Annotated in this window: 53 protein-coding genes (2 of these 53 running past the window's edge); 25 read left to right on the top strand and 28 right to left on the bottom strand. The window is 42.6% G+C overall.

What is annotated here, in order from left to right; all coding sequences use genetic code 11:
- From tyrS to V7S75_RS11410, 3 genes are all read right to left on the bottom strand, one after another.
- Window positions 1-969, bottom strand: the 5' portion of a protein-coding gene (gene tyrS, locus V7S75_RS11400) for a tyrosine--tRNA ligase (RefSeq protein WP_459514005.1). Its footprint begins 321 nt before the window's first position; 969 of the gene's 1,290 nt are visible here — the first part of the coding sequence; it begins with the start codon at window positions 967-969; its stop codon lies beyond the left edge, outside the window.
- Window positions 970-1,134: 165 nt separating this feature from the next.
- Window positions 1,135-2,361 carry an S-adenosylmethionine:tRNA ribosyltransferase-isomerase gene (locus V7S75_RS11405; RefSeq protein WP_459514007.1) on the bottom strand — a complete coding sequence of 409 codons (1,227 nt, stop codon included), beginning with the start codon at window positions 2,359-2,361 and terminating at the stop codon, window positions 1,135-1,137.
- On the bottom strand, window positions 2,358-2,870 hold the full coding sequence (locus V7S75_RS11410) for a hypothetical protein (protein ID WP_459514009.1): 513 nt from the start codon (window positions 2,868-2,870) through the stop codon (window positions 2,358-2,360). Before V7S75_RS11410 ends, V7S75_RS11405 begins: the two co-directional genes overlap by 4 nt.
- A 131-nt stretch (window positions 2,871-3,001) precedes the next feature.
- Between V7S75_RS11410 and V7S75_RS11415 the strand changes: the two genes are divergently transcribed.
- A complete protein-coding gene (locus V7S75_RS11415; protein ID WP_459514010.1) occupies window positions 3,002-3,553 on the top strand; it encodes a cob(I)yrinic acid a,c-diamide adenosyltransferase in 552 nt (183 codons plus the stop codon).
- 14 nt (window positions 3,554-3,567) lie between these two features.
- The gene (locus V7S75_RS11420; protein WP_459514012.1) at window positions 3,568-4,620 is read left to right on the top strand and encodes a branched-chain amino acid aminotransferase; all 1,053 of its coding nucleotides are present in this window, start codon (window positions 3,568-3,570) and stop codon (window positions 4,618-4,620) included.
- Here the strand turns inward: V7S75_RS11420 and V7S75_RS11425 are convergent.
- From V7S75_RS11425 to V7S75_RS11440, 4 genes are all read right to left on the bottom strand, one after another.
- Window positions 4,617-5,180 (bottom strand): hypothetical protein, encoded by a 564-nt coding sequence (locus V7S75_RS11425; RefSeq protein ID WP_459514013.1) that lies wholly within the window; start codon window positions 5,178-5,180, stop codon window positions 4,617-4,619. The two genes, V7S75_RS11420 and V7S75_RS11425, sit on opposite strands and share 4 nt — an antisense overlap.
- Window positions 5,181-5,364: 184 nt before the next feature.
- Entirely contained in the window at window positions 5,365-6,741 is a 1,377-nt protein-coding gene (locus V7S75_RS11430; RefSeq protein WP_459514015.1) for a BamA/TamA family outer membrane protein, read from the bottom strand.
- A 29-nt stretch (window positions 6,742-6,770) separates the two neighbouring features.
- Window positions 6,771-8,438 (bottom strand): AMP-binding protein, encoded by a 1,668-nt coding sequence (locus tag V7S75_RS11435; RefSeq protein ID WP_459514017.1) that lies wholly within the window; start codon window positions 8,436-8,438, stop codon window positions 6,771-6,773.
- A gap of 13 nt (window positions 8,439-8,451) precedes the next feature.
- On the bottom strand, window positions 8,452-9,189 hold the full coding sequence (locus V7S75_RS11440; RefSeq protein WP_459514019.1) for a biotin--[acetyl-CoA-carboxylase] ligase: 738 nt from the start codon (window positions 9,187-9,189) through the stop codon (window positions 8,452-8,454).
- A gap of 149 nt (window positions 9,190-9,338) precedes the next feature.
- Here V7S75_RS11440 and rsfS point away from each other — a divergent pair, with 149 nt between their 5' ends.
- The 8 genes from rsfS (at window position 9,339) to V7S75_RS11480 (ending at window position 17,090) form a co-directional block, all read left to right on the top strand.
- Window positions 9,339-9,722, top strand: coding sequence for a ribosome silencing factor (rsfS, locus tag V7S75_RS11445; RefSeq protein ID WP_315577443.1), 384 nt, complete (start codon window positions 9,339-9,341; stop codon window positions 9,720-9,722).
- 59 nt (window positions 9,723-9,781) lie between these two features.
- Window positions 9,782-11,905 (top strand): ATP-dependent zinc metalloprotease FtsH, encoded by a 2,124-nt coding sequence (gene ftsH / locus V7S75_RS11450; protein ID WP_459514020.1) that lies wholly within the window; start codon window positions 9,782-9,784, stop codon window positions 11,903-11,905.
- Window positions 11,906-11,945: 40 nt separating this feature from the next.
- Window positions 11,946-12,758: a UDP-2,3-diacylglucosamine diphosphatase gene (locus V7S75_RS11455; RefSeq protein WP_459514022.1), complete on the top strand. Its 813-nt coding sequence runs from the start codon at window positions 11,946-11,948 to the stop codon at window positions 12,756-12,758.
- A 45-nt stretch (window positions 12,759-12,803) separates the two neighbouring features.
- Window positions 12,804-13,781 carry an acyl-ACP desaturase gene (locus V7S75_RS11460; RefSeq protein WP_377976585.1) on the top strand — a complete coding sequence of 326 codons (978 nt, stop codon included), beginning with the start codon at window positions 12,804-12,806 and terminating at the stop codon, window positions 13,779-13,781.
- Window positions 13,782-13,784: 3 nt separating this feature from the next.
- Entirely contained in the window at window positions 13,785-14,318 is a 534-nt protein-coding gene (locus tag V7S75_RS11465; protein WP_459514025.1) for a TrmH family RNA methyltransferase, read from the top strand.
- Window positions 14,319-14,421: 103 nt separating this feature from the next.
- Entirely contained in the window at window positions 14,422-14,790 is a 369-nt protein-coding gene (locus tag V7S75_RS11470) for a hypothetical protein (protein ID WP_459514026.1), read from the top strand.
- Between the two features lie 94 nt (window positions 14,791-14,884).
- Window positions 14,885-15,772, top strand: coding sequence for an ABC transporter ATP-binding protein (locus V7S75_RS11475; protein WP_459514028.1), 888 nt, complete (start codon window positions 14,885-14,887; stop codon window positions 15,770-15,772).
- 1 nt (window position 15,773) lies between these two features.
- Window positions 15,774-17,090, top strand: a complete 1,317-nt coding sequence (locus V7S75_RS11480; protein ID WP_459514030.1) for an ABC transporter permease — start codon at window positions 15,774-15,776, stop codon at window positions 17,088-17,090.
- Here V7S75_RS11480 and V7S75_RS11485 read toward each other — a convergent pair whose 3' ends face one another.
- Window positions 17,091-17,441: an arsenate reductase family protein gene (locus tag V7S75_RS11485; protein ID WP_459514032.1), complete on the bottom strand. Its 351-nt coding sequence runs from the start codon at window positions 17,439-17,441 to the stop codon at window positions 17,091-17,093.
- Window positions 17,442-17,528: 87 nt separating this feature from the next.
- Here V7S75_RS11485 and fumC point away from each other — a divergent pair, with 87 nt between their 5' ends.
- A complete protein-coding gene (gene fumC / locus V7S75_RS11490; RefSeq protein WP_459514034.1) occupies window positions 17,529-18,932 on the top strand; it encodes a class II fumarate hydratase in 1,404 nt (467 codons plus the stop codon).
- A 69-nt stretch (window positions 18,933-19,001) separates the two neighbouring features.
- On the opposite strand, the gene V7S75_RS11495 is transcribed toward fumC, so the two are convergent.
- From V7S75_RS11495 to V7S75_RS11510, 4 genes are all read right to left on the bottom strand, one after another.
- A complete protein-coding gene (locus V7S75_RS11495; protein WP_459514036.1) occupies window positions 19,002-19,337 on the bottom strand; it encodes a hypothetical protein in 336 nt (111 codons plus the stop codon).
- A 19-nt stretch (window positions 19,338-19,356) separates the two neighbouring features.
- Entirely contained in the window at window positions 19,357-19,716 is a 360-nt protein-coding gene (locus V7S75_RS11500; protein WP_459514038.1) for an ArsR/SmtB family transcription factor, read from the bottom strand.
- A gap of 356 nt (window positions 19,717-20,072) precedes the next feature.
- The gene (locus tag V7S75_RS11505) at window positions 20,073-22,529 is read right to left on the bottom strand and encodes a bifunctional UDP-N-acetylmuramoyl-tripeptide:D-alanyl-D-alanine ligase/alanine racemase (RefSeq protein ID WP_459514039.1); all 2,457 of its coding nucleotides are present in this window, start codon (window positions 22,527-22,529) and stop codon (window positions 20,073-20,075) included.
- 81 nt (window positions 22,530-22,610) lie between these two features.
- Entirely contained in the window at window positions 22,611-23,801 is a 1,191-nt protein-coding gene (locus V7S75_RS11510; protein ID WP_459514041.1) for a phosphoglycerate kinase, read from the bottom strand.
- 162 nt (window positions 23,802-23,963) lie between these two features.
- Here V7S75_RS11510 and V7S75_RS11515 point away from each other — a divergent pair, with 162 nt between their 5' ends.
- Together V7S75_RS11515 and V7S75_RS11520 are read left to right on the top strand one after the other, a co-directional pair.
- Window positions 23,964-25,601 carry a VRR-NUC domain-containing protein gene (locus V7S75_RS11515; RefSeq protein WP_459514043.1) on the top strand — a complete coding sequence of 546 codons (1,638 nt, stop codon included), beginning with the start codon at window positions 23,964-23,966 and terminating at the stop codon, window positions 25,599-25,601.
- Between the two features lie 127 nt (window positions 25,602-25,728).
- Window positions 25,729-26,061, top strand: a complete 333-nt coding sequence (locus tag V7S75_RS11520) for an HPF/RaiA family ribosome-associated protein (RefSeq protein ID WP_459514044.1) — start codon at window positions 25,729-25,731, stop codon at window positions 26,059-26,061.
- Between the two features lie 35 nt (window positions 26,062-26,096).
- Here V7S75_RS11520 and V7S75_RS11525 read toward each other — a convergent pair whose 3' ends face one another.
- The 7 genes from V7S75_RS11525 to ytxJ form a co-directional block, all read right to left on the bottom strand.
- Window positions 26,097-27,536 carry an AAA family ATPase gene (locus V7S75_RS11525; protein WP_459514046.1) on the bottom strand — a complete coding sequence of 480 codons (1,440 nt, stop codon included), beginning with the start codon at window positions 27,534-27,536 and terminating at the stop codon, window positions 26,097-26,099.
- A gap of 1 nt (window position 27,537) precedes the next feature.
- Entirely contained in the window at window positions 27,538-28,656 is a 1,119-nt protein-coding gene (locus V7S75_RS11530; RefSeq protein WP_459514048.1) for a vWA domain-containing protein, read from the bottom strand.
- Window positions 28,657-28,762: 106 nt separating this feature from the next.
- Window positions 28,763-30,019 (bottom strand): methionine adenosyltransferase, encoded by a 1,257-nt coding sequence (gene metK / locus V7S75_RS11535; protein WP_459514050.1) that lies wholly within the window; start codon window positions 30,017-30,019, stop codon window positions 28,763-28,765.
- 66 nt (window positions 30,020-30,085) lie between these two features.
- Window positions 30,086-31,273 (bottom strand): lycopene cyclase family protein, encoded by a 1,188-nt coding sequence (locus V7S75_RS11540; protein ID WP_459514051.1) that lies wholly within the window; start codon window positions 31,271-31,273, stop codon window positions 30,086-30,088.
- Entirely contained in the window at window positions 31,273-32,142 is an 870-nt protein-coding gene (lipA, locus tag V7S75_RS11545) for a lipoyl synthase (RefSeq protein ID WP_459514053.1), read from the bottom strand. Before lipA ends, V7S75_RS11540 begins: the two co-directional genes overlap by 1 nt.
- A 12-nt stretch (window positions 32,143-32,154) precedes the next feature.
- Window positions 32,155-32,958 carry a hypothetical protein gene (locus V7S75_RS11550; protein ID WP_459514055.1) on the bottom strand — a complete coding sequence of 268 codons (804 nt, stop codon included), beginning with the start codon at window positions 32,956-32,958 and terminating at the stop codon, window positions 32,155-32,157.
- Window positions 32,959-32,963: 5 nt separating this feature from the next.
- A complete protein-coding gene (gene ytxJ / locus V7S75_RS11555) occupies window positions 32,964-33,290 on the bottom strand; it encodes a bacillithiol system redox-active protein YtxJ (RefSeq protein WP_459514056.1) in 327 nt (108 codons plus the stop codon).
- A gap of 64 nt (window positions 33,291-33,354) precedes the next feature.
- On the opposite strand from ytxJ, the gene V7S75_RS11560 reads away from it, so the two are divergent.
- Genes V7S75_RS11560 through V7S75_RS11570 form a run of 3 tightly spaced genes read left to right on the top strand, consistent with a single transcriptional unit; the run spans window position 33,355 to window position 36,423 of the window.
- Window positions 33,355-34,596 carry a 3-deoxy-D-manno-octulosonic acid transferase gene (locus V7S75_RS11560; RefSeq protein WP_459514058.1) on the top strand — a complete coding sequence of 414 codons (1,242 nt, stop codon included), beginning with the start codon at window positions 33,355-33,357 and terminating at the stop codon, window positions 34,594-34,596.
- Window positions 34,587-35,519, top strand: coding sequence for a ribosome small subunit-dependent GTPase A (gene rsgA, locus V7S75_RS11565; RefSeq protein WP_459514060.1), 933 nt, complete (start codon window positions 34,587-34,589; stop codon window positions 35,517-35,519). The genes V7S75_RS11560 and rsgA overlap by 10 nt, the downstream gene beginning before the upstream one ends.
- Window positions 35,500-36,423, top strand: a complete 924-nt coding sequence (locus tag V7S75_RS11570; protein WP_459514062.1) for an ROK family protein — start codon at window positions 35,500-35,502, stop codon at window positions 36,421-36,423. The genes rsgA and V7S75_RS11570 overlap by 20 nt, the downstream gene beginning before the upstream one ends.
- On the opposite strand, the gene V7S75_RS11575 is transcribed toward V7S75_RS11570, so the two are convergent.
- Window positions 36,420-37,526 (bottom strand): acyltransferase family protein, encoded by a 1,107-nt coding sequence (locus V7S75_RS11575; RefSeq protein ID WP_459514064.1) that lies wholly within the window; start codon window positions 37,524-37,526, stop codon window positions 36,420-36,422. The two genes, V7S75_RS11570 and V7S75_RS11575, sit on opposite strands and share 4 nt — an antisense overlap.
- A 2-nt stretch (window positions 37,527-37,528) precedes the next feature.
- Complete coding sequence (locus tag V7S75_RS11580; protein WP_459514066.1) at window positions 37,529-38,980, bottom strand: S8 family serine peptidase; 1,452 nt, start codon at window positions 38,978-38,980, stop codon at window positions 37,529-37,531.
- 280 nt (window positions 38,981-39,260) lie between these two features.
- On the opposite strand from V7S75_RS11580, the gene V7S75_RS11585 reads away from it, so the two are divergent.
- From V7S75_RS11585 to V7S75_RS11600, 4 genes are read left to right on the top strand one after another with little or no spacing between them, the layout of a single operon-like run.
- Window positions 39,261-39,650: a hypothetical protein gene (locus V7S75_RS11585; RefSeq protein ID WP_459514068.1), complete on the top strand. Its 390-nt coding sequence runs from the start codon at window positions 39,261-39,263 to the stop codon at window positions 39,648-39,650.
- 44 nt (window positions 39,651-39,694) lie between these two features.
- A complete protein-coding gene (locus V7S75_RS11590) occupies window positions 39,695-41,902 on the top strand; it encodes a TonB-dependent receptor (RefSeq protein ID WP_459514070.1) in 2,208 nt (735 codons plus the stop codon).
- 11 nt (window positions 41,903-41,913) lie between these two features.
- Complete coding sequence (locus V7S75_RS11595; RefSeq protein WP_377976558.1) at window positions 41,914-42,114, top strand: heavy metal-binding domain-containing protein; 201 nt, start codon at window positions 41,914-41,916, stop codon at window positions 42,112-42,114.
- Between the two features lie 43 nt (window positions 42,115-42,157).
- Window positions 42,158-42,472: a heavy-metal-associated domain-containing protein gene (locus V7S75_RS11600; protein WP_459514072.1), complete on the top strand. Its 315-nt coding sequence runs from the start codon at window positions 42,158-42,160 to the stop codon at window positions 42,470-42,472.
- Window positions 42,473-42,504: 32 nt separating this feature from the next.
- Here the strand turns inward: V7S75_RS11600 and V7S75_RS11605 are convergent, their stop codons facing one another.
- Together V7S75_RS11605 and V7S75_RS11610 are read right to left on the bottom strand one after the other, a co-directional pair.
- Entirely contained in the window at window positions 42,505-44,601 is a 2,097-nt protein-coding gene (locus tag V7S75_RS11605) for a Tex family protein (RefSeq protein WP_459514074.1), read from the bottom strand.
- Between the two features lie 178 nt (window positions 44,602-44,779).
- A complete protein-coding gene (locus tag V7S75_RS11610) occupies window positions 44,780-45,481 on the bottom strand; it encodes an XRE family transcriptional regulator (RefSeq protein WP_377976555.1) in 702 nt (233 codons plus the stop codon).
- Window positions 45,482-45,589: 108 nt separating this feature from the next.
- Between V7S75_RS11610 and dinB the strand changes: the two genes are divergently transcribed.
- Window positions 45,590-46,777 carry a DNA polymerase IV gene (gene dinB, locus V7S75_RS11615; RefSeq protein ID WP_459514076.1) on the top strand — a complete coding sequence of 396 codons (1,188 nt, stop codon included), beginning with the start codon at window positions 45,590-45,592 and terminating at the stop codon, window positions 46,775-46,777.
- Window positions 46,778-46,779: 2 nt separating this feature from the next.
- Window positions 46,780-49,698 carry a DNA polymerase III subunit alpha gene (locus V7S75_RS11620; RefSeq protein WP_459514078.1) on the top strand — a complete coding sequence of 973 codons (2,919 nt, stop codon included), beginning with the start codon at window positions 46,780-46,782 and terminating at the stop codon, window positions 49,696-49,698.
- 330 nt (window positions 49,699-50,028) lie between these two features.
- On the opposite strand, the gene V7S75_RS11625 is transcribed toward V7S75_RS11620, so the two are convergent.
- From V7S75_RS11625 to pdxH, 5 genes are all read right to left on the bottom strand, one after another.
- Entirely contained in the window at window positions 50,029-50,955 is a 927-nt protein-coding gene (locus V7S75_RS11625; RefSeq protein WP_459514079.1) for a carboxypeptidase-like regulatory domain-containing protein, read from the bottom strand.
- Window positions 50,956-50,967: 12 nt separating this feature from the next.
- Complete coding sequence (locus tag V7S75_RS11630) at window positions 50,968-51,264, bottom strand: hypothetical protein (protein ID WP_459514081.1); 297 nt, start codon at window positions 51,262-51,264, stop codon at window positions 50,968-50,970.
- A gap of 455 nt (window positions 51,265-51,719) precedes the next feature.
- Complete coding sequence (locus V7S75_RS11635) at window positions 51,720-52,007, bottom strand: type II toxin-antitoxin system RelE/ParE family toxin (RefSeq protein WP_459514083.1); 288 nt, start codon at window positions 52,005-52,007, stop codon at window positions 51,720-51,722.
- On the bottom strand, window positions 51,994-52,194 hold the full coding sequence (locus V7S75_RS11640) for a hypothetical protein (RefSeq protein ID WP_459514085.1): 201 nt from the start codon (window positions 52,192-52,194) through the stop codon (window positions 51,994-51,996). The genes V7S75_RS11635 and V7S75_RS11640 overlap by 14 nt, the downstream gene beginning before the upstream one ends.
- 533 nt (window positions 52,195-52,727) lie before the next feature.
- Window positions 52,728-53,360 (bottom strand): pyridoxamine 5'-phosphate oxidase, encoded by a 633-nt coding sequence (gene pdxH, locus V7S75_RS11645; protein ID WP_459514087.1) that lies wholly within the window; start codon window positions 53,358-53,360, stop codon window positions 52,728-52,730.
- A gap of 65 nt (window positions 53,361-53,425) precedes the next feature.
- Here pdxH and polA point away from each other — a divergent pair, with 65 nt between their 5' ends.
- The 3 genes in view from polA to msrB are tightly spaced (at most 42 nt apart) and all read left to right on the top strand, a layout consistent with a single transcriptional unit that may run on beyond the window.
- Window positions 53,426-56,251, top strand: a complete 2,826-nt coding sequence (gene polA / locus V7S75_RS11650; protein ID WP_459514089.1) for a DNA polymerase I — start codon at window positions 53,426-53,428, stop codon at window positions 56,249-56,251.
- Window positions 56,252-56,261: 10 nt separating this feature from the next.
- Window positions 56,262-57,254, top strand: coding sequence for a glycosyltransferase (locus tag V7S75_RS11655; protein ID WP_459514091.1), 993 nt, complete (start codon window positions 56,262-56,264; stop codon window positions 57,252-57,254).
- 42 nt (window positions 57,255-57,296) lie between these two features.
- Window positions 57,297-57,671: the 5' portion of a peptide-methionine (R)-S-oxide reductase MsrB gene (msrB, locus tag V7S75_RS11660; protein ID WP_459514093.1), read on the top strand. It continues 102 nt past the right edge of the window; only the first 375 of its 477 coding nucleotides appear in the window; the start codon lies at window positions 57,297-57,299; its stop codon lies beyond the right edge, outside the window.

The following is a 57,671-nucleotide window of genomic DNA, read 5'->3' on the forward strand; positions in this document are numbered from 1 at the left end:
AGAGGCCTCAATAACTAAAGCACAAACCTCCGCTCCATGTACCCGGGTCGTTACTTCTTCAGCAACGGCCTTTTGTAAAATACGTAAATGTGGCGCCTCCGCATGCTGCTTCTCTAATTCCTCAATCTGCTCTTTCGAATATAAGGTAAATACACGTATCAAACGAGGCACATCCGCATCCGCAGCATTCAGCCAAAATTGGTAAAATGCATAAGGACTCGTCTTTTCTGCATCTAACCAAACATTGCCCGATTCCGATTTGCCAAATTTCGTTCCATCCGCCTTCGTTACTAAAGGTGTCGTTAAGGCAAATGCCGCACGCTCGGTCGCGTCCTCATCATGTCCTTCTTTCCTACGAATAATTTCCGTTCCCGTCGTAATATTTCCCCACTGATCCGAACCGCCCATTTGTAATCGGACATTCTTTGTCTTATATAAATGGTAAAAATCGTAACCCTGTAATAATTGGTAAGAAAATTCCGTAAATGAAATACCGGTTTCCAAACGCTTCTTAACCGAGTCTTTCGACATCATATAATTGACCGTCAAAAACTTTCCAGCCTCTCTTAAGAATCCCAAAAAGCTGAATTCCTTAAACCAATCATAATTATTAACTACCTCCGCCGAATTAGCTCCCGCATGAAATTCCAAGAATTTTTCCAATTGCTTTTGAATGCCAATCTGATTTGCACGCAAGGTGTCTTCTGATAAAAACTCCCTTTCCGCAGCCTTACCCGATGGATCTCCAATCATTCCTGTCGCACCGCCTACCAAAGCAATCGGCTTATGGCCACACAATTGAAAATGCTTCAACAACATGATTGCTGCCAAATTACCTATGTGTAAACTGGGTGCAGTTGGATCGAAACCAATGTATGCCACGGTCATCTCTTTGGCTAATTGATCCTCCAATCCCGGAATCATATCCTGTAACATTCCTCTCCAGCGCAATTCTTCAATGAAATTCATAATTGGGTATTTTATAGTCGCTAGTCTCTAGTCACTAGTCTGTGTTCTGTAAATAAGTAGTCAGTGGTAGTCTGAAGTCCGGAGTCCGAAGTCAATAGTCCAACGTCCAACGTCCAACGTCCAACGTCCAATTTCTTGGGCCACAAAAATAATGATTCTTCGGAATTATTTTTCCTTTTTGAAAAACAAACACGCATCGCCATAACTTAAAAAACGATAGCCTTTTTGCTTAGCCTCTTGGTAAATATCCTTCCAAGCATCCCCAATTAAAGCAGAAACAAGCACCAATAAAGTTGATTTGGGTTGGTGGAAATTCGTTATCAACGCATCACAGAATCGAAAACGGTAAGACGGCATGATGAGAAGTTCAGTTTGGGCCAACCAATTCGATAGTCTATTTGCTTCCATATATTGCAAGATTGCTTGCAAGGCATCCGTTTTAGAAACCTCCGTGCGATCTTGATAGGCGAATTCCTTGGGGATTACTAAACCTTCAGTTGGAATAGCTTTTTGTTCGTATACCCATACCCCCGACCAATATAAGCTCTCCACAGCCCGAAGTGCCGTCGTGCCCACAGGTACAAAAGTCCCTGAATGCTCCATCAATTGTTTAATGAATGCCCGTTCAAAAATGAGCTGCTCTCGATGCATCGGGTGATTCCGGATTTCATCTTCTTTTACCGGTAAAAATGTTCCCGCCCCAACATGCAAGGTTAGGAAACTCTTTTGGATACCCTTTGCTTCCAAGCGGTCGATGATGGCAGGTGTAAAATGCAAACTTGCGGTAGGTGCTGCGACAGCTCCCAACTCTTTGGAAAATACCGTTTGGTAGCGATCTTGATCTGATAATTCCGTATCACGCTCCATATAAGGAGGCAAGGGAATTTTACCTATTTCATTCAAAATGCTAGCGAATGTATGTTCGCCTGACCATTGAATCTGAACTTGATTTAATTCTCGGTCATGCCAGTTGATTCGTAAAGCTACCTCCTGGCCTTCAATTTCAATTGTTTTGGTAAGCGTTTCTCCTATTTTCCAACGCTTTTTATTACCCACCAAACATTCCCAAATGATCTCTCCGCGCTGCTCCATAACTTGTTGCGTCGCGATGTTGTCGGCCAAAGGCTTCAGTAAGAAGATCTCAATGGTCGTGCCACTTTCTTTCTGTAATTGAATGCGTGCCGGAATGACCTTCGTATTGTTGAAAATAAAAAGGCTATCTGTTGGAACTAATTCAGGTAGGTTTTGAAATGAATGATGATGTGTGACACCTGACTGGTGAACAAGTAAGCTCGATTCATCCCGCTGCTGGCTTGGGAAAAAAGCTATATGAGAATCGGGTAATTCGTAATCAAACGCCTGAATCGAAATGTCGGGCATGTTGGAAATCATGCTTCTTCTGGGCTATGCGTAGGTGATAAAAATAGTCGAATGGGCAAGTATAACAACCAAACAAGAATCAAGACGATTCCTAATTTTGGGATATAGGTATAGTCAGCGTCATACGTACGCTGGTCGTTCAATAAGAGCAATACGCGGAAAACTAAAATCAAATAGGTATTAATCATGGCTGGCAAGAAATGCAACCAATTAGTCAAAGTGGCTTTAATCGTCGCATCCCCTTTGCTAGCGAAAATTTGGAATACTTTTCCCCAAACTTGCTCGGATACGTTGGCGACACTTTTGATGAGTAATAGGGCCAGTACATTGAGTACGGTTACAATGCCGGCCGACAAATAAAAGATCTCTTCTTTAGGCAAAAATCCATCTCCACGCCCTGTTTCGCCGAAATGTACGGCTGCAGGATCTGGTAATCCGCGATAAACGAATAGCAGGGTAATGCCAAAGGCAACCATGGAAACGATGCGCCAAGCACGCGAAACGAAATAATCAATTGACATAGGATTCAAAAATATCCCCAAAATTAGTTCATAAGCGCGCGATTGCCTAATCTTTCTTGTTTTTTGATAAATATGGGCTTTCCTTTGGATTGAAGGCCGAAAAAACTATTTTTGTTATTCTTTTACAAATTATGAAGATCTACACAAAACAAGGTGATGGAGGGTTTACGCGATTAGCCGACGGGAAGGGTTTGTCAAAATCCGACTTTCGTTTGGAAGCTATCGGTGATTTAGATGAACTGAATTCACACTTGGGACTTCTTGTTTGTAAAGTTGACGCGGAACTTGCCGCTAAATTACAGGCCATACAATCCAGTCTCTTTGTTTTGGGTGCTCATGTTGCGAGCGATTCCAAAGAAGTATTGGGGAATATGGAATTGATTTCCTTGCAAGATATTGTCGCTTTGGAAAATAATATTGACGCTTTAGACGCTCAATTAGCTCCCATGCGGTTTTTTATCCTTCCGGGTGGACATGAAACAATTGCCATGGCACAAATCGCACGTACGGTTTGTCGTCGCGCGGAACGAAGCTTAATTCGTTGGGTACAAGCCACAGAACATACCGATTACGAAATTGCGATGGCCTATATGAACCGATTATCTGATTACTTATTTATGGTGTGTCGTTTTTTACATCATAGCCTAGGTATCCCTGAAATCCCTTGGAATTCAGGAAAATAAATAAAACAAAGCGTATGCAAATCCACATTGAACCTATCTCAAAATCTAGAATTGATCAAGTTGACTTTGATCACTTAGCCTTTGGTCGCAGCTTTGCTGACCACATGCTAGTTGCAGAATATGCCGACGGCGCGTGGCAATCTGTCAAAATCCAACCGTATGGCCCATTGGAATACCAGCCCGCCATGATGTCTTTGCATTACGGACAAGCTATTTTTGAAGGGATGAAAGGTTATCGAGGAAAAGATGGTAGTATTCAAGTATTCCGTCCAGAAGAAAACTGGAAACGATTCAACAAGTCGGCCTATCGCATGTGTATGCCTGAAGTTCCTGAAGAGATTTTCTTGGGTGGCTTACGTGAATTGTTGAAACTAGATCAAGCTTGGGTTCCTGCCAAAGAGGGTTGCTCATTATACATTCGTCCTTTCATGTTTGCGACGGATGAATATGTGGGTGTTACGCCATCAACAACATATAAATTCATCATCTTTAATTGCCCAGTTGGTTCTTATTATTCTAAACCATTGCGCGTTCGTGTGGAAACGGAATACATCCGTGCTGCGAAAGGTGGGGTAGGATTTGCGAAGAATGCAGGGAATTATGGAGGTTCATTATTTGCAACTCAAAATGCGAATAAAGATGGCTATGATCAAATCATTTGGACAGACGCAGCGACGCATCAGTATGTTGAGGAAGCTGGTACGATGAACTTGATGTTTGTTATCAATGGAGCTTTAGTTACAGCCGCTACGGGTGATACGATTTTAGATGGGGTAACTCGTAAATCAGTCTTGCAAATTGCGAAAGATTGGGGGATGGAAGTGCAGGAGCGCCAATTGGCAGTGAAGGAATTAATCGAAGGAATCCAAAATGGTTCAGTGACCGAGGCATTTGGAGCAGGAACGGCTGCTGTGATTGCACCAATTGCAACGATCGGTTTTGAGGGAAAAGATTACAACTTGCCGGAACGCAAAGATTCTGATTTTTCGGTACGTGTGTACAATGAAATTAATCAAATCCGTTTAGGCGAAATTCCTGATACCCGCAACTGGGTTTGGAAAGTTTAAGACTTTGCCTTTAACACAATTTTAATACCTGGGTCCTTGGAAGTACTTACATCTTCCATTTCGACCTGGGTATTTTTATTTTGGTTCCAAGTTGTCTTTTTGCCTGTAGTGTTTGATGCACCGAATTTTACATCGAAATATTCCTTGATGCTTTTTTGCAATTTACTCACCTGCGCATTTTCTTCCACGTAGATGTCTAAATCGATTTCATTTAATTGACCTTGCGCATTTGCTAAATAGCTGATGTCAACAAAATTCAAATCGCTATCATCAAAATACAGGGAATAAGATTTTCCAGATTGCGGTTGGCTTTCGGCTAATTCTACCGACTCCTTTATTTGTGAAATATCGGTTCCCCAATTTGTTTTACGAATAATGAGTGTGTCGCTCAAGGTCATTTGCTTAACCCAGTTATGACTAGCATTCCAGGCCTCTTTGATTTTGATTTGTTCCGGGGCGCCACTTATTTGCTCATTTTCAGCAGAGGAACTGTCTTTGTTACATGAATAAAGACTTGCAGTAGCAAGGAATAACAAAAAGTAGATCGAGCGGATTTTCATGATGGTCTGGGCTTATCATTTCAAAAATAAATAAATTCAGGGTGGCTTGAATCATTCTATTGAAAAATATTCTTATTTTTGGAATTAGGAATAGGAATTCATGCGCTTGCGCATAAAGATATTTAAGATTATTAGTGGTTAGGTATTTTAAAAAGAAGCCGGTCGTTGACTGGTTTTTTTTTGCCTAAAATTCCCGACCAATACTCACAACCATACCTGTTTTTCCGCCATTGATGACCGGGAAACCCACCTTGCAAACAAAGTTGTAATAGGTGACAAAATCAAAGCCTAAGCCTGTTCCGAATAGCCATTGGTTCGTACTATTGCGCGTTTCTTTGTTCGAATTGTAGACATATCCCAAATCCATAAATGCGGTTGGATATACAGCAATTGGCATCTGATTGAATTGCTTATACTTGATGAATGGCAGTTTCAAAATGGTTGAGATTAATTGAAACTTCGCCGTATTACGCCAAAGGAAAAAGTTCGTCCCATCAATCACATTTAATTCATATCCTCGAACAAGATCATTGCCATATCCGAGTCCTCGCGTATTGGCATAAGGAATAAATCCATCTCTACTGATTTTAGTCTTCACTTGGCTAGCTAAAAAGAAACGACTACCTAAATCAAAAAAGAATGCAGCCACGGCACTTGCCTCCCAAAAGTCGACCTGATCACTGGGGAGTAGGCCGTATTTGGTGAAACTAACATCAATTTTTCTTCCGCGTAATGGATAGGTGACAAAATCTCGAAAGTCATACGAAAATGCATAGCCGATTTGCGCATAGTTTTGCTCTTTCCGACCTGCGCCAAAATAAGCTGGATTTAATTTTGCTATGGTGTCCGAAATGATGGAATGGTTGTATTTGAATTCAAGTGTTTGGAAATCATAAAAGCGAAATCGCTTTCTGAATTGGATTCCGCCTGTCCATTTTTCACGTAAAATGGCATTGCTTTGAATGTAAGTTAGGGTGTCTTGATTCGTCTTGTAAGCTAAGTTTTTTTGTGTGCTGTAAGCTAAGTTAACAGTCATGCCCAAGGTTTTTTGGGGGTCTAAATAGGGGTTTTGATAGGATATTTCAAGTTTGTCCGTAAATCCTGTCTCAGCCTTGATGACGACTTTTTCATTTCGCCCCATGAAATTATTGTGCAAAAAATGCAGTCCATAAATGGCTCTGTCAAAATCATGGCCGCGCGACCACCAATCATTTAAATTGCGGTCGGCCAACTGGAATACGGGATATGCTAAAATATACCATTGTTCTAAACATTCGAAGGTGATGGACAAATGGCCATTTGGTAATTGATGGTAATCCGATTTTACCCAAATGAACAGGTTCGTGTTCATCAGTTTCCGCCGATTGTATTCGATGCGCTCATTTAAATCTTGAATGCTTAACGAATCTTTCTCGTGAAAGTCGAGTTCGCGGCGTAATATATTTTCACGCGTTTTTTCATTCCCGACAAAATGAATGGAATCAATGCGCATCGATTGTCCCAAGCTGAGATAGCAAGGGAACAATAAGCCAGCTAACAAGATGAGAGACTGAAAACGCATTCTCTCAAGTTACAAAAAAGGTGTAGAAATTAGATTAAATCTTCGAAAATGATTGTTTGTTTCGCATGGTACCAGGATTCAATGCGATCTTCCACATTCTTTTCTATCTGCATGCGGCGTATTTTTAACGTGGGAGTTAAGCAGGCATTTTCGACTGTCCATGGCTCTCTCATAACGATGAGTTTCTTCAGATATTCGTATTTTTTGAATAAGGGATTCGTGTCATGGAGTAGTTTTTCTAGCGCGCTAACGAGCTCTTGTTGTGATAGTTCGTTTGATTGTTGGCTAAGTAACACCAATCCCAAAGGTTGGGGTAAATTGACGCCTACGACACAGGCAACTTCGATGAGGTCATGTAAAGATAATGCATTCTCAATGGGAGCAGGGGAAACGTATTGCCCTTTGGCCGTTTTGAAATTGTCTTTAACTCGGCCCACGATAGATAGGTAGTTTTCGGAATCCAATTGGCCCATGTCGCCCGTTTTTAGCCATTCTCCATCGAATAGCGCATCTGTTTGTTCTTGGTTTTTGTAATAGCCCAAACAATTATAATCTGCCTTCATTTGAATCTCACCCGTCTCAGGATCGATTCGCGTTGTGCATTGGTCATGTACACGTCCCACGGTACCTAATTTGATTTTATGTCGAGGAGTAAGGCTATTCAATCCAAGGTTTTCTGTCATGCCATAAGCTTCTTGGATGTAAAGGCCGATCGACTGAAACCATGCGGTTAATTCTTGGGGCATCGGTGCAGCCCCTGTAATAACCATGCATGTTTGATCGAGGCCTAAACCTTTTTGAATTTTCTTTTGAATTAGACCACGGATAATTGGAATAGACAATAGAAGATTTAGTTTTTTTTGTCCTCCGATTTTATTCAAGATTCCCTCCTTGAATTTGGCCCAAATCCGTGGAACGGCTAGGAAATGACTTGGTCGTGCTTGTGAAAGGTTTTGTTGGAATGTTTCCAGGCTTTCGACAAAGTAAATGGTACCGCCAGCAGCAGTACAAGCGAATTCCACAAAATTCCGTTCTGCGATATGGCAGAGTGGGAGGTAAGAGATAAATCGGGTGTTGGGTCTATCTAAATAAGCAATTTCTCTGGCTAAATTAAGTGCCAGAGCGATTGCGCCATTGGTTATCATGACACCTTTCGGTACTCCGGTTGTTCCCGAAGTGTAAACTATGGTGGCGAGCTCGGTATGTTTTGGCAAGATAGGCGACGAAATATCCAAGGAGCTTTTCAGAATTTCATTCCAAGATATTCCTTGGTTGCAAGGGCTATCGGGAGTATAAATGAGCTGAATTGTTGAGGGGATTCCTTGTTTAATTTCATTCCAGTTATCAAGTTTTCCTACTAGGAGGCATTGGCAATCCGAATGCACCAATACTTGATTTAACTGTTCGCTCGTAAGTGTAGGATAAAAAGGAACAGAAATGGCACCCGCATAGGATATAGCTAAATCTGCTAGAATCCAATGAGCGCTGTTCTTAGAGAGAATTCCAATGTGGAGTGGTTTCTCTGTGTTTAACTGCTGGATTAGGTAAGTGCCGACTTGCTCAACAATCTCCAAAGATTCTTGATAGGTATAGTCGGTATATTGCCCCTCTTTAGGTTGTTTTAAATAGACGTTTTTTGGCGTTTCTTTGGCCCAATGGATGAAGTTTTCTAGGTTGCTTTGGTAAGTTTCAATCAAGGTTTATGCGGGGTTAATCCTTAAAAATAAAACTTAATTCTTTGATATCATAGGATTCAGTGCCGAGGTTTCGTTCAATCTCGACTAATCCCTGCTCGTTGACCCGTACTATTTTACCTTCAAATATTCCATTTTTGTCTTCAAAGCTATGCCATGCTTCTTTCCGAAAAAGCGTTTCGTGATAAGTGGAATCAATGGATGTGTATGCCTTGCCTGTAAAAGCTTCGTATTGATTTTCGATCCCATGAGCAATATGATTGTAGATATCAGCGATGTCGATTGCCTGTGGGTTTTGTGTCCATTCACGTAGGGAGGTGGCTCGAAGGCCTTCGAAGTCTAATTGGTTGATATTCAAGCCTATGCCAACAATTGAGAAGGCCCATTTGCCAGCCTGGAAATTACTTTCGATTAGAATTCCGCCTAATTTTTTGCCATCGAGGTAGATGTCATTTGGCCATTTGATTTCGAGTGGTAAACGTTCTCCTAGCGTGTCTGATGCCCATTGTTGGAGCCCCATTAAAATCCCATTCGCAATCGCTTTGCTGAGGTAAAACTGCGCTTGGAGTAATTCGTGGTTGGGCTTAAGTAAAAAAGAAACCAATAAATTTTGATTGGGCTGGGCGTGCCATTGGTTACCACGCTGCCCTTTACCTGCTGTTTGGTGGCCAGCAATCCAAGCAAAACCCTCTTCTATATCGTCGGAAAGTGCCTCCTGAAAGCCCAAGGCATTCGTGGAATCACAATGATCCATATATTTTGATAATTTGCCCACGAAGCGGGTAGTGGCTTGGTAATTGTTCAAAATTTCTTCGTAATTTTAGGTTTACAAGAAACAAATTTAAATTTTTATTCGTTAATCGAGATGTTATCACATTCGATTATTCGATTTTAGACAAACATATGAGCAAAAGCACAAAGAAGACAGCAGTAGAGGCATCAGAACAATTAGCGCAATGGGTGGTGAAAGGGATGCAAGAGAAGAAGGCTCAAGATATTGTTGTGATGGATATGCGCGGAGTTGCGAATGCATTTACTGATTTTTTTGTGATTGCTTCAGGTACATCCGATACACAGATTGAGGCGATTGCGGATTCTGTGGACAAGGAAGTGTGGGAGTCAGGTAAAATTCATGTGCATGCGATGGAAGGTAAGGCCAATCGGGAGTGGATCTTGATGGATTATTACGATGTGATTGTGCACGTATTTTTGAAAGATAAGCGTGATTTTTTCAAATTGGAGGAACTTTGGGGAGATGCGAAGTTTACGCACATTTCTGAGGAATAATTCTCAAATCGAACTTTTTTAGGTATCCTCATTGTTAATAGCCCAAACAAATTATTCTAATGGCAAAACTAGGTAACAGTAAAAACACCAAGCGTTCAGGAATTCAACCACGTCTGCCGAAAAAGCCGGCTGGGGGAATGCAAAGTTGGATGATTATTGGGTTGGTGATCGCGATGGTGAGTATGTTTTTCTTTACAAAACAACGCACGTTGCAAGAGATTAATCAAGGTCAATTCGAGGCCATGGTGATTCAAAAAGAAGTTCAGTCGGTTGTGATTGTTAACGATAAATTGGTGGAAGTTAGTCTAAAGCCCAATTTTGTCGCAAAATATTTCAAAAATTCGCCTCCGGGTTTAGTGTCCGTAAAGCAAGGGCCACATTTTGAATTTCCGATTATTTCCAAAGAAGGTTTTGAGCATTTTTTAGAGGATCGTCAAAAGGATTTTCCACGAAATGAACGCATTTTTGCGACGCCTGAAACACGTACAGGGCCATTAGATTGGTTGGGTACTTGGGGATTTTTCATCTTAATGGGATTGAGTTTTTACTTCCTTTTCTTCCGCATGGGAGGCGGAGGAGGTGGCGGTGGCCAGTTGTTTAATATTGGTCGGAGTAAGGCTACCTTGATCGAAGGTGAATCTAAAGTGCGTGTGACATTTGATGATGTTGCCGGATTAGATGAGGCCAAAGAAGAGATTCAAGAGATTGTCGAGTTCTTGAAATTCCCTAAGAAATTCACCGATTTAGGTGGTAAAATTCCGAAGGGAGCCTTATTAGTAGGCCCTCCAGGAACAGGTAAAACCTTATTAGCCAAAGCTGTTGCAGGGGAGGCGGGTGTGCCATTCTTCTCACTTTCAGGTTCTGATTTTGTAGAAATGTTTGTGGGTGTAGGCGCTGCACGTGTGCGTGATTTATTCAAGCAGGCAAAAGAAAAAGCACCTTGTATTATCTTCATTGATGAGATAGATGCGGTAGGTCGTTCACGTGGTCGTGGGCAAATGCCAGGTTCAAATGATGAGCGCGAGAATACATTGAACTCCTTGTTGGTTGAGATGGATGGTTTTGCTACCGACTCAGGAATTATCATCATGGCGGCAACAAACCGTCCCGATGTATTGGATGCGGCATTGCTTCGTCCAGGTCGTTTTGATCGTCAAATCTCCATTGACAAGCCCGATATTATCGGTCGGGAGGCGATTTTCAAAGTGCATTTAAAGCCTTTGAAATTAGCGGCAGACATTGATCCAAAGGAATTGTCGGCACAAACGCCCGGTTTTGCTGGAGCTGAAATTGCCAATGTGTGTAATGAGGCAGCGTTAATCGCGGCGCGTCGCAGTAAAACGGCAGTCGATATGGATGATTTCCAAGAGGCGATGGATCGTGTGATTGGTGGTTTGGAGAAGAAAAACAAGATCATCAATCCATTGGAGAAGAAAATTGTGGCTTATCACGAGGCTGGTCATGCGATTGCAGGTTGGTTCTTGGAACATGCAAATCCTTTAGTGAAAGTATCAATTGTTCCTCGTGGCGTAGCGGCTTTAGGATATGCACAATATTTGCCAAAAGAGCAGTTCTTGTATCGTACCGAGCAATTAATGGATGAGATGTGTGTGACCTTAGGTGGTCGTGCCGCAGAAGAAATTGTATTTGGTAAGATCTCAACAGGAGCTCAAAATGATTTAGAACGTATTACGAAATTAGCTTATTCGATGGTGACCGTTTACGGTATGAATGACAAGTTGGGCAATATTTCTTACTACGATTCAAAGGGTTCTGATTATCAGTTTAGCAAGCCTTACTCGGAGACGACGGCGCGTGAAATTGATGAGGAAGTTCGTAAGATTATTGCGGAAGCATATGCACGTACAAAGAAATTGTTGACCTCTAAAAAGGATAAATTAACGATACTTGCTGAGCAATTATTGAAGAAGGAAGTATTGTTTCAAAGTGATTTAGAGGAACTTGTAGGTCCTCGTCCATTTGAGCAATTAACCTCATATCAAGAGTTTATCAAAGGAGAGACAGAGAAGAAGCGTAAAGATGCCAAAGACGAGCGAGAGTTAGCAGAAACGGTGAAACGCGCGGCTAAAAAGCCAGCTTCTACTAAGGCTGAAACGGAAGTTGAGCCTGTTGTTAAGAAAAAGCCAGCGCCTCGAAAAAGGACTCCTAAAAAAGAAGATTAACCGAATGGGGTGGGTATTCCCGCCCCATTTTTTATGATAGATGAAACAGCTAATCATACCCGCGGGTAAACAGGTTTATTGTATTTCGGATATGCATTTGGGGTTTCCAGATGCAAATACGTCACGTGAACGCGAGCGAGTCTTGGTTGATTGGCTTCATCATATTCAGGAAGATGTGAGTGATTTATTTTTACTCGGGGATATCTTCGATTTTTGGTTTGAATATAAACAAGTAGTTCCCAAAGGTTTTGTTCGTTTTATTGGTGCCCTAGCCTCATTAGCTGATCAGGGAGTTCGATTACATATTTTTGTGGGGAACCATGATTTATGGATGAAGGATTATTTTGAGCAAGAATTAGGGGCAATTATCTATCGGGAGGCCACTGATTTTGAGTTTCAATTCATGGATAAACAAATTCGTGTTTGCATTGGGCATGGCGATGGTATGGGGCCTGGAGACTATGGTTATAAGTTGTTGAAAAAGGTTTTTGTTAATCCTGTAGCTCAGTTTCTATTCGGCTGGTTGCATCCTGATTTGGGGGTGCGCTTGGCACATGCTTGGTCGGGGACGCGAAAAACGTCAACGATTAAAGCTGGAGAAGTTCCTTTTGACGCTGAAACTGATTTTATTTTAGCTGCGGTGCGTGAACGTAATGCGGCAGATCAGCTTGGAAATCGTGGGGTTTCAGCCTATGTTTTTGGCCATCGACATCATCCCATAGCCTTGCCATTAGGCAACAATGCGACCTATTATAATTTAGGAGACTGGTTTTCGCCGGCCTACAAGAATGCCTATGTGCTAAAAATTGCAGATAGTGGCCTTGATTTTGCGCTTTTTCAGCCAAAATCCTGATTTTTCTATGTATCTTCATAGCTCATTTTGTTAACCAATTGAATTATGTCTCAATTTCACACACGTTTAGAAGTAATGTCGGAGCTAGCCAAAAACATGGACAGCTACATGAAGGATTTTTTGAATCCGATTGATTCCAACTGGCAGCCTGCAGATATGCTTCCAGATTCGACAAAGGATAATTTCTTTGAAGAAGTGAAATTGTTACAAGAAGCAGCAAACGAATTGCCTTATGATTATTGGGCAGTTTTGATTGGAGATACGATTACGGAGGAAGCTTTGCCAACCTACGAGTCATGGTTATTAGGAATGGAAACGGTGGATCATTTAGACCAAGAAAATGGTTGGGTTAAGTGGATTCGCAGTTGGACAGCAGAAGAAAATCGCCACGGGAATTTATTGGGGACTTACCTATATTTATCGGGTAAAGTTGACATGCGTGCCGTTGCGATTTCGACACAGTACTTGATTGCAGATGGTTTCGACATTGGTACTTCTGCTGACCCATATCGTAATTTTGTCTATACTTCATTCCAAGAGTGGGCAACGAATATTTCCCACCGTAGAACAGCATCTTTAGCCAAGCAACACGGTAATTCGAATTTGTCTCGTATGTGTGCACAAATTGCGGCGGATGAGTTGCGTCATGCGAAAGCTTATAAGGCTTTTGTTGCTGAGATTTTTAAATTAGATCCTTCCGAAATGATGTTGGCTTTCGCTGATATGATGAAGAAAAAGATTGTAATGCCTGCGCATTTCTTGCGTGAAATGAATGGAGCGAAGAGTTCTTTGTTTGATCATTTCTCAGATGCGGCTCAACGCATTGGAGTTTATACAACCGCTGATTATACTACGATTATGCGTGGCTTGATTCAAGATTGGGATTTAGAAAGTGTTCGTGGATTGAATGATCAGGCGGAAAAAGCACGTGACTATGTGATTGGATTGCCGGCACGTTTAGAGCGTTTAGCTGAACGTGTTAAAGTACCAGAATTAGCTTATCCATTTAGCTGGATCGTTTAATTTATGCCCCAAAAATTATCGTTGGATGAGCTAAATCGGCTCGATGTATCAGCTTATAAATCAGCTGAAAAATTTCCTTACGTTTTTGTGTTGGATGATATCCGTAGCATGAACAACATTGGTTCTGCATTTCGTACGGCCGATGCATTTCGATGTGCGCATGTATATCTGGTTGGAATAACAGCGCAGCCGCCACATCGAGAGATAAGTAAAACGGCATTAGGTGCTGATGAATCTGTTGATTGGACTTATTTTGAAACGGCTGAAGCGTGTCATGAATTATTAAAAGCTCAGGGTTATCAAGTCTATTGTATCGAACAAGTGGATCAGTCGATTTCATTGCAGGATTTCAAGCCAGCAGGAGAGAGCAAGTATGCTTTTGTTTTTGGAAATGAAGTCTTTGGCGTGAATGATTATTGGATTGAGGCTGCTTCTGGTAGTTTAGAGATTCCGCAATTTGGGACAAAGCATTCCTTAAATGTTTCCGTAACGATGGGAGTGGTTGCTTGGGATTTTGTCAGTAAATCACAGCTTTAGTCGCTCTAATATTAAATTTTCCCTTATCTTCGAAAACTTAACACAGATAAATTTCAAGTTCTGAAATGTTTGGTTAGATTTATCAAAATTTAATAATTATATAATGAGCAGCGATAAAAAAACATTAGCGAATCAATTATCAGGGCTTTTATTGCCTAAGCTAAAAGGACTTACAGAAAAAAATGCCAAGAAATTGTTGGAGACCGTAGATAAGTCGGCCGGAGAGATTGCGAAAAAATATGTAAAATTTATCCAAGAGCAAGATAAGGAAGCGGCGAAAGCAAAGGAAAAGGCTGAAAAAGCTAGAAAGAAAGTAGCTGAAAAGGAAGCTAAGAAAAAAGCTAAGTTGGCTAAAAAGGCTGCAGAAATGAAGCAAGTAGCACAATTGATGTCAAAGGAATCTACACCTGCAGCACCCAAAGTAGCGGCTAAAGCGCCAGCAAAACCAAAGGCTAAGGTAATTAAGAAATAAGGAGCATTCATCCTACTTTTATAGCGTTCATCCCAATATCAGTTTGGGGTGAACGCTTTTTTTTATCTTTGAGCTTTCAAATTATACGACAGCTATGTTATTATCCATTCGTCATTTAGAGAAGCGTTATGCGGATCATGTGGCATTAAACGATGTCAACTTAGAGATTCCTAAAGGGAAGATTTTTGGTTTACTAGGTCCTAATGGGGCAGGGAAGACATCCTTAATTCGAATTATCACGCAAATTACTGGGCCTGATGCAGGGGAAATCTATTTTGATGGAGAGCCCTTACGATTAGCGCATGCGGATCAAATTGGTTATTTGCCTGAGGAGCGTGGTTTGTACAAGAAGATGAAGGTAGGGGAGCAGTTGTTGTATTTGGCACAATTAAAGGGCATGCGCAAGGAAGAGGCTATTTCTAAATTGAAGGAATGGTTTATCCGCTTGGATATCAAGGAATGGTGGGATAAACCTGTTAATGATTTATCAAAAGGTATGCAGCAAAAGACGCAATTCATTGCGACGGTCGTGCATGAGCCTAAATTGCTGATCTTGGATGAGCCATTTTCTGGCTTTGATCCGATTAATGCTAATATGTTGAAGGATGAGATTTTAGCGATTAAGGAGCGCGGGACCACCGTTTTGTTTTCTACGCATCGCATGGATTCTGTGGAGGAATTGTGTGATGAAATCGCATTGATTAATCATGCGCAAGTGGTTTTATCAGGTAATAAAGATGAGGTACAGAACCGATATAAGAAAAACCAGTTTGCAATTCGATTTGAAGGTGAACTTGGTTCAATTTCTGGGATTGAGGTGGTTTCAAGCCAAACGGGTAACGCTATTTTGCGTTTTTCAGAGGGGATAAGTACTAATGAAGCGATTGCCAAAATCATTCAGCAAGTACGATTGTTGGAATTCAAAGAAGTGATTCCTTCATTCAATGATATTTTTATTCAAGTAGTTAGCGAAACCAATTGATATGAATAAGATTTTACTCGTCATTCAGCGTGAATATGTGACACGTGTGTTGAAGAAATCCTTTTGGATTTCATCTTTATTAGCTCCCGTATTAATTACGGCGATCTATGCCATTCCGATTTGGCTAGCTATGAAGGATAAGGAGCAGAAACAGATTGCCATTTTTGATCAAAGTCATTTGTTGAAATCAACGGATTTGCAAGATAAAGAGTTGGTTTTCACCTTTACCAACATACCCGAACAGGCATATAAAACGCAATTTGCGAAGGCTGGATACGATGCCTTTGTGAGTATACCCGTTGATGTGTTGGCAAATCCGAAGGGCGTTCATATTTATTCATCTAAGAATATTGGTTTGACCTTAAAGGAGTCTGTGGAACGTTTGATTCAAAATAAAGTACGTCAGGAATTGATGTATAAGGCCGGTATTTCAGAAAAGGTTTATGAGGATACGCAGGTTGATATTGATAGTGAGACGATAACCGTTTCCGAGAATGGGGGAGAGACAAGTTCGAGTTCTGCGGGGGCGATGATTCTGGCAGGTATTATGGGCTTAATTTTATATGTGACGCTATTGCTTTATGGCTCTCAGGTGATGAACGGCGTAATTGAGGAAAAGAGTAGCCGGATTATTGAGGTGATTATTTCTTCGGTGAAGCCTTACCAGTTGATGTTAGGAAAGATTATTGGCGTAGGACTTGTGGGGCTGACGCAATTCGTTTTGTGGATTGTTTTGACGATTGGATTGACACAAGTCACAGGTAAACTATACGCTTCTAAAACCAAGGCAATTGCTCAGATGAGTCAATTGGAAAAAGGGAAAGCAGCGGATGATGTTGCCAAAGCTATGCAAGATTCGCCGATGGGTGAGGTGACTAAGGTGTTGGAAAGCACGAATATTCCCTTGATTTTGGTGGCCTTTTTATTCTATTTTTTCGTTGGGTATTTGTTATACAGCTCCTTGTTTGCGGCCATAGGCTCGGCGGTGGAAAGTGCAACGGAAGCCCAGCAATTCACATTCATTGTTATGATTCCGATTATTGTGTCGTTTTTGATGGCGCAATATACGATGCAGGATCCGGACAGTACGATTGCTTTTTGGGCTTCGATGATTCCTTTTACCTCGCCGATTAACATGATGGTTCGCTTGCCATATGGCGTCCCTATGTGGGAATTAGCACTTTCGATGGGTTTATTGGTATTCGGATTTTTAGCTTGCAGCTGGATTTCTGCCCGTATTTACCGCGTAGGTATCTTAATGTATGGCAAAAAAGCCACTTGGAAAGAGTTGTCCAAATGGCTTTTTTATAAAGGGTAATTAGGCATTTAGCCATTTATCTAATTCTTCAGAATTGAATCCAGCGATTATGCGTTTCCCATCTGTTATGATGGGACGTTTAATCGCTGAATTATTTTCTAATAAGAAGGCAAAAGCTTCGTTTTCGTGGCTAAGTGATGCTTTGGTTTCCTCGGGTAATTGTCGGTAAGTAGACCCTTGTTTATTCAATACCTTTTCAAGCCCTAATTGGTCGATAAATCCTTGTAAAATTGGTTCCGAAATCCCTTCTTTTTTATAGTTGTGAAAGGAGTATTCAATGCCTTTTGCTTGTAGGAATTCAAAGGTTTTTTTCATCGTATTGCAAGCGGGAATTCCGTAGATCGTAATCATATTATTTTTTATTTAAATTCTTTCCCACCTTGTTGGTTTTGGTGGTATTTTTGTGGAGTGCTTACAAAAATAATACAAATAGCCATTATGGAATATAGAATTGAAAAAGATACCATGGGCAAGGTGAAAGTACCTGCACATGTATATTGGGGCGCACAAACGCAGCGTTCGATTGAGAACTTCCCGATTGCTCAAGATATCAATAAGATGCCCAAGGAAATTATTCGGGCATTTGCCTATTTAAAAAAGGCGGCAGCGATCACGAATTTTGAGGCTGGTGTATTGGATGAAGCAAAGAAAAACCTGATTGCGCAGGTTTGTGATGAGATTTTAGCTGGCCAATGGGCGGATCAATTTCCACTAGTGGTTTGGCAGACGGGTTCGGGTACGCAGTCCAACATGAATTGTAATGAGGTGATTGCATACCGTGCGCATGTTATTCAAGGGGGAGATTTGATGGATGAGCAGAAATTTGTTCACCCCAATGATGATGTAAATAAGTCCCAATCGTCAAATGACACCTTTCCAACGGCGATGCACATTGCGGCATATCAAGCTTTGATGGAGGTTACAATCCCTGGAATTACTAAATTACGTGATACCTTAGACGCGAAGGCAAAAGCCTTTAAAAACGTAGTTAAAATTGGTCGAACGCACTTCATGGATGCTACGCCTTTGACATTAGGTCAAGAATTCTCAGGCTATGTTTCTCAATTAAATCATGGTTTAAAAGCAATCAATAATTGCTTGGATCACTTAGCGGAATTAGCGCTAGGAGGGACGGCTGTAGGAACCGGAATTAACACACCTAAAGGCTATTCTGAAAACGTAGCGAAGCATATCGCAACATTGACTGGATTACCATTTAGAACGGCTGAAAACAAGTTTGAAGCCTTAGCGGCACACGATGCCATTGTGGAAGCTCATGGAGCGCTAAAAACTGTGGCTGTTAGCCTAATGAAGATCGGTAATGATGTCCGTATGTTGTCATCCGGACCACGTTCAGGAATTGGGGAAATCTACATTCCAGATAATGAACCAGGTTCATCCATCATGCCAGGAAAGGTTAATCCTACACAATGTGAGGCGATGACCATGGTTGCTGCGCAGGTATTAGGTAATGATGTAGCGATCAATATCGGTGGCGCTTCAGGTCATTTTGAATTGAACGTGTTTAAACCTGTGATGATTTATAACTTCTTACACTCGGCTCGCTTAATTGGAGACGTATGTGTGGCGTTTAACGATAAGTGTGCGGTAGGTATCGAACCTTTACACGAAAACATCGCTAAGCACGTAAATAACTCGTTGATGCTTGTAACTGCCTTAAATACGAAGATTGGTTACTACAAAGCAGCGGAAATCGCTCAAACAGCCCATAAAAATGGCTCTACGTTGAAAGAAACAGCTATTGCCTTGGGTTATTTAACTGCAGAAGAGTTTGATGCTTGGGTTCGCCCTGAGAATATGGTAGGCGAGATCAATGTATAGGTAAGAAAAAAATACGCGATTCTCGCGGCATAGCCGCTAAAAAGCCTCATACGTTGCGTATGGGGCTTTTTATGCCATTTCGCGTAATTCAACCGTGTAAAAGGTATTGGGAAAGGGAAAACTCTCCGCAACACGTGTTGCTTCTTCCCAGGAGGACATGATCAGTGTAATGACTTGAGAGATCTCTCCTCCGTCAATTAACTGAACTATCTTTTGTTCAATTTTTCCACTTGCTCCTAAATATAAGGTTTGTCCCGAAAATTTCTGATAGAGCATGTCTTGATATTGCTCCTTGATGGATTTTAACCACGTACGAATTTGCTCCAATTCTTCGGTGGAAGCAAGACTGTTTGCTCCAGAAATTCCCTCTACTGGGCCACGAATAATGATCACAAATCGTTTCATAAAAATTGTATTATTCTAATTAAAATTCACTTTGAAATTTATCAAATGGATTTTCTATTTTGACTTTTGGCGCCCTTGCAACACGTTCCTTTGGAGCGGGTTTAGCTACCGGATTGGTCGGTGGGAGCAAGGGGTTGAGCCAGGTGGCCAACTGGTTTAATGCTTCTTTTTCGAGCGCATAGTAAATGAAGACTCCGTTCCTTCGCGTCGTCACAAGGCCAGCTTCTTTTAATACAGATAAGTGTCGGGAAATGGTAGGTGCGGCATAGTCGAATTGATCAAAAATACTACTAGCTGGCATTTCGCCATCCTTGAGCATCTCAATGATCTTACGCCGGGATTCATCACCTATCGCCTTACTAATCGCCTCGATTGTCATATAATGATTACTTATTTAGCTAAGTTAATATATTCCATGAAGAATACAAAATCGAGTTCTGTCGAGCTAATGAATAGCTAATTAGCCGCTCGACTAATTGATTAGCGTTTTAGCTAAATTAAATTAGCTTTACTGCTAATTAATTAGATGAATGGGTAAATATATTTAGCTTTAAAGCTAAGTGCTTCACTTGCTATACTTTGGTTATAAGCTGAAGGTTGATTATAGCTGTTACACCAAGCTAAGCTATGTTGGTAAGAAATATATACGTTGTAGTTTGTGTACGAGGCAAAAAAATAGCCACCTGAATTCGATTAGGTGGCTAGTGCTTTTGGGTTTGATTATTGCTTCGATTATTACTCGCGTATGTAGATTCGTTTGACGCGTGAAGAGATACTTGTCATCATTTCATAAGGGATTGTTTGTGCAGATTTGGCTAATTGTCCTAATTGTATTTTTCCACCAAATACGATGGCTTCATCTCCTTCCTTTATACCAGTTATTTTACTGACATCCACCATGCACATGTCCATGCAAATGCTACCGATGGTAGGGCACAGTTGGCCGTGAATTTCAAACGCCCCTTGGCCATTTCCTAAGGCCCGACTGTAACCATCTGCATAACCAATGGCTAAGGTTGCTATCTTGCCGTCTTCTTCGAATTGTCCTATTCGTCCGTATCCTACTGTCTCGCCTTTTGCCACATTTTTTACCTGGGATACGTATGTTTTGAGAGATAATACGTTTTCTAATGCATTTTTTTCGACCGAATTGCCTGAAATTCCATACATACTGATGCCCAATCGGACCATATCAAGGTGTGCTTCAGGGTAATTTTGGATCGCTGCGGAGTTGGCAATATGCCATAGTGGCTTATAACCTAATCGATCGCTAATCGCTTGAGCAGCTTCTTTGAATTGATTTATTTGGTATAGGGTAAATTCTTTATGTTTTGGGTTTTCTGAGGCTGCTAAATGGCTTAAAATACTCACAACCCAGAGTTGGGGCATTTGATTGAGTTCATCCATGAGTTGGGGTATATCACTCATCTCAAATCCGAGTCGTTTCATGCCCGTATCCAATTTGATATGGATTTTGATATTCTTGTTTTGATTCGTGCTATATTCATCAATGGCGGCCAATAAACTGAAATTATATATTTCAGGTTCTAGTGCATAGGATACCATTTTATCGAATTCTTCTACTTGTGGATTCATCACCATGATAGGTGTATAAATGCCATTATTTCGAAGATGGACTCCTTCGTCAGTATAAGCAACGGTTAGGTATTCGATTCCTTGTGTTTGAAGTATTTTGGCAATTTCTACCGCACCTGCACCATAGGCCTGCGCCTTAACCATACCCATAATTTTGGTATTGTTACCGATTACTCCTCGGTAATAGCTTAAATTGTGTTGTAGGGCATCTAAATTAATTTCTAATTGTGTGCAATGGGTCTTGGTTTCCAGTGCATTAACAATCTTCTCAAAGGCAAATTTTCTAGCACCTTTCAATAAGATTACGGAATCGTGTAAACTTGTCAAATCTCCCGATTCGATGAGAGATTCCGCTGTTGAATAAGTATGGATTTGCTTAAAATGGTGCTTATTCCTTTCTATTTGTGCGCCTATTCCTATGATTTTTTCAATTTTTTGGTTTTCTATTAATTGCGCGATTTGTCGATAGAGTTCCTCTTCTGCAATCCCTGTTTCAATAAAATCACTGATGATTAATACCTTTTTTTTCTCTTCGTAGCGTTTATAGAGCGGTAGGGCCAATTTAAGTCCATCCAAGTCATTGTTGTAGGAATCATCAATGAGTTGGTTATTCCGTACACCCTCTTTGATTTCTAAGCGCATGGAGATGGGTTTAATTCCCATTGCCGCCATGGTTAGTTCTTCGTTGCTCATGCCTAACACATGGGCTTGAATGAGGCAATGGCTTAGGTTTTCCAGCGAAGCTTCATCATGTAAATGGCTCTGTATGCTTAGAAATGGTTCGGATTGATTTCGTTTTTGGAATTTTAATTGGCTGATTTTACCTGTAATTTTCCAATAAACGTAGATGGATTGATTGGGGTCGGTGGTACTCCAACTAATCAGCTCGCATGTCGGATTGCTTTTCTGCATCGTCGCTATCACGATAGCGGAAGTAGCAGGAGTAGCCCGGTAAATGAGCTTTTTGGAATGGCGGAAAAGCTTTAGTTTTTCTTCTAATTTCTCGGCTTCACTGGCAAAGTTCTTACCGTGTGCCTCTCCAATATGGGTGAGGATGCCGAATTCAGGTCGAATAATGGATGCTAAGCGATCCATTTCTTGCTTCTGTGAAATACCCGCTTCGAAGATCCCGAGTTCATGTTGGGCTTTTATGCCCCACACAGAAAGCGGAACGCCTATTTGAGAATTAAAACTTTTGGGACTGCGAACAACCTGAAATTTATGCTTCGTTAACGTATATAACCATTCCTTGCAGGTGGTTTTACCATTTGACCCCGTAATGCCCACAATAGGAAGTCCAAACGACATCCGATGTAAATGCGCAATATGTTGTAAGGTTTCAATGCAATTTGTGACAACCCAGATGGATGTGTTGGTCCAACTTTTAGCTTTTTCTGCCAAAGGGCCGTTCCAAGCTGATCTCTCTACGATAAACTCACGGACACCTTTATGGTACAAGGATTCAACGTATTGGTGCCCGTCGTGATGCAAACCCCGGACTGCGAAAAAAGCTGTGTCTTGGGGTTCATATATTTGCCGACTGTCTAAACTGATGTAAGTCGATTTTAACTGAACGGGTTCGTTGGGGTAAATCATAGTTGCACATTGACCAAAAGACTAAAATACAAAAAGGCGAGGAAAAACTCCTCGCCTTTTAAAATTTATACGTATTGGCAATTATGCTTCTAGCGCCGCTACACCTGGTAAAACTTTACCTTCCATGTATTCCAATAATGCCCCACCACCCGTAGACACATAAGAAACGCGATCTCCGTAACCTGCGTTATTTACCGCTGATGCTGAATCACCACCACCAATTAATGAGAATGCACCATTTTCTTCGGTTGCTTTTACGACCGCATCAGCAATGGCATTCGTACCAATCGCAAAGTTCGGGAATTCAAAAACCCCCATAGGGCCGTTCCAAAGGATTGTCTTCGATTTTGCGATGACATCTTGGAATAATTTTACGGATTCTGGACCAATATCTAAACCTTCCCAACCGTCAGGAATCTCACCACGGCTAACTGTTTGACGGTTTGCATTATTATTGAAATCATCTGCGCAAACATTGTCAACTGGCATAATTAAATTAACACCTTTGGCTTTTGCCTTTTCGATTAATTCTTTCGCTAATTCAACTTTATCTGGCTCTGAGATTGATTTACCAATTTTACCACCTTCTGCTAACGAGAATGTGTATGTCATTCCACCACCGATGATCAAGTTATCAACCTTGTCCAATAAACGTTCGATGATTAAGATTTTATCTGAGATTTTTGAACCACCCATGATTGCCGTGAATGGACGCTCTGAATATTCAAGAATCTTTTGTGCGTTTTCAAGTTCAGCTTGCATTACGTAGCCAGCAACTTTTTCGGTGAAAAACTTGCCCATAACAGCCGTAGAAGCATGTGCACGGTGTGCGGTTCCAAATGCATCATTCACCCAAACATTTCCCAAACGAGCTAATTTTTGCGCAAAGCCTTCATCACCTTTTTCTTCCTCTTTGTAGAAACGTAAATTTTCCAACAATAAGATTTCGCCTGGTTGAAGTGAAGCTGCTAATTCAACTGCATCGTCTCCAATGCAATCGGTTGCAAATTTTACTTTTACTCCAAATACCAATGAAAGGGGAGTAACTAAGTGTTTCAATGAGTATTTCTCTGTTGGACCATCTTTCGGTCTTCCCAAGTGTGACATCAAAATCGCCGAACCACCATCAGAAAGAATCTTCTGAATTGTAGGAATGGTTGCTTTGATACGCGTATCATCTGTAATTTCAAATCGCTCATTAAGAGGTACGTTGAAGTCAACACGAACTAATGCTTTTTTGCCAGCAAAGTTGAAATTTGAAACCGTTTGCATAAATTTTGTTTCGTTAATATGGAGTGATTAACCCGAAATATATCAGGCCTACAAATATAGCATCATTTCTGAAATTGTTGAAAAAATCTAATTTTCTGTTGAAAATTTTGAAATTTATACTCAAATAGTCCTATTTTAGGGTAAAATTTATTCGCAAAATTCATGGAGAGCGCTGAACCTACCAATTTTTCTCCAACTTATTACTGGGATTACTTTCAATATGTTTTGCGATATGTGGATAAGCATTATAAAAATTTGCTAAATCCTTCCGAATCCGAATTTATCTCATCCTTTCAGTCGCTCTCTTTTGGTGGACAATGCCTCTACCTCCGCTTAGCAGGTAGGAGTGTCACTTGGTTTAATCGATCACAATTAAACTATGCCGAAATCGATTCCTTGGATTTGGTTATTGAAGAATTGATTTCCAAAGGCTTTGTAGGGGAATACGACACAACCGTTTTTACTCCTGCAGTTTTACAGGTATTGACCAAGCAAGCCTGTGTTAACCTCATTAAGGAGATTTCAACAAGCAAAGAGTCATTCAACGCTTTATCCAAGCAGGCTTTGGTGGATTTGTTAGTCGGTCAACCACTGAGTCAATCCTTTCAAACAAGTGATTGGATAAAACCCATGCAATTGGAAATGTATCATTTCTGTTCCTTTCTATTTTTTGGTAGCAAGAATCGGGATTTGAAGGAATTTGTTGTCAGGGATTTAGGGCACCGACAATATGTGGAGGTCGATGAAGCGGATTTTCAACCCTATTTTACCACTCGGAAAGAAATTGATGACAAGTGGCAGTTGAGTCTTTGGCGCGAATGGTTTTATGAGCAACAGGATCAATTGGATCCGGGCCAACTGAAAGAATCTCTTTTCGAGTCCATCATTCCGATGGCCCATGATTTGTCGGAATTAGCACTTCCGGCTTATGAACGTTTATTGTTTCAAGTGGGGCGTTTTCTAGAAAGGCAAAACTATTTGCCTGATGCCTTAGAAGTTTATGAGTTGGCAGGTTCTGCGCAAGCATTGGAGCGGCGGGTGCGTATTTTGGCCAAATTAAAACGCATAGATGAAGCCATTCAATGGGCTGAATTTGGTCAATTGCATGTGGAGAACCCGACTGAATTACACTTTTTTCAAGATTTTATCGCTCGGCAGGCATCGAAAAAACAAGTCAAACAGGTGACAGGCCGATTGAAAAAGGCGGCGAAAATTGAAATTGATGAATCTTATCAGGGTAGGGTGGAACAGGGGCTCATGGATTATTATGCGGAGCAGGGCTATTATGCTGTGTTTTCAGAAAATGGTGTTTGGAAGAATATTTTAGGTTTGCTCACTTGGGAATTAATTTTCACGGATCGAAGCGCAGGTTTTCATCACCCCTTTCAATATGCCCCTACCATTGATTTTACGCAAGTAAATCCGGAAAGATTCTCGGAATTAATGGATTTACTCCATGATCGTTCGCAGGTTTTAGCGCACATGCGTAGTGTCGCCGAGCAGCATCAGGGTGTTATTAATCCTTTGGTGGATTGGGTGTATTTCAATTGGGAGTTAATAGAACGTGTATTGGAATGTGTAGAGGTCAATGCGCTCCAACAAGTCCTAACACTCATGTGGTCACGTTTATCTACGCATGCGAAAGGTTTTCCTGATTTATTTATCCAACGTGGCGACGAATACGCTTTTGTTGAAGTGAAGTCTCCCAACGATCATTTATCGGCTATACAGCATTTTTGGCATGATTCTTTTTCAGAATTGGGTATTCCCGTTTTATTGATTCGCGTTGTTTGGAAATAAATTTTTGTTAATTGCTTGACAAGCTTTCGAAAAAAATATACCTTTTCGATGAATCTAAAACGTTCTGTTTTTCGGTGGCTTTGCTAAGATTCCCAAAGCATCTATTCACCCTTTAAATTTAATGATTATGAAAGTGCAAGTACACGCCATTCACTTCAGTGCTGATCGTAAATTGTTGGATAGCATTCAAGCTAAGTTGAATAAATTAGATACTTTTTATGATCGAATAACCGGAGGCGAAGTATTTTTGAAGTTGGCCAAAGGCGAAGGTAAAATGCGAGAGAAGTTATTGGAAATTAAAATTGCGGTACCCGGTGCGATATTATTTGTGAAAGAAACCGCACGCTCATTTGAAGAAGCCCTTGATTTAGCATTAAATGCATTAGCTGAACAAATCAAGCGATTCAAATCTAAAATCAATCAAGTCAAAACGGATAAGCTCAGTCTTTCCCTCGAATAAAATGAAAAAGCGCCCCAATTAGGGCGCTTTTTTTGTTATAGTATTCCTAGTAAATCTTTAAACTGGAATCCATCTTGCAGACGTTCTTTGCCCAATTTGTGATGTTCCGCTAAAGCCCACAATACAAACTCTCCAACAAAATATCGATCCTCGGCAGAGGTCTCTGGTTGGTATTTCGAAACCAATGCCTTCAGCGGTTTTAATTCGTCTAAAGTTGACTGATAATCTTTGTCGGTCGACTCATCATATAACACAATGCCACCATCCGCAAATACGGCCTCTAACAAGTTACTGTAAGGGCTCTCTTCGATTTTCTTGCTTAGCTTTTCGATTTTAGGAAATAGGCCAGGAAGGAATGTTTTGATGGCTTGACCAATTAATTGTTCAGCCACGAATGCCGCGCCTTCTTGTTCGCCTTCATACACTAATTCCACTTTACCTGTGATTGCGGGAATAATACCCATAAAATCGGCTAAGCGAACTGTGGTATGTTTTTCGTTATTGAGCAAGGCGCGTCGTTCGGCGGTGCTGACTAAGCTCTCCAACATGGATATGCTCATACGTGCACTCACGCCACTTTTGTGGTCGATGTATTCGCTTTGTCGGGCTTCAAAGATGATTTGCTCCAACAAATCATAAGCTAAATTCGGGATATACACGCGATCGCTTTGTGCCGTATTGATGCGTGCTTCTTGACTTGAAATCTTCCGAGCAATGGCGATGCTTTCTGGATAATGTGTCAAAATTTGAGATCCAATCCGGTCTTTCAAGGGAGTCACGATACTTCCACGGTTTGTGTAGTCTTCCGGATTCGCAGTGAAGATGAATTGTACATCAAGCGGTAAACGCAATTTAAAGCCACGGATTTGAATGTCACCTTCTTGCAAAATATTGAATAAGGCAACTTGGATACGTGCTTGTAAATCAGGGATTTCATTGATGACGAAAATACAACGATTCGCCCGTGGAATCATCCCAAAGTGGATGACCCGATCATCTGCATAGGAAAGTTTTAAATTAGCCGCTTTGATCGGATCTACATCGCCAATTAAATCGGCAACCGTCACATCGGGTGTTGCTAATTTTTCCGCAAAACGGTCATTTCGGTGTAACCAAGCAATGGGTGTTTGGTCGCCATGTTCTTCAATCAAATTGATGGCAAAGCGGGAGATGGGATTTAAGGGGTCATCATTGATTTCAGAACCTGCCACATAGGGAATATATTCATCTAATAAATTGACCATTAAACGAGCCAAACGTGTTTTTGCTTGACCACGTAATCCCAACAAGTTAATGTTATGACGCGATAAGATCGCGCGTTCTAACTCAGGAATGACCGAATTTTCAAATCCATGTACACCCTCAAATACCGTCGTTCCGGCCTCCATGTGTTTAATGAGATTATCGCGTAATTCATCTTTGATGGATTTACTTTGGTAGCCTGAAGCCTTTAATTCTCCTAAATTCTTAATCATCTTATTTGAGTCTTTTCTTTCTATTCGTTTCGTAATCTTGAAATATCATTTCCCCTAAGCCACGAAGGCCCGTGTAAAAGGCCTTTCCTTGGTTGGCTTCCGTGAATTTATCCACAAACTGTTGGAGATACGGATCGCGCGCAATCATGAAAGTCGTAATGGGAATATGTAATTTTCTAGCCTGCGCCGCCTGGGTGTAACATTTCTCCGTCACGTAGGGATCAAGGCCGTTGCTATTCATATAATAGGTGCCATCCTTTTCACGCACGCAGCTCGGTTTCCCGTCGGTAATCATAAATATCTGTTTATTGGTATTTCGCTTGCGTCGCAAGATATCCATGGCCAACTGCAATCCGGCGACGGTATTGGTGTGGTAAGGTCCTACTTTTAGGTAGGGGATATCTTTGATTGAAATGCTCCAAGCATCGTTTCCGAATACGAGGATGTCGATAGTGTCTTTCGGGTAGCGGGTGGTGATTAATTCTGCCAAAGCCATCGCTACTTTTTTAGCCGGAGTAATTCGATCCTCGCCATATAAAATCATGGAATGGCTGATATCAATCATCAAAACCGTACTCATTTGAGATTTATATTGCGTGTCCTCTACGACTAAATCCTCCTCCGTTAATTCAAATTCCCCGATTCCGTGGTTGATTTGCGCATTTTTAAGGCTTTCTGTCAGGGATATTTTTTCCAAGCTGTCTCCAAAGTGATAGGACCGGAATTCACCCGTCAACTCATCACCTTGGCCTGATGCTTTGGTTTTGTGATTGCCTGCGCCACTTTTATTGAGGTTGCCAAAGATATTTTCTAAGGCTGTTTGTCGGATCGCGCGTTCGGTTTTAGCCGTAATGCCTAATCCAGAACCTCCATTTTCGTCAATTTCTTCACGGATATAGCCTTTGGCTTTTAAGTCTTCGATGAAATCTTCAATTGTATAATTTTCATCCGTTAATTCATACTCTTTATCCAATTCACGCAGCCATTCGATGGCTTCATCAAAATCGCCGGAAGTATGCGTGATGAGTTCTTTGAAAATTCCGAAGAGCTTATCGAAAGGCGAAACGCTTTTTTCTTCGAATTCTTTGAAATAAAAACCTTTTTTGCCTGTTTTGCTCATGTCCTTCTTAACTCAATAACGCCTAAATTTGTTCAAATAAAGCCAAATTTATGTCATAAAAAAAGGTGCTCTTTGGGGGAGCACCTTTTCCTTATCGATATGGAGATTAAATTCCGAATGCTGATTTAACTGCATCTACGTAATCTAATTTTTCCCATGTAAACAATTCCACTTCTTTCGTTACTTTTTTTCCACCTGGACCGTTGAACGTTTTCGTTACAACTTCGTTCTTACGTCCCATGTGGCCATAAGCAGCCGTTTCTGAATAAATCGGGTTACGCAATTTCAAGCGTTGCTCGATGAAGTATGGGCGCATATCGAAAATAGCTTCTACTTTACGTGCGATTTCACCATCCGTTAAGTTTACTTTTGCCGTACCATACGTGTCGATGAATAAGCCACATGGTTTTGCTACACCGATTGCATAAGATACCTGAACCAATACTTGATCACATAATCCTGCAGCTACCAAGTTTTTAGCAATGTGACGCGTTGCATAGGCTGCTGAACGGTCAACTTTAGATGGATCCTTTCCTGAGAATGCTCCACCACCGTGCGCACCTTTTCCACCATAAGTATCTACGATGATTTTACGGCCTGTTAAACCTGTATCTCCGTGCGGTCCACCGATTACAAATTTACCCGTTGGGTTAATGTGATAAGTAATCGTATCATTGAACAAAGCTTGCAATTCAGGCTTTAATTTCGCCATCACGCGAGGAATAACAATTTCAACGATGTCCTTTTTGATTTTGGCTAACATCTCTGCTTCCGTAGCAAAATCATCATGTTGCGTTGAAACTACGATGGTATCAATACGTTGAGGAGTATGATCGTCACTGTATTCGATCGTTACCTGCGATTTCGCATCTGGACGTAAGTAGCCAATTAAATTAGGCTCATTATTACGAATATATGATAGTTCTTGTAAGATTTTGTGTGCCAAATCCAATGCCAAAGGCATGTAGTTTTCTGTTTCTTTCGTCGCGAAACCAAACATCATTCCTTGGTCACCTGCACCTTGCTCTTCCGGTTTTGCCCGGTCAACACCTTGGTTGATGTCGGCAGATTGCTCATGAATAGCAGATAAAATACCGCAAGAATTAGCTTCAAACATGTATTCAGCTTTGGTATATCCGATTTTACGAATCACTTCACGTGTAATTGCTTGAACATCTAAATAGGTTGTCGTATTTACTTCACCCGCTAAAATGACCTGTCCTGTTGTTACCAAGGTTTCACAAGCAACTTTAGATGTTGGGTCAAAGGCCATGAAATGGTCGATTAACGCATCTGAAATTTGGTCAGCTACTTTATCGGGATGTCCCTCGGATACTGATTCTGAAGTAAATAGATAAGCCATTGATTGTTTCTTTTTATGTTAAAAAATCGTGCAAATTTAAGATTAATATCTCGGGTCGGCAACCATTTATTTGTAAAAGGTTGGCCTTTGGAATACAATTTTGAAGAAGGCTTTCATGAAGGGCCAAGTAGGCACGCTGGTCATTAAGCGTAAATCTTCCCAAACACTGGTTTGTTCATCGAGGAAGCGAAGCATTGTTTGTGCCGAATTTTTCTGGAACAATAGTTCAAAAACGGTACTTCCTTTGACTTGTTGGTCTACCAAGACCTGAATGAAAATGCGATCAAGTAAAACCTTAAAGCTTTTTTGTTGAATAACTTGAGCATTCTTATTATTCGATTCGAGTTGGCATATTAGCGATTTTAATAAGCGCTGCGTACGCTTAAACGAATATCCAGTACTGGCTTTCACGAATCCACCTGCTGTCCCAATTTTAATGATTTTCTGGTGAAGGTTTTGAGGTATTTCGACGTAATTCATCGGAATGATGCCTTTTTCTGTGCCATTTATTTCGTAATCATCATCGCTAAGGCCATGGTAGGCAAAAAGGTAGGCTTTGATTTGTTGTATATATTCCGATTCTTCAAGTAGGGTACTTGAAAAAAAAGTATGCTCAAATAGCGCATTTCTTGTGCTTGTGGGTAATACATACATGAATTCGCAGGCATTCGTAAAGGCAATTCGGAAGTCAAATAAGGTGGCTTTGTTAGGATTAAAGAGTGGAAAATTCGTCTCGATGCTAAGTCCTACAAAATGTTGTTTCAGTTCTTTCTGATTTGTTAAATCACAAGGGTAGGGGCTAACGCTTTCAAAAACCTTTTCGGTCGCTTCGAAAATTCCTTTATCCGTCAGTACTTGTGCGAATTTTCCTTGGTAGCTAAAGCCCTCAATTTTGGCCTGAAAGAATTCAAATTTAGGGTTCTGCTGAAGCTTTTCCTGAATTGCTTTTGTCCAAGTTCCACTTTCAATTTTCCGATAAACAAAGGGGGCAATCGTTAAATTGAGATGTTTGTTGGCAAAGGAATTAATTTCTAAATGTCTCCAACTATGTTCCGCAAACGCATCAAAAGGATGTTGCTCATCGCTCCAATAACTCCACGTTTTGGGGGATTCGTTACCTTGATCTAGGATTAAAATGCGCTCATATGTGAGCGAACTTTCGGATATGTAATAAGCGAGTGAAAGTCCCGCCATACCACCACCAGCGATGATGTAGGTATATTGTTTGGGATTTTCAATCGCTTCGTTACTCATTAGATATGTCTTTCTGCGTGGTAGCTAGAGCGTACCAATGCCCCAGATTCTACATAAGCTAAGCCACGCTTTAGGCCCTCTTCTTTGTACATGGCAAATTTGTCGGGGTGAATCCACTCAATCACTTCATGGTGCATTTTCGTAGGCTGCAAATATTGCCCTAAGGTCAACACATCCAATCCGTTCGCAACTAAATCGTCCATCGCTTGGAATACCTCGTCTTGAGTTTCGCCTAAGCCCAGCATGATGCCTGATTTATTTCGTTTTCCAAATTCTTTTGTGCGTTTGATTTGTTCCAAACTGCGTTCGTATTTGGCTTGTGGACGCACATAACGGTATAAACGTGCAACCGTTTCCATGTTGTGAGAAACCACTTCTTGTCCTCCTTCAATCATGCGAATCAAGGCATCCCAGTTGGCCTTCACATCCGGTATCAATGTCTCAATAGTCGTAGCAGGTGTCGTTTCCTTCACGGCGCGAACGGTTTGGTACCAAATTTCAGCCCCTTTATCTTTTAGTTCATCGCGGTTAACCGATGTGATTACCGCATGTTTTACCTGCATCAAACGGATTGCCTCAGCGACCCGACGAGGTTCGTCTTCGTCATATTCTTGCGGTCGGCCAGTAGCCACCGCGCAAAACGTACATGAGCGCGTACAAACATTTCCTAAAATCATGAAGGTAGCCGTACCTTCGCCCCAGCATTCGCCCATGTTTGGGCAATTTCCAGATTGGCAAATGGTATGCAATTTATATTCATCCACGAGTTTACGCACCTTGGTATAACTTTCACCAATAGGTAATTTGACACGAAGCCAATCGGGCTTACGATTGGCAGGTACGGGATTTACTTGAGGTAATTCAATCATTTGTTTGGCGTTTTAATGACTTTTTCCAAAGAAAAATGTCAGGTATCCGGTCGTATAAACACCGCGACCCTCGGTTTGGTTTAACATTTCAATGGGTTTTGTAAAATAATCCAAACAAAATCCGAGTTCCAGGCTCATATGGTTTTGCTTAAAGGATTCCAATTCAAGGTTTAAGGCAGATTTTACGTGCCATCCAGGGACAGGCTTAACTTCTGAAAACCCATTGATAAAACTCGCATCACCGATGATAAATGCCTTAGGATAGGAATTGTCTAAGGTTTTTGCATAGGGCACGGCTAATGTTGTCGTTTGTGAAGTGGCAGTATTTGTGTAAGAAATATCTACGTAATAGGGCTTCTGCAATCCAATGCTAGGCCCTGTTGTGAAAATCCCTTTTAACGCGGGCCCTCCCTCTGCAGATTTCTGTAATAAAGTCCATCTTCGTCCGTATTCCGGTCGGATAACAATTAATTGATTGAGTTTTCCTTCGATGTAGGACCGACCATTGTACGAATAGGGGGAAGTAAATTCCCGATAATCCTTGATGATGTCTGCGTCGATTTGGGCAAATGATTGGCTTTTGCCCTCATTTAACCAATATTTTCGGAAATTTATGCCGCCAATAATTCCTGAATTGGTTGTCGAACTAATTCCGATTGCCCAGGTACTTGAAAGTTTATCCGTTGGGAGTTTCGATTGCCTACTAGTCGTTTGTTTACTCGGTATTTGCAGGGTACTTTCCGCCGACGTTGATTTTCGTTGTGCCCATGAGCTCAAGGAAATAAATAGGCAAGAAAGAAAGATGCAATACCGCATAATTTTTACAAATAGGGTTTGATTTCATCCATGGCAATGTCCCAATGGGTTGCGGAATAGCTACATTTTCCATGGTTAATCACCAAGACTTGTGGCGATTGATGTTCCACATTAAATTTTTCAGCAATAGCCCCTGAAATAGGACGATAAGCGATTAAATCCAGGTAATAAGCCGGGCTTTCTTCCGCATCCCAAGCGCGTTCTAATCGACTTAATGCCGTGGAAGAAATGGAGCAACGGGTGCTGTGTTTGAAGATCAAGGTGGGTTTCGTCGCAGAAAGTTGAACGATTTCATCCAGTTGGGCTTCAGTGGTTAAGGGAATCCAATTCATTTGTTGAGGCAGATTGCTGCTTATTTAGTAATTTTATTGATTCAACATCAAATTTAGTAAAAACTTGATAGTTTGCTTGTATTCTTTGGCCTTGTTTTTGTACCGACAATTAGTGCGGCTCGTTTCCTATGTGAAACCTAAAGCACAATTGTGGAATTCTGGGCAATCTAGCGTTTGGCAAGGCTTGGAAATTGCATTGTCGGGAAATAATCGGCCTGTAGCATGGTTTCATACTGCCTCATTAGGGGAATATGAACAGGGGAAACCCGTCATGGAAGCTTATCGTGCTCAATATCCGGATCATTTTATCTTGGTAACTTTTTTTTCGCCTTCGGGATACGAGGTGCGGAAAAATGCCAAAGATGTTGATTACGTCAGTTATTTACCCTTAGATGGAGCTCGCTCGAGCGAACGTTTTTTGAATCTCGTGAAACCGAAGGTGGCGATATTTGTCAAATATGAATTATGGTATTTTTATTTGCGAGGACTTCGCCAACGAAGCATTCCTACGATTTTGATATCAGCCATATTTCGACCTAATCAAGTGTTTTTTACTTGGTATGGTGGTTTTTTTCGCGCGCTATTAACATGCTTTACGCAGATTTTTGTGCAGGATGCTTCCTCGAAGGCTTTGTTGGATGGAATAGGTTTGGAGCACGTTCAAGTAGGTGGAGATACCCGATTTGATCGTGTTGTGCAGCATCTACGTCAACCAAAACCTTGGCCGGTCTTAGATCAGTTTGTTAATAATCAGGCATTTATGGTGCTTGGGTCTGTATGGCAGGCCGATATGGATGTCTTGATTCCGTTAATTAATTCGAAAGAGTTTCCGTTTCAATGGGTCATTGTTCCGCATGAAATTCATGCAGATGAAATGAAAAGATGGGAATCTGCGATTCAATTGCCCGTTCAGTATTCAAAAGATGCCGCCGTTTCTGGGGCACAAGTTTTGATTGTCAATGAAGTGGGTTATTTAGCCCAGATTTACCGTGGAGCTTCTTTTGCTTATATTGGAGGGGCCTTTGGGGCGGGATTGCACAATACCTTGGAGGCGAGTGTATATGGGCCTACGGTATTTTTTGGCAATAAAAATTACACTAAATTTAAAGAGGCGCGGGATTTGGTCGAATTTGGTTTGGCATATCCCATTGAAGATACAGCAAGCCTGAAGAACAAAATGCATGAGATTTACGATGCCGAGGATGTGTTTGTGAATAAGCAAGTTCAGGCGCGTACATTCGTAGCGCTTCAAGCTGGGGCAACACAAAAAATTATGAATTACCTGAATGAAAAGCCATGGAATTAAATAAAGGTCTCATCATGCGATCAACAGGTTCCTGGTATGAAATTCGTTCGGAATCTGGGAAGGTTTTTGCTGGCCGTTTGAAAGGGAAGTTCAAATTAAAAGGTCCGAAAACCTCGAATCCAATTGCGGTTGGGGATCATGTTTTGTATGCGGTGGAAGATGCAGCAAATGAGACGGTTGTGATTGAAGAGATTCTTCCTCGGACGAATTACATCATTCGGAAGTCGGTACACAAGACCGCGCAAGGACAACTGATGGCGGCAAATGTTGACCAAGCGATTTTCGTGATGACCCTGAAATCCCCGAAAACATCCTTAGGCTTTTTGGATCGATTTTTAGTAACTGCGGAGGCTTTCCGTATTCCGGTTCAAATTGTATTCAATAAAATGGATTTGCTCACTGAAGCTGAACAAGATCAAGTGTTTGAATATGCGGCTTTGTATCAAGAGCTAGGTTATGGTATTTTGTTTACTTCCATTCCGGCGAATCAAGGCGTGGAAGAATTTAAAGCCATTTTCCAGAACAAGGTTTCCTTATTAGCGGGCCATTCCGGCGTAGGGAAATCCAGTTTAATGAATTTAGTCGCGCCGGGTTTACAAATTAAGACCAAAGAGATTTCGGATTTTGCCCAAAAAGGTGTTCATACCACGACCTATGCAACGATGTGGGAAATGAATCCGGGAACCTATTTGATTGATAGTCCAGGGATCAATGAGATGGGCGTGTTTGAAATGGAAAAAACGGAATTAGCCCATTATTTCCCTGAAATGCGCGAGCTTTTGGGCGAATGTAAGTTTAATAATTGCTTGCATTTATCTGAACCCGCTTGTGCGGTTCGAAAGGCTGTGGATGATGCTGAAATCGCGGCGAGTCGTTATTTAAGTTATTTAAGTATTTTCGATAATGAAGACAACCGACGCTAATTTATGGGGGATTGATTTGGGCGGTACCAAGATCGAATGTGCAGTCTTGAATGCTTCGAATCCTGCTGAAGTTTTGATCCGTGAGCGTATCGATACTGAAGCGAGTGAGGGCTATGAGCATATCTTAAGTCAAGTCAAATTATTAGTTGATCGAGTGGCGTCCCTACTAGGACAAAGTCCCAAGCAGATAGGTTTTGCTACGCCGGGTGTTCTGAATCCACGCACACAAACGATGAAGAACTGCAACACCGTATGCATGAATGGGAAACCCATGGCTGCGGATTTAGCTGAAATTTTGCAATGTGAGGTGAAACTTGCGAATGATGCGAACTGTTTTGCCCTTGCAGAAACCTTGCTTGGGGCAGTTCAGGACGTTAATCCGAATGCCGAAATGGTTTTTGGAATCATTATGGGAACGGGAGTCGGTGGTGGATTGGTTGCCCATGGAAAAGTAGTCAACGGCCTACATGGCATTGGAGGCGAGTGGGGACATAATATTTTAGATGAAGAAGGCCCTGCCTGTTATTGTGGGAAGTCGGGATGCGTAGAACACGTCATCTCTGGCCCAGCGCTCGAAGCGTTTTACGCGCATCTTTCGGGTTCTGCCAAACGTATGCCCGAGATTATGCGGCTTTATGAAGCCAAATCAGATTCGGCTGCAACAGCTACGGTCGAACGCATGTTGGAGAATTTCGGTCGGGCGGTATCTACCTTAATCAATGTGATCGATCCCGACGTGATTGTGATCGGGGGAGGACTAGGCAATATTGATTTGTTATATACGGAAGGTTATAACCGTATCCGAAAATACATTTTCAATTCAGGCGAGGTATTAACGCCAATTGTAAAGCCAAAATTGGGTGATAGCGCGGGTGTTTTTGGTGCTGCGATGCTATTTGCCTAGACTTTTAAGAACCACTTTTTGCGGTAAAAGACGTAGCATATAACCCAGCAAACTAGCACGAAGCTGATGGCAAAGGCTAGAGATCCATTGTATTTCCCAAATACCGGTTCAAAAATATGCCAATACAACCAAGTTCCTAGGTCGGTAACACCATTTCCTTCTGGCATTTCAATTTTGCCCATTTGAATGGATAAAACTTCCGAAACAGCATAGGCTAAAATTGAATTTGTCCCAAATACCAGGAAGAATGTATTGGCAAAATGCCGTTCTTTGGTTTCGATCCACCAACTCAACAATCCGATTAAAATAAAGTCAATCCCTGCGCAGAGCAATACAAACGAACTCGTCCAAAGTTTTTTGTTGATGGGAAAAGCTTTGTCCCAAATCAATGCGATGGCTATTAATGCGAATCCATAAACGAGCAAATTCGCTAAAGGTGATTTATTGATTGCACGTTGTTTTTCCAAGAAAATACTGGCTTGGTAGCCCAGTAGGCAAGTGGAAATGGCTGGCAAGGTGCTTAATAAACCTTCTGGATCAAAGGGTATTCCATTGCCATGATACAAGTGATTTGGCCCAAACAAAAATAAATCTAATTTCAATACCGCGTTCGTGCTTAATTCATAGGGAGCATTTGTGTCGCCAAAAAATGCCATGATAGCCCAATATGCAAGTAAAATCAGGACATTGATTCGGGTTAGCCAAGACGATTGTACACGTAAGGTAATAAATGAAACGGCACAGTAAGAGAGTGCAATTCGCGGTAATACGTTCAGGAATCGCATTTTTTCAAATGAGAAATCCGTGAATGGGAAATAGAATATTACGTAGTTGATTAAAAAAAGCAACAAGGTGCGTTTGATGATTTTCGTTCTAACGCGTGGTGTGAGTGCGTAATTAAAGGACTTAAAAGAAAATCGCATGGCAACGCCTACCATGAATAAGAAAGTGGGAAATACGAGATCTGTTGGCGTGAAACCATGCCATTTGGCATGCTTTAATGGGCCGTAAGTAAAGTCCCCGTTTCCTGATGTATTAACGAGAATCATCCCCGCTAATGTGATTCCGCGTAGGATGTCCAAAGACAAAAATCGTGTTTTCATTATTAAAGGTTTAGCAGAACAGGTATCGTTTGACTACCTGAACCGGATGTAAATCTAAAATAATATTTGCCAGAAACGAAAGGAGGTAATGAAATTTCTGAAATGGATGTGATGTTTGTAAGGGTTTGTATTACAGCGCCTTGTGCAGAAATTATTTCTAGCGTCATAGGTAATACTTGATCGTGTTCAATATGGATAGCTTGTCCGATGGATACGGGATTGGGATAGAATTTAACGGCGTGAGGCGATGTAGGTTCCGTTCCGAGAATGGGGTTAATAATTTGGCTTGCCCGTTCAAAATGAGGTGTGCCATAGCCTAAAAAATTATCCGGTTTTGTGGCTAGGGTTCCCGACCTACGAAGTGCTTGCATAATTTCCCAAGCATTTTTTGTTGGGTTTGCTTGGACTAATCCAGCTGCTAAGCCTGCGACTAAGGGTGCCGAGAAAGAGGTTCCACTGAATGCATTGATGGTTCCATTCGGTAAGCTGCCAATCGTTGCTAGGCCCATCGCAGCAATGTCGGGCTTAATCCGATTGTCAAAGCTAGGACCAATGGAACTAAAAGAAGCGCGTAGTCCCGTTCGGTCTACGGCCGCAACGCTTAAAATAGAATCTGCATCTGCAGGAGAAGAAATGTATTGCCAATTTGATGATCCTTCGTTGCCTGCTGAAATGCTACAGATGATGCCGCGCTGACTTGCCCAGGTCGCAGCTTTTGAGCTTAGCGCTGTCTTTCCATCCATATCCCGATAGGTATGATCATATTTGGAATTGTCAAAAGTCGTGTATCCCAAAGAAGAACTCAAAACATCCGTCCCTAGGCTATCTGCCCATTCAGCTCCGCGAAGCCAATTGGCCTCCTCAATTAATAATTCATGATCACTTTCTTCAGTTTGTGCCAAAGCAAAATTGGCCATATAAGCTGTACCAAATAGCTTGCCATTTGCTTGTGCCGCAATGGTACTTAATACCTCTGTTCCATGCGAACCCCCATTGAACACATTTTTCTCAGTTGGGTCAGTTGTCAAAGTTGCTAAAACTCTTTTTTCATTGAATATGGGAGCCAAGACAGGTGAAATATTCGCGTACAGGAAACCATCATCCAATAGGGTAATCAATGTGTTTTCTCCATGGATGCCTTTCTGGTGCATGATATCTACCCCAATTTGAGTTAATTGGGCAAATGAAACACCGTAATCCAATAAGGATTCATCGGAAATTTTGCGATAGGCAGCATTTGTTTGGATACCACTAACGGAGTCTAAGGCCATGTTTTTATAAAAGCCTTTGACTGAGGGAATTTCAAGGATTTTTTTGAGGTTTGTTGGCTCAGTTTTGATTACAGCTCCATTGATCCATTTAAGTGGATAAAGTACCGTTGCCCCTTGGCTAGCTACTTGATTGATGTAGGTCGGACTTACTGGTAAATCTTGTTCGCTGAGTTTAATTTGCATTTTCGCACGCCTGTTAAGCGCTCGTGTACTTAAAAATGCTTGCGGTTGATTTAACGTATAGCTGTTCGCTTGTTTGTCTTTGAATAAAATGAGGTACCTATATTTGGGGGTCGTTGTTCCTTGCGCGATTGCGCTCTGTATGAAAGCCAGTAAGATGACTAAATTAAGGAATTTGATAGGTAGAACACATTTTGATTCGGTGAATTTACTTATATTTAAATATATTTGGAACAAATTTTCAGATTTATTCGTTTGAAATTTTATTTAAGGCTGAAATTTGATGCGCAACTATTTGAATCGAGGTTTCTTGCTTTTATTTGTAACATGGTTTTTAGCAGCCAATGTGGGTTTTTCGTGGACTCAATCCACCTGTTTATTTACCGGAATTCAAAAGGCTTCTTGGACGATTCAAAAATCAACGGGTCATCCGAAAGAAACACAAATTAAACGGTCGACTTGTTTCCATTACAAGCATTTTCAGGTTAAACAACATTCGGTCAATTCTGTCAAAAAACAAGCTTTTACGGCCGATTGGGCAACATTTAATCATGATTCGATTGCTCAATTCAAGCCTGTTACTGGTGTGGGTTATACCGTCAAAAGCTATTCAGCAAGCATACCAATTGCACAATCGCTTCGGCGTGCCTTGTTGCAAGTATATCTGATTTAGGCGGATTAAATGATTTCATTTAGTTCACTAAAACAGCTTATCTCATGTACTCAAAATATGTATTGATTTTTTGCCTGATTTGTTCGCAGGCGATGGCACAAGAAATCACCGGTCGGGTGATGAGCCTGGATGATTCTGGCAAAATGGAGGACTTGCCAGGCGCATCAGTGTATTATAAACCCGATAATCAAGGCGGCATTGTAGGAGCCAATGGTTTGTTTTCGATCAAAGTTCAAACCTTTCCCGGTTGGTTACTCATTCGTTCGGTTGGCTTTGCCCCCGATTCTGTATGGGTTACGAAACCCCAATTTGTTCATGTGCATCTTCGCGCTAATGATGCTGAATTGTCGGAGGTTAAAGTCCTCGCAAGTCCAGGTGGACACGATGTACAATCCATTCAAAGTCGTGAAATTTTGACCATGAAAACCCTGGCGAAAGCGGCATGTTGCAATCTATCTGAGAGTTTTGAAACCAACGCAAGCGTATCTGTCAATTTCACGGATGCCGTCACGGGAGCCAAACAAATTTCGCTTTTAGGGCTTTCGGGTACCTATGTTCAGACGCAAGTGGAAAATGTTCCTTCGATTCGTGGTTTAAAATCAACTTATGGGTTGAATTACATTCCAGGCACTTGGATTCGTTCGATTGATTTAGCGAAAGGCCAAAGTTCCGTGGTGAATGGCTATGAGTCCATGACGGGGGCGATCAACATGGAATTAGCCAAACCAGATACTTCGGAGGTGTATTTTTTAAATGCCTATGGGAATTCGCAGGGGCGGTTTGAGGTCAATCAGCAAGCTGCGCATAAATTCAATGGAAAGCTTTCAACAGCTTTATTGACACATTATTCCCAACAAGCTGCGCGTATCGATGGGAATGGAGATGGATTCATGGATTTGCCTTTATTTAGTTTGATTAATGTGATGAATCGCTGGAAATATGCGACGGAACATTGGATGCTACAAGTTGGGGTAGCTTATTTGAAGGAATCCCGACTAGCCGGTCAAAATGGCTTCGATGAACAACAATCGAATCGTTATCAGGTCTATGGTTTTGGGAGTAATACGGGTCGTTTTGAAGCATTTGCCAAGATTGCTCGTTTGTTTCCTACGAAACCTTGGAAGGGCGTTGGTTTAATTTTGTCGACAAGCCAACATCAAAATGATGCCTATTTTGCACTCAAGCCATATGCGGGTAGGGAGCAGAGTATGTTTGGGAATTTGATTTATCAGTCGATGATTGACAATACAAATCATACGTGGAAAGCAGGGGCTAGTTTCTTGTATGATTCCTATCAGGAGCGTTATTTAGATTCGACTTATGCACGGACCGAATTGGTTCCGGGTTTCTTTGGTGAGTACACACTGACAGTTCCGAATAAGTTTACCTTGGTGCTAGGTAATCGCATCGACTTTCATAATCAATTAGGCACGAAATGGGTTCCTCGTTTGCATGCCAAATGGGATATCGCATCGGATTGGTATGCGCGTGTCTCCGCGGGAAAAGGTTGGCGACGTGTGAATCCTTTGGCAGAAAATATGGGCTTCTTGGCGAATAATCGCTATCTACAATTGTCGGGTAATCTAAATCCTTTGGAAGAAGCGTGGAATTATGGATTCAGTTTGACACATGATTTTACGTTGGGGAGTCGGAAAGCGAATCTAGTTTTTGATTATTTTCAAACGGATTTTACACATCAATGGATCGTGGACATGGAGACAGCTCATTCGATTCGCATGTATTCAAGTCCTGGTGTCTCTTATGCCAAAAGTGCTCAAATCGAATTTAATTATAGTCCCATCCCTCGTTTGGAATGGAAGACAGCTTATCGATTTCAAGATGTGGCTTCCGATTATTATGGCCAAAATGGAAGCTTGAGAAGATTAACGAAACCTTTCTTGAACCGGGATCGTGTGCTCGTCAATATTGCCTACGCAACAAAATATGATATATGGAAATTTGACTTGACTTGGCAATGGAGCGGGGAGCGTCGAATTCCGAACGCTTATGTACATACGACTGATGCGCCCGAGGTGAACGCCCCAGCGTTTTCGATGGTTTATGGGCAAGTGACACGCCAATTTAAAAAATGGGAAATGTACCTTGGCGTAGAAAATCTTTTTAATTTTACACAAAGCAACCCGATCATGGGTGCCTCTGATCCGTTTAAGACAGGTTTTGATGCAACAATGGTTTGGGGACCTGTCGCGGGTCGAATGGTTTACACAGGATTACGTTATAAAATCAACTAAATAATACAGCTATGAAAAAGTTCATCTTAGTATCTGGAATGGTATTTGCCATGTTTGGAACATTTGCACAAACGCAAGAGTCTAAAAAGACGAAAACAGAAGAGAAAAAAGAAGTGTATCAATGTCCTATGAAATGTGAGGGAACAAAAACCTATGCGAAAAAGGGGAAATGTCCAGCATGTACGATGGATTTGAAAGTGGTTAAAAAATAGGTTATACTCCCCAGGCTGAAGCCTGGGGTTAAAAAACAATTGAATGAAACATTTATTATTTTTTCTACTCCTGCCTTTCGGGTTATTGGCAGGACCTTCGCAAACCGTAAAGATTAAAACATCAGCCATTTGTGAGATGTGTAAGGAGCGTATCGAGAAGAATTTGGCATTAACGAAAGGAATCGAAAAGTCGGATTTGAATCTCGAAGATCAATCGAACATTACCGTGGTGTATAATCCGGATAAAATTGATATAGCGAAGATTAAACTCGTGATTTCTGAAACGGGTTATGATGCTGATGAGGTTAAGGCCATCAAAAAGAGCTATGATAAGCTCCCTAATTGCTGCAAAAAGTAACGAAAAAGCCCTCAATTTCCTGAGGGCTTATTTTATTTCTTCATGCTAAGCGCAATTCGTTTTCGCGCTTCATCTACTTCGGTTACGGTAACCATGACTTTTTGGGCTACTTTGACGACTTCGTTAGGGTCTTTGACGAATTTATCGGCCAACTGGCTCACATGCACTAATCCGTCCTGATGTACGCCGATGTCAACAAAGGCACCAAAGTTTGTGATGTTTGTGACGATTCCCGGCAATTTCATGCCAATGCGTAAATCCTTGATTTCATTTACTCCCTCGGTGAATTCGAATGCTTCGAATTGTTCCCGAGGATCGCGTCCGGGTTTGGCTAATTCTGCAAGAATGTCGGTTAGCGTAGGCATACCCACTTCAGCGGTTACATATTTCTGTAATTGAATTTGCTTGCGAAGGGACTCATTGGCCAATAAGTCACTCACCTTGCAATTTAAATCCTTCGCCATTTTCTCCACAATCTCATAGCGTTCCGGGTGAACGGCGCTAGCATCTAAGGGGTTTTTCGCGTGACGAATGCGTAAGAAGGCCGCGGCTTGCTCATACGCTTTTTCGCCTAATCGGGCCACTTTTTTCAAATCCGATCGCTTGATGAAGGGGCCGTTTTTGGTCCGGTAATCGATAATGTTTTGGGCCAATTGAGGGCCAAGTCCTGAAACGTAGGATAGGATTTGTTTGGATGCGGTATTGAGTTCGACGCCTACTGAGTTTACGCAAGAGATAACGGTATCGTCCAAAGAAGCTTGTAATTTCTTTTGGTCTACGTCGTGTTGATATTGTCCCACGCCGATCGACTTGGGGTCGATTTTAACCAATTCAGCGAGTGGGTCCATGAGTCTTCTGCCGATAGATACGGCACCGCGGACAGTAATGTCCTTGTCTGGAAACTCTTCGCGTGCCGCTTCTGATGCCGAATAAATAGATGCACCACTTTCGTTCACCATGATGATGGTGATGCCTTCCAGTTTTAAGTTGCGGACAAAGGCTTCCGTTTCCCGACCCGCCGTTCCGTTGCCGATTGCGATGGCTTGAACCTTGTGTTTTTTTACCCAAGCGCTGATGGTATGTGCGGCTTCTTGTGCCTGTCCAGGTCCTGTGTGTGGATAAACGGCTGTATTGTCTAGGAGCGTGCCTTGCTCGTCGAGGCAGACTAATTTGCATCCCGTTCTAAAACCTGGGTCGAGTGCGAGCACGCGTTTTTGCCCAAGAGGTGCAGCTAAAAGTAATTGGCGTATGTTTTCCGCGAAGACACGTATGGCTTCCTCATCGGCACGTTTTTTTGCCTCTGCCCGCATTTCATTTTCCATGGCTGGCATGAGTAGGCGTTTGTAGCCATCTTGAATGGCTAGAGTGACTTGTCGGGCACAGGCATTATTCCCTTTGATGAATCGGCGGTCTAGTTTATCGAGGACTTCTTGGTCAGGCCCTGCAAGATTCAAGTTTAATATCCCTTCGTTTTCGCCTCTAAAAAGGGCTAGGATGCGATGGGAAGGAGCTTGGGCTAGGGATTCAGACCAGTCGAAGTAATCTTTGTATTTGATGCCGGCTTCTTGCTTTCCTTTGGCAACCGTGGATTTGACGGTTGTTTTGCGGGAAAACAAATGGCGTGCTTCTTCGCGTGCTTCGGCGGTTTCCATCATTTCTTCGGCCAAAATATCGCGTGCCCCAGCCAGCGCTTCTTCGGGATCCTCTAAGAATTCTGCAGCTAATACCTCCGGGTCAAGCATGCGTTGTTCGAATAGTTTGTTTGCTAAAGGCTGTAGTCCTTTTTCCCTAGCGGCCATGGCGCGTGTTTTGCGCTTGGGTTTGTAGGGTAGGTAGATGTCCTCGAGTTTGGCAAGGGTTTCGGCTCCGCGAACGGCTTTTTCGAGTTCGGGGCTTAGTTTATCTAATTCTTTAAGTGATTTTAGGATCGCTTCGCGGCGTTTTTCTAGTTCGACAAATTGGTCGCGTAAGTCGCGGATTTGTGCGACTTGAACTTCATCGAGGCTACCCGTTGCTTCTTTCCGGTAGCGGGAAATGAAGGGGATGGTGGCGCCTTCATCGAGGAGTTCGACGGTTTTGCGGACTTGGTTTTCGTTGATGCCGAGGGTGGAGGCTATTTTTGCAATCATGGAATTGAGGTAAGAGCTAAGAGTGAAGAGTGAAGAGGTAAGGAGTCCGAAGTCGAAAAGTCCGAAGTCCGGAGGGAAATAGTCCGGAGGGAAATAGTCCGAAGGGTGTTAGTCCGGAGTGTAAACTTAAACAATTACACCTCCGGACTTCGGACTTTTTGACTCCGGACTTACGACTCTACTCCGCATTCGGGAAATCACTGTGAAAATACCCCGCGAATTTCCAGATTTCTTGGATTTCAGAGCCGAGAATCGGATAAGGGTCGTAGGTTTTATTGGTCGAATTTAGGATTAAGACTTTGCGCTCGGCCAAGTGATTAATGACTTGTTTTAACACCACACCATCTTCGCGCGTGACCACGATACAGATGGTGCCGTCTTTGATGGCGGTCCAATCTTCTACGTATTCGGCAAAGACTAAAGAACCGGGTTGTAGCGGTAGCATCGATTCCCCTTTGATGGGGAATACGCGGTATTTTTTATCGCGTGGCAAGAAGGGTACTTGGAAGGTAGGAAGTTCTTGAATGAACTCGACATCGTCGTAAGAAGCGGTGTATCCGGCCAAAGCTTTGACAGGAACCATTTCAATATTTTCTTCATTGTTGGAATCCACCGTCGTAGCTAAAATACGTAGCTTCGGCTTGTTGGCCATTCCGGGAAGTCTTTTGGAAAGATCTTCTTTGAGTAATTCATCCACCTCTACTTTGAAAAATTCGGCTATTTCAATCAGATCGGCGTATTTAGGTTCCGCTCTGCCGGATTCGTAGGAGCCCAAGGTGGGCTTTTTGATGTTGATTAATTCAGCCAGTTTTTCTTGTGATGTTTTCTCGGGCATTTTGCTGCGTAAAAAACGTAAATTCTGACTAAAAAAAGTGCTCATGCGATTTGCTTATTTAATTAAAATGAATAAAATTCGTATCCAATATTTTATCGTATACTCATCGAAGTTACAAAAGGTATTCGAAATACGCAAATAGCTACCAAATTTATGCAAGAGCGCGCCATTGTGCACATGGACTTAGATTCCTTCTTTGTCTCGGTCGAGCGACTTCGAGATCCGCGTCTCGTGGGGAAACCCGTGATCGTCGGAGGCTTGTCGGACCGGGGTGTCGTAGCCGCATGTAGTTATGAGACGCGGGCTTTTGGTGTGCGTTCGGCGATGCCGATGCGGATGGCTTTGAAGTTGTGTCCGGATGCGATTGTGTTACGCGGAGATTTTGAGGCTTATGCGCAGCATTCGGATTGGGTGACGCGGATGATTATGGACCGGGCGCCTGTCGTGGAGAAGGCATCGATTGATGAGTTTTATTTGGATATGACGGGCATGGAGCGCTTTTTTGGTTCGTATCAGTTTGCGACGGATTTGCGCCATAAGATTCACAAGGAAACCGGTTTGCAGATTTCCTTTGGCCTATCAGTGAATAAAACGGTTTCCAAAGTGGCTACGAATCATGTTAAACCGGCTGGACAATATCAGGTCTTACCTGGAGAGGAAAAAGCTTTCTTAGCGCCCATGGCCGTTGGGAAGATTCCGATGATCGGGGCAGTGACGGCCCAAACACTCCGGAACATGGGCATCGTACATGTGGGAACCCTGAGTCAAATGCCGCTGAAGGTGCTAGAACGTACTTTTGGTAAATCAGGTGTCATGCTGTGGGAGCGGGCGAATGGAATCGATTTACGCCCCGTAGTCCCTTATTCGGAACAAAAGTCACTCTCGAAGGAGATTACCTTTGAGCAAGACACGACGGACGTACATTTGTTGCACCGCATCTTGGGTTCGCTCACGGAGCAGTTGGCCTATGACCTCCGCAAACTCGGTCAATGTACCTCGTGCATCACGGTCAAGTTACGCTATTCGAATTTTGATACGCATACCCGACAAATCAGTATTCCTGCCTCAGCGAGTGATCATCGTTTGATTCCGGCGGTGCATGAATTGTTTGAGAAATTATATGATCGCCGACTGTTGATTCGGCTGATTGGGGTTCGTTTTTCCAAATTATTACAGGGCCAGGAGCAATTGAGTTTGTTTGATGATGGGGCGCGGCTGGTGCCTTTGTATGGGGCGATGGATAATCTCCGAAATCGCTACGGGGAGTTTTCTGTTCTACGGGCGAGTGGTTTGATGGAGCGCGGGGAGCGTCGGAATGCTTTAGTACCTAAGTCGGAATAGCCATGTACCTGAATTGTCACTCGTATTATAGCCTGCGTTATGGAACGCTTTCGCCCGAGCAGCTGGTGGAGGCAGCGCTTGCGCGGGGTATTCAGGTCTTGGCTTTGACGGATATTCATCGGACTTCTGGGATTTTTGATTTTGTGCAGGCTTGTACAGAGGCGGGGATTAAGCCGGTGGTGGGGATGGAATTTGCCAAAGGCTATGTGTGTATGGCGCGGAATCCCGCGGGTTTGGCACAGATTAATGCCTTTGCCTCCCAGGTTTTATTGGCCGGTGGGGATTGGCCGGAGCGTCCCCCGGAATGGGAGGATGTGTGGACCATTTTTCCGTTTAGTCGGCGAAAGACTTTGCGTACCCTCGGTAAAAACGAGCGCTGGGGTGTTCGTGGAACCGATTTGAAGGCCTTGTGGAATGTGAAGGATTTGGATGGGATGGTGTGGTGCCAACCGGTTACTTTTTTGAACAAGCAGGGTTTTTCGATGCATCGTTTGTTGCGGGCGATTGACCAAAATGTCTTATTGAGTAAACTCTCTCCCAAAGCGCAGGCGCAGGAAGATGAGCGGATGTACACGCCGGAGGAGTTGCGGGAGATTTGTCGGGATTACCCTGGATTATTGGATGCTGCTGAGCAGTTGCTGGCCGACTGCACCTTTCGTTTTGATTTTAAATTACCAAAGAACCGACGATTGTATGGTTCAAGTCGGGAGGATGATTTGGCGCTATTGACCAAACTAGCCTATGAGGGTTTGCGTTATCGCTATCCACGATCGGACCGGGAGGCGAAGGCGCGGGTGGAGAAGGAACTGAAGGTGATTCATGAATTGCATTTTGATGCCTATTTTCTGATTACGTGGGATATTATCCGTTATGCGCGTTCGCGAGGGTATTTTCATGTGGGGCGTGGATCGGGGGCGAATTCGATTGTGGCCTATTGTTTGGGAATTACGGATGTGGATCCGGTGGCCTTGGATTTGTATTTTGAGCGATTCATTAATCCGCATCGGACGAGTCCGCCGGATTTTGATATTGATTTTTCGTGGGATGAGCGTAATGACATCATCGATTATATATTTAAGCGCTATGGGGCGAAGCATGTGTGCTTGTTGGCGACCTATGTAACCTTTCGCGATAAATCCATTTACCGGGAATTGGCGAAGGTTTTTGGTTTACCCAAAGCCGAAATTGATGCGTGGTTGGACCCTGCTACCGCGATGCGGGAGGTGAGTTCGGAGATACAGGCTTTGATTGTGAAGTACGGGAATTTATTGTTGGACTTCCCGAATTACCTGAGCATTCATGCCGGCGGCATTTTGATTTCGGAGGAGCCTTTGTTTGCGTATACGGCTTTGGAACCGATGCCCAAGGGTTTTCCGATCTGTCAGTTTGATATGCATGTGGCGGAGGAGATTGGTTTTGCGAAGTTTGATATTTTGTCGCAGCGGGGTTTGGGGCATATTAAGGAGTCGGTGGATATCATTCGTGCGAATCGGGGGGTGGATGTGGATGTGCATCGGGTGCAGGATTTTATGCAGGATGAGGAGGTTCGCAAGCAGTTGATGCGGCATGAAACGATGGGTTGTTTTTACATTGAGTCGCCGGCGATGCGGCAGTTGCTGAAGAAGTTGCGCTGCCAGGATTACTTGACTTTGGTGGCGGCTTCGTCGATTATCCGGCCGGGGGTGGCGTCCTCGGGGATGATGAAGGCTTACATTGAGCGTTTTCATGCGCCGGATTCGTATGAGCCGGTGCATCCTTTGATGGGGGAGTTGATGAAGGAGACGTATGGGGTGATGGTGTATCAGGAGGATGTGATTAAGGTGGCGCATTATTTTGCCGGTTTGAGTTTGGCGGAGGCGGATGTATTGCGCCGGGGGATGTCGGGCAAATCGCGTTCGCGCGGGGAGTTTGAGCGGATTCGGGAGGCATTTTTTGTGAATTGTGCGGGGAAGGGTTATGCGGAGGCGGTGGCGCGGGAGGTGTGGCGTCAGATGGAGAGTTTTTCGGGCTATTCGTTTTCGAAGGCACATTCGGCGTCGTTTGCGGTGGAGAGTTACCAAAGTTTGTATTTGAAGACGTATTATCCGCTGGAGTTTATGGTGGCGGTGATTAATAATTTTGGGGGATTTTATCGGACGGAGTTTTATGTGCATGAGGCACGGCGGTGTGGGGCACAGGTGGAGGCGCCGGAAATTAATACGAGTGAGTATTTGACTTCGATTCGGGGATCGGTGATTTGGTTGGGCTGGGTGCATGTGAAGGGATTGGAGAAGCGGGTGATTCAGGATTTGTTGGAAGCGCGGCGGCAGGGTGGGCCTTTTCGGTCTTGGGAGGATTTTGTGCATCGGGTTTCGTTGGGATTGGAGCAGGCGATTTTATTGATTCGTGTGGGAGCATTTCGGTATTTGGGAGTCGAGAAGAAGCCTTTACTTTGGGAGGCGCATGCACGTTTTCAGGGGAAGGTGGCGCCGGTGGTGGCGATGGAAATGTTTGGGGATGAGGTGTCGGACTTGGGGGCATTGCCGGAGTTGTTGCATGATCCGGCGGAGGATGCCTTTGATCAGTGGGAGATCTTGGGTTTTCCTTTGTGCTCGCCGTATGATTTGGTTTCTGACCTGCCCAAAACCTTGTTGAATGCGGATTTTGCGTATGATCGTGGAGATATCTTGGGTTATTTGGTGACCTTAAAGCCGACGCGAACGAAGTCGGGCGACCGCATGTATTTCGGTTATTTTGTGGATGTGCGTGGGGAGTTTTTTGATACGGTGCACTTTCCGGCGGATTTGAAGAAGTATTCGTTTCGGGGGAATGGGGTGTATTGGATGCAGGGGGTGGTGATGGAGGAATTTGGCCATCGCAGTTTGCGGGTGCAGCAATTAAGGAAGCTCGGGTGGCGGGTGGATCCGAGGAGGGAGGATTAGGGGGGCGCTAGTCGTCAGTAGTCAGTAGTCTGTTGTCAGTGGTTAGTCCGGAGGGAAATAGTCCGGAGTCCGAAGGGTGGTCAGTGGTCAGTGGTCAGTGGTCAGTCCGGAGGGAAAAAGTCCGGAGCCCGAAGGGTGGTCAGTTGTCAGTAGTCAGGATTAGTCCGGAGGGAAATAGTCAGAAGGAGCGGGGCAGTCGCTAGTCGTCAGTTCGGAGGGAAATAGTCCGAAGGCTGCTAATCCGAAGCTAAAGCTTAAGCAATGACACCTCCGGACTTCGGACTTTTTTGACTCCAGACTCCATACCTCATACCTCTTCACTCTTAATTCTTATTTCAATTTTAAAGCAATCATCGGCTTTAATATCCTATTGTGAAATACGGGATTTTTAAAATTGCCAAAAAGTAGATCCGAGGAATGCCAAACACCTTTTGATTTAATATTTCGATAAAAACCGAGGCTAGCGTTAGGCGTTTTTGTGTAGCCCATGCCAAGGTATTGCCCTTTGAAATTACTGAAGTCTAAATTAAAATCTCTTTTGGAATAATCAGCTTTTGAATAGTCAATGTTTTGAAAGACGAGCCATTCGACGGCAATTAAGCAGCCTGAATCAGGGATGTACACATACTTGCTTGGGATATCGAAGGTGTTCCAACCGGTTTTTGTGGCACGGACCACCCAATTCGTTTGATAAAATTCTTCTGAGGTAGGTTGACCATTCCGTAAAGTAAATAAACGTATACGAAATGGAACTTTATAATCTCCGCCTTTTGAAATATACACCATGACGGATTCAATCATTTTGTTTGCATATAGGGTTGAATCAAAGCTTAGGCCCACCATATCGTCTCTCCCAGATAAACCGCCCATGGCGCCTTTCATATGGGATTTTTCAGTTTTTATAGACTTGAATTTTTGTGGACGCACCTGAATTTCAGGCAATTCAATTTGTGCTGCCTGCAGTTGAATTTCAAGCATTTCTGGATTATTTCCGAGTAAGACGGATTTAGGGGGATAACCTACGCAGCTTATGCGAATCGTATCTTTTTGTTCCCGTAGTTTGGCCGAAACGAAAAAGAAGCCATTTTCATCACTTGAAAAGGCGACATTTTGTTTGATAAAATGGACGGTCGCAAAGGGAACAGGGTCGTGGGATTTTGTATCCAAGACTTTGATTAATTGTCCTTGGGCATAAATTCTTGTTGAGATATTCAGAAATATGAACAGCACAAATAGTAAATAAAAGGTCGATTTCATAGTTCGTAAGATTTAACGATTCGGGTTTTCAGGACATGGAATGGGGTCACAGGTGGTTTGTTCGTCAAATTTTATGCCAAAATAATAGGTAACATGAGTTCTGATGGCACAGCATGTTTTTCCATCGGGTAGCTCATTTGCAATATGGCCGTTGGAAGCTTGCCAAGCGCATCCAATACTTTCTCCCCAAAATCGCCAGGGTGGGGTTACACAATCATCAACAGTTGGGTCGAAAGCTAATGTTTTAACTACAGGAATGGAAGTGATGAGCAATAATACTATTGCAATAATTCGTGTTTGCTTTTTCATAGTAGGTTAGGTTTATACCCAAACTTACGGAGCAATCAGAAATTGTGTTATTCGATAAAAGACTAAAAAACTGATAAAAAAGAGCGAGGCAGTCGCTAGTCACTTGTTGTTAGTCCGGAGGGAAATAGTTCGGAGTCCGAAGGGAGTTATCAGTGGTCAGGTGTCAGTCTGGAGGAAAAGAGTCCGGAGTCCGAAGGGAGTTGTCAGTGGTCAGTTGTCAGTCCGGAGGGAAATAGTCCGGAGTCCGAAGGGAGTTGTCAGTGGTCAGTTGTCAGTCCGGAGGGAAATAGTCCGGAGTCCGAAGGAGTGGCAGTAGTCTGAAGTCAGTTGTCAGTGGTTAGTCCGTAGGGAAATAGACCGAAGGCTGCTAATCCGAAGCTAAGACTTAAGCAATTACACCTCCTGACTTATAGACTCCGGACTTCATACCTCTTCACTCTTAACTCTTCCTCTACCTAAGTTCTCCTGCGCATATGTAGAATGGCAATGATCAAAATAGCTTGTTTGGCTTCATCTACTTGATAATGAATCATTAAGGGGAATCGAGGGATGATACAACAACGAATATAGGGGGAATAGCGGACATAGGTCAAGTGAGGAAATTGACTTATAAGCTCCAATGATGGAGAAATCTGATTCAAAAAATTGGTGCCTAAAAGTGACACGTGATTATTATACCAGGTCATGTTTTCGCTCATTTCAACATAAACGTGTGAGGTTGTGACAATTTTATAAATTGTCATGTTGGTTTTTAAGTTTTTGAATAACTTCTTCCCAAGGGATGTCAGGATTGTTTAATTCGTTTCGGACGCGGAGACGCTCGGCGACAAGGGTTTTATGCCAACGAGGAATGGGTGAAAGTTGTGGATCTTCTAAAATAGAAGTCTCAAAGTTTGGATCGCTAATCGGGTAGTTTTGTGGCTTTTGCATGAGCTGTTTATTTGAAAACAAACTTAGATGCAAAAACAAAGAAGTCTAATTCGGAAAAAGAATTAAAAACTGATAAAATAGTCAGGCGATAGTCGTCAGTCCGGAGGGGATTAGTCCGGAGTCCGAAGGGTGTTGTCAGTGGTCAGTTGTCAGTCCGGAGGAAAAGAGTCCGGAGTCTGAGGGGAGTTGTCAGTAGTCAGTGCTTAGTCCGGAGGGAAATAGTTCAGAGTCCGAAGGGAGTTGTCAGTAGTCAGTGCTTAGTCTGGAGGGAAATAGTCCGGAGTCCGAAGGGAGATGTCAGTCGTCAGTTGTCAGTCCGGAGGGAAATAGTCCGGAGTCCGAGGGGAGTTGTCAGTCTTCAGTTGTCAGTCCGGAGGGAAATAGTCCGGAGTCCGTAGGGAAGTCACCTCAAACGTCTAAAGTCCAACGTCTAAAGTCCAACGTCTAAAGTCCAACGTCTAAAGTCCAACGTCTAAAGTCCAACGTCTAAAGTCCAACGTCTAAAGTCCAACGTCTAACGTCTAACGTCCAATCTATGGTGCTATCCGATACCGCTCCCAGCTCTGCCCCGTTTTCTCATATACAATCCGGTCATGTAATCGCGACGGCCGACCTTGCCAGAATTCGAAATAATCCGGAATTAATTCATAACCTCCCCAATGCGCAGGTTTTGGGATTTCTTTTCCCTCGTATTCTTTGGCTAATTCCGCATAGCGTTGCTCTAAATATTCGCGTGATTCAACCCGAGAACTTTGATCGGAAACCCATGCGCCCAACTGCGATTCGCGCGGTCGTTGGTGGAAATATTCTGTAGAAAGGACCTCCGACATCTTATGTACTCGGCCTTCGATGCGTACTTGACGCTCTAATTCGCCCCAAAAGAATGTAAGTGATGCCTGTGCATGATGCGCTAATTCCGCCCCTTTCCGGGAATGGTAATTGGTGAAAAAAGAGAAAGCCTCATCTACATGTTTTAATAAGACAATTCGCCCTGCCGGTTTATGATCGTGCCCAACGGTGCTCAAAAACATGGCATTCGGCTCAGGAACTTTGGCATTTGAAGCCTCCTGAAACCAAACTTTAAATTGTTCGATGGGGTCTTGGTGCACCGTTGTTTCCAATAGTTCACCTTTTTGATAATTCTCACGAAGGGCGGCTAAATTCATAATTCAGAATTTTTATTTCTTATCTTTGAGCGGGCTTTCTGCTCGTTCAAATTTAGTCAATTTCTATGAAAAAATTATTCCTTTTTGATGCCATGGCGCTGATTTATCGTGCCCATTTTGCGTTCGCTAAAACACCCCGAATTTCATCAAAAGGCTTAAATACAAGTGCCGTTTTTGGTTTTACAAACACCATTTTGGAAGTTATTCAAAAGGAAAAGCCTGATTACTTGGGGGTTGCCTTTGATACCTCGGCACCTACGTTCCGTCACGTCGAATATACGCCCTACAAGGCTCAGCGGCAGGAACAACCAGAAGATATCACCGTTGCCATTCCCTATGTGAAGAAATTAGTGGAGGCGATGGATATTCCTATTTTGATTTTGGACGGCTACGAAGCCGATGACATCATCGGGACAATTGCCAAAAAAGCCGTGCGTGCCAATCCGGATATTGAGGTGTATATGATGACGCCCGACAAGGATTATGGCCAATTAGTAGAGGAGCGAATCAAAATGTACAAGCCTGCCTTCATGGGCAAGGGCGTGGAGATTTTAGGTCCCAAAGAGGTCTGTGCCAAATGGAACATCCAACATGTTGACCAAGTTATTGATATGTTGGGGCTAATGGGTGATGCCGTGGACAATATTCCGGGCGTTCCGGGAGTTGGAGAAAAGACAGCTCAAAAGCTCATCGAAGAATATGGTTCCATGGAGAACCTGTTCAAGAATACGGATAAATTAAAAGGTAAGCTGCGTGAAAACCTGGAGAATTTCCAAGAGCAAGGCATGCTATCCCGTCATTTGGCAACCATCTTGTGTGAAGTGCCCATTGAATACGATGAAGATAAATTAGTTATTACTGCACCCAAGAAGGATTTGTTGGAACCTTTATTGGACGAATTAGAATTCAGAACTTTACGTCGGAGAATCTTGGGCGAAGATCCTGAGCCTGCTGCTCCGAAAGCCAAAGCAAGCCCCAAAGTGGCTGCTAATCAAATGGATATGTTTGGTTCGCCGGCAGCTGCTCCGGCTGATTTCATGATGGCTGAAGAGGAAGAAGAAAAAGTCTCGCATTTTAGTAATTTGGCCAATACGGCGCATCAATACCATTTGGTACAAGGGGAAGCAGCGATAAAATCTTTAATTGGATTTTTAGGCCGACAAGATTCCTTCTGTTTTGATACGGAAACCACCAGTTTAACAGCGGTTGAGGCTGAACTCGTAGGGATGTCATTTGCCTACCGAAAAGGTGAAGCTTTTTATGTGCCATTACCGGAAAATCAGGCGGAGGCGCAAACGCAAGTGGATTTATTCAAGGATTTGTTTGCGAATGAGGCCATTCAAAAGGTTGCACAAAATATCAAATACGATATGAGTGTGTTGGCCAATTATGGTGTGGAAATCAAAGGTGCTACCTATGATACGATGCTGGCTCATTACCTCATCGAACCGGAAAAGCGCCACAACATGGACGCTTTGTCCATGGCCTATTTGAGCTATGAACCTTTGTCGATAGAGACCTTGATCGGTAAAAAAGGGGCCAAACAAGGCAATATGCGTGATGTTGCTTTGGAGGATATCAAAGAATATGCGGCTGAAGATGCAGATATTACCTTGCAACTCAAGCCTTTCTTGGATGAGCAATTGAGCAAGAATCCAAAAGCGATCGAATTATTGAACGAGGTCGAATTGCCTTTGGCACGCGTCTTATCGAAGATTGAATGTGAGGGGGTTAATTTGGATGTGGCCTTTTTACAAGAGATGTCAAAGACCTTAGAAACGGATTCGCGCGAGGTCCAACAAAAAATCTTTGAAGTTGCCGGGCAAGAGTTTAATGTCGCATCACCTAAGCAATTGGGTGAGATTCTGTTTGAGAAATTGAAATTAGATCCCAAAGCTAAGAAAACGAAAACGGGCCAATACCAGACAGGAGAGGAGATTTTATCCAAATTGGAATCGGAGCATGAAATTGCGCGTTTGATTTTGGACTTTAGAGAGTTACAGAAATTGAAGTCGACCTATGTCGATGCATTACCTCAATTGATTTCGCCGAAAACAGGTCGTATCCATACATCCTTCATGCAGGCGGTAACGGCAACGGGACGTTTGTCTTCGAAGGATCCCAACTTGCAAAATATCCCAATTCGAACACCGCGTGGTCGGGAGATACGTAAGGCATTCATTCCTCGCAATGCTGATTTTCAGATTTTATCGGCCGATTATTCGCAAATCGAGTTGCGGATTATGGCAGCTTTTGCTAAGGATGAGGCCATGTTAAATGCCTTTAATCAAGGAATTGACGTACATAAAGCCACGGCAGCCAAGGTATTCAAAGTAAGCTTAGACGAAGTGACATCCGAATTGCGAAGAAGAGCCAAAGCGGTCAATTTTGGAATTATTTATGGTCAATCTGCTTTTGGTTTAGCGGGATCTTTAGGGATTTCTCGGACCGAAGCGAAGGAAATTATTGATCAATATTTTGTGGAGTTTCCGGGTGTCAAAGCCTTTATGGACACGACCATTACACAAGCTCGCGAGTTGGGTTATGTGGAAACGGTCTTAGGTCGCCGTCGGTATTTGCGTGATATTTTGTCATCCAATATGAATGAGCGGAGTTTTGCGGAACGAAATGCGATCAATGCACCGATTCAAGGTTCTGCGGCTGATATGATTAAAGTGGCCATGATTCAGATTCAGGCGTTTATTGAACGGGAAAACTTGAAATCTCGCATGATTCTGACCGTACATGATGAATTGGTTTTTGATGCGCATGTTTCAGAAATTGATTACCTTCGTACGCACATTGATGAAATTATGTGTCAGGCCTTGGATTTAGGCGTGAAGATTGAGACGGGCATTGGCGTTGGTATGAACTGGTTGGAAGCCCATTAATGGATTAGTTTTGAAGATATCTGTTGCACTTTGTACCTTGAATGGAGAGAAATTTCTCCGGACGCAGTTGAGTAGTTTGGTTGATCAGACCTTACCGCCCGACGAGGTAATTGTGTGTGATGAGGGTTCTTCGGACCGTACCATGTTGATTCTCGAGCAATTCAAGGATCGCTTGCCTTTGCAGATTCATCAAAATCCGACTCGATTAGGAACGTATCAAAATTTCCAAAAAGCACTTACACTTTGTACAGGTGATTATATTTTTCCCGCGGATCAAGATGATTTTTGGGATCCCCAAAAAATCGAGCGTATAGCTACTTATTTTAATCACCATGAGGATGCAGAAGTCGTTTTTACAGATGCAGTTTTGGTGGATGAATTTGGCCAAATTTCAGGAAAGCGTTTGTGGTCGACTTTTCGTTTTCGGGAGGAGCAACAACTGGATTGGAAAATGGGTAAATCTGTGGATATTTTATTGGATGGTAACCGTGTAACGGGCTGTACAATGGGTGTTCGTAAGCGTTTTGTAGATCGAGTTACCCCGTTCCCTACCAATCTCCCTAGTTATTTCTTACATGATGCTTGGATTGGTTTGGCGGCAGCTTTGGAAAATAAGATTGATTTTATTCCAGCTACTTATGTTCAATACCGTTTGCATTCCGAACAACAAGTGGGCGTTAAAGGAAACCAAGGAACGCCACCATCTTTGTGGGAGCGTATTCAGCGTCCGCATGAAGATAAAGTAGGACCCTACCGAAAGAAGTTGGAGTTTTTGGTGGAGCTTCGTAAGGCAGTTTCGGCTAAATTTCCGAATCAACGGTTTGAACCTTTGGACACGCGTATTGATTATTGGGATCGTCGGGCTAATTTACCGGAAGCTCGTTGGAAGCGTTTGAAAAAGACCATTCAGAATTTGATTTTGGGGAATTATCACCGCTACAAGGATATTGATGCGCCAGCGGAGACCCCATATTTAATGTTCTTGGGTGATTTGATCGAGTAAAACATTTGCTCACATTTTTCGTTTAACCTGAAACGAAATGCTATGAAATCATTTTCTTATTTCTTGTTTGTCTGGGCATTTGCTTTTCAGGCATGTAGTCAAGCACCTAAATCAACGATATCGATGGATCAATTACCTACTTCAGAAGCCGAATGGAAGGCTAAATTAAGTGAGGAAGAATTTTATATTTTGCGTCAAAAGGGAACGGAACGGCCATATACGGGTAAGTTTTTGATGCATGTGGAAAAAGGATATTATACTTGTAGAGGTTGTGGTACACGTTTGTTTAAGTCGGACTCCAAATTTGATTCACACTGCGGTTGGCCTTCATTCGACAAAGAAATCAAAGCGGGCGTTATCAAAGAAACTCCTGATTTAACGTTAGGTATGCGTCGCATAGAAATTACCTGTGCAAAA

It is taken from the genome of Aquirufa sp. TARAVU-A1A, assembly GCF_054558675.1.

Coding starts and splice junctions, on each gene's coding strand:
- V7S75_RS11405 (WP_459514007.1), bottom strand. CDS start 2,361: ATGATTTCCAACATGCCCGACATTTCGATTCAGGCGTTTGATTACGAA.
- V7S75_RS11410 (WP_459514009.1), bottom strand. CDS start 2,870: ATGTCAATTGATTATTTCGTTTCGCGTGCTTGGCGCATCGTTTCCATG.
- V7S75_RS11415 (WP_459514010.1), top strand. CDS start 3,002: ATGAAGATCTACACAAAACAAGGTGATGGAGGGTTTACGCGATTAGCC.
- V7S75_RS11420 (WP_459514012.1), top strand. CDS start 3,568: ATGCAAATCCACATTGAACCTATCTCAAAATCTAGAATTGATCAAGTT.
- V7S75_RS11425 (WP_459514013.1), bottom strand. CDS start 5,180: ATGAAAATCCGCTCGATCTACTTTTTGTTATTCCTTGCTACTGCAAGT.
- V7S75_RS11430 (WP_459514015.1), bottom strand. CDS start 6,741: ATGCGTTTTCAGTCTCTCATCTTGTTAGCTGGCTTATTGTTCCCTTGC.
- V7S75_RS11440 (WP_459514019.1), bottom strand. CDS start 9,189: ATGGATCATTGTGATTCCACGAATGCCTTGGGCTTTCAGGAGGCACTT.
- rsfS (WP_315577443.1), top strand. CDS start 9,339: ATGAGCAAAAGCACAAAGAAGACAGCAGTAGAGGCATCAGAACAATTA.
- ftsH (WP_459514020.1), top strand. CDS start 9,782: ATGGCAAAACTAGGTAACAGTAAAAACACCAAGCGTTCAGGAATTCAA.
- V7S75_RS11455 (WP_459514022.1), top strand. CDS start 11,946: ATGAAACAGCTAATCATACCCGCGGGTAAACAGGTTTATTGTATTTCG.
- V7S75_RS11460 (WP_377976585.1), top strand. CDS start 12,804: ATGTCTCAATTTCACACACGTTTAGAAGTAATGTCGGAGCTAGCCAAA.
- V7S75_RS11465 (WP_459514025.1), top strand. CDS start 13,785: ATGCCCCAAAAATTATCGTTGGATGAGCTAAATCGGCTCGATGTATCA.
- V7S75_RS11470 (WP_459514026.1), top strand. CDS start 14,422: ATGAGCAGCGATAAAAAAACATTAGCGAATCAATTATCAGGGCTTTTA.
- V7S75_RS11475 (WP_459514028.1), top strand. CDS start 14,885: ATGTTATTATCCATTCGTCATTTAGAGAAGCGTTATGCGGATCATGTG.
- V7S75_RS11480 (WP_459514030.1), top strand. CDS start 15,774: ATGAATAAGATTTTACTCGTCATTCAGCGTGAATATGTGACACGTGTG.
- V7S75_RS11485 (WP_459514032.1), bottom strand. CDS start 17,441: ATGATTACGATCTACGGAATTCCCGCTTGCAATACGATGAAAAAAACC.
- fumC (WP_459514034.1), top strand. CDS start 17,529: ATGGAATATAGAATTGAAAAAGATACCATGGGCAAGGTGAAAGTACCT.
- V7S75_RS11495 (WP_459514036.1), bottom strand. CDS start 19,337: ATGAAACGATTTGTGATCATTATTCGTGGCCCAGTAGAGGGAATTTCT.
- V7S75_RS11500 (WP_459514038.1), bottom strand. CDS start 19,716: ATGACAATCGAGGCGATTAGTAAGGCGATAGGTGATGAATCCCGGCGT.
- V7S75_RS11505 (WP_459514039.1), bottom strand. CDS start 22,529: ATGATTTACCCCAACGAACCCGTTCAGTTAAAATCGACTTACATCAGT.
- V7S75_RS11510 (WP_459514041.1), bottom strand. CDS start 23,801: ATGCAAACGGTTTCAAATTTCAACTTTGCTGGCAAAAAAGCATTAGTT.
- V7S75_RS11515 (WP_459514043.1), top strand. CDS start 23,964: ATGGAGAGCGCTGAACCTACCAATTTTTCTCCAACTTATTACTGGGAT.
- V7S75_RS11520 (WP_459514044.1), top strand. CDS start 25,729: ATGAAAGTGCAAGTACACGCCATTCACTTCAGTGCTGATCGTAAATTG.
- V7S75_RS11525 (WP_459514046.1), bottom strand. CDS start 27,536: ATGATTAAGAATTTAGGAGAATTAAAGGCTTCAGGCTACCAAAGTAAA.
- V7S75_RS11530 (WP_459514048.1), bottom strand. CDS start 28,656: ATGAGCAAAACAGGCAAAAAAGGTTTTTATTTCAAAGAATTCGAAGAA.
- metK (WP_459514050.1), bottom strand. CDS start 30,019: ATGGCTTATCTATTTACTTCAGAATCAGTATCCGAGGGACATCCCGAT.
- V7S75_RS11540 (WP_459514051.1), bottom strand. CDS start 31,273: ATGAGTAACGAAGCGATTGAAAATCCCAAACAATATACCTACATCATC.
- lipA (WP_459514053.1), bottom strand. CDS start 32,142: ATGATTGAATTACCTCAAGTAAATCCCGTACCTGCCAATCGTAAGCCC.
- V7S75_RS11550 (WP_459514055.1), bottom strand. CDS start 32,958: ATGCGGTATTGCATCTTTCTTTCTTGCCTATTTATTTCCTTGAGCTCA.
- ytxJ (WP_459514056.1), bottom strand. CDS start 33,290: ATGAATTGGATTCCCTTAACCACTGAAGCCCAACTGGATGAAATCGTT.
- rsgA (WP_459514060.1), top strand. CDS start 34,587: ATGGAATTAAATAAAGGTCTCATCATGCGATCAACAGGTTCCTGGTAT.
- V7S75_RS11570 (WP_459514062.1), top strand. CDS start 35,500: ATGAAGACAACCGACGCTAATTTATGGGGGATTGATTTGGGCGGTACC.
- V7S75_RS11575 (WP_459514064.1), bottom strand. CDS start 37,526: ATGAAAACACGATTTTTGTCTTTGGACATCCTACGCGGAATCACATTA.
- V7S75_RS11580 (WP_459514066.1), bottom strand. CDS start 38,980: ATGCAAATTAAACTCAGCGAACAAGATTTACCAGTAAGTCCGACCTAC.
- V7S75_RS11585 (WP_459514068.1), top strand. CDS start 39,261: ATGCGCAACTATTTGAATCGAGGTTTCTTGCTTTTATTTGTAACATGG.
- V7S75_RS11590 (WP_459514070.1), top strand. CDS start 39,695: ATGTACTCAAAATATGTATTGATTTTTTGCCTGATTTGTTCGCAGGCG.
- V7S75_RS11595 (WP_377976558.1), top strand. CDS start 41,914: ATGAAAAAGTTCATCTTAGTATCTGGAATGGTATTTGCCATGTTTGGA.
- V7S75_RS11600 (WP_459514072.1), top strand. CDS start 42,158: ATGAAACATTTATTATTTTTTCTACTCCTGCCTTTCGGGTTATTGGCA.
- V7S75_RS11605 (WP_459514074.1), bottom strand. CDS start 44,601: ATGATTGCAAAAATAGCCTCCACCCTCGGCATCAACGAAAACCAAGTC.
- V7S75_RS11610 (WP_377976555.1), bottom strand. CDS start 45,481: ATGAGCACTTTTTTTAGTCAGAATTTACGTTTTTTACGCAGCAAAATG.
- dinB (WP_459514076.1), top strand. CDS start 45,590: ATGCAAGAGCGCGCCATTGTGCACATGGACTTAGATTCCTTCTTTGTC.
- V7S75_RS11620 (WP_459514078.1), top strand. CDS start 46,780: ATGTACCTGAATTGTCACTCGTATTATAGCCTGCGTTATGGAACGCTT.
- V7S75_RS11625 (WP_459514079.1), bottom strand. CDS start 50,955: ATGAAATCGACCTTTTATTTACTATTTGTGCTGTTCATATTTCTGAAT.
- V7S75_RS11630 (WP_459514081.1), bottom strand. CDS start 51,264: ATGAAAAAGCAAACACGAATTATTGCAATAGTATTATTGCTCATCACT.
- V7S75_RS11635 (WP_459514083.1), bottom strand. CDS start 52,007: ATGACAATTTATAAAATTGTCACAACCTCACACGTTTATGTTGAAATG.
- V7S75_RS11640 (WP_459514085.1), bottom strand. CDS start 52,194: ATGCAAAAGCCACAAAACTACCCGATTAGCGATCCAAACTTTGAGACT.
- pdxH (WP_459514087.1), bottom strand. CDS start 53,360: ATGAATTTAGCCGCCCTTCGTGAGAATTATCAAAAAGGTGAACTATTG.
- polA (WP_459514089.1), top strand. CDS start 53,426: ATGAAAAAATTATTCCTTTTTGATGCCATGGCGCTGATTTATCGTGCC.